This is a genomic window from Psychrobacter glacincola (assembly GCF_965118485.1).
GTDB classification, from domain to species: domain Bacteria; phylum Pseudomonadota; class Gammaproteobacteria; order Pseudomonadales; family Moraxellaceae; genus Psychrobacter; species Psychrobacter glacincola_D.
Window position 1 is genome coordinate 1 of sequence record NZ_CBCPJH010000005.1, and the last position, 57,671, is coordinate 57,671.

General features: G+C 41.0%; 49 protein-coding genes, 2 tRNA genes and 1 pseudogene (1 of these 52 running past the window's edge). 31 read left to right on the forward strand and 21 right to left on the reverse strand.

The window, feature by feature from the left end; all coding sequences use genetic code 11:
• The first annotated feature begins 293 nt into the window (after positions 1 to 293).
• From ACMHKH_RS02270 to ACMHKH_RS02305, 8 genes are all read left to right on the forward strand, one after another.
• The gene (locus tag ACMHKH_RS02270) at positions 294 to 1,859 is read left to right on the forward strand and encodes a transferrin-binding protein-like solute binding protein (protein ID WP_413519060.1); all 1,566 of its coding nucleotides are present in this window, start codon (positions 294 to 296) and stop codon (positions 1,857 to 1,859) included.
• A 99-nt stretch (positions 1,860 to 1,958) separates the two neighbouring features.
• A complete protein-coding gene (locus tag ACMHKH_RS02275; RefSeq protein ID WP_413519061.1) occupies positions 1,959 to 3,461 on the forward strand; it encodes a surface lipoprotein assembly modifier in 1,503 nt (500 codons plus the stop codon).
• Positions 3,462 to 3,494: 33 nt separating this feature from the next.
• Entirely contained in the window at positions 3,495 to 4,769 is a 1,275-nt protein-coding gene (locus ACMHKH_RS02280; protein WP_413519062.1) for a lipoprotein-releasing ABC transporter permease subunit, read from the forward strand.
• Positions 4,770 to 5,672: 903 nt separating this feature from the next.
• On the forward strand, positions 5,673 to 6,098 hold the full coding sequence (locus tag ACMHKH_RS02285; RefSeq protein WP_413519063.1) for a hypothetical protein: 426 nt from the start codon (positions 5,673 to 5,675) through the stop codon (positions 6,096 to 6,098).
• 334 nt (positions 6,099 to 6,432) lie between these two features.
• Positions 6,433 to 7,440 carry a DUF1852 domain-containing protein gene (locus tag ACMHKH_RS02290; RefSeq protein WP_413519064.1) on the forward strand — a complete coding sequence of 336 codons (1,008 nt, stop codon included), beginning with the start codon at positions 6,433 to 6,435 and terminating at the stop codon, positions 7,438 to 7,440.
• A gap of 54 nt (positions 7,441 to 7,494) precedes the next feature.
• Positions 7,495 to 8,541: a methionine synthase gene (locus ACMHKH_RS02295; RefSeq protein WP_413519065.1), complete on the forward strand. Its 1,047-nt coding sequence runs from the start codon at positions 7,495 to 7,497 to the stop codon at positions 8,539 to 8,541.
• 35 nt (positions 8,542 to 8,576) lie between these two features.
• Positions 8,577 to 9,077, forward strand: a complete 501-nt coding sequence (locus ACMHKH_RS02300; protein WP_413519066.1) for a flavin reductase — start codon at positions 8,577 to 8,579, stop codon at positions 9,075 to 9,077.
• A 111-nt stretch (positions 9,078 to 9,188) separates the two neighbouring features.
• Positions 9,189 to 9,998 (forward strand): sulfite exporter TauE/SafE family protein, encoded by an 810-nt coding sequence (locus ACMHKH_RS02305; protein ID WP_413519067.1) that lies wholly within the window; start codon positions 9,189 to 9,191, stop codon positions 9,996 to 9,998.
• 451 nt (positions 9,999 to 10,449) lie between these two features.
• Here ACMHKH_RS02305 and ACMHKH_RS02310 read toward each other — a convergent pair whose 3' ends face one another.
• The 9 genes from ACMHKH_RS02310 to hisF form a co-directional block, all read right to left on the reverse strand.
• Complete coding sequence (locus ACMHKH_RS02310; RefSeq protein ID WP_413519068.1) at positions 10,450 to 10,695, reverse strand: hypothetical protein; 246 nt, start codon at positions 10,693 to 10,695, stop codon at positions 10,450 to 10,452.
• A 743-nt stretch (positions 10,696 to 11,438) separates the two neighbouring features.
• Positions 11,439 to 13,283 carry a glutamine--fructose-6-phosphate transaminase (isomerizing) gene (gene glmS / locus ACMHKH_RS02315; RefSeq protein ID WP_413519069.1) on the reverse strand — a complete coding sequence of 615 codons (1,845 nt, stop codon included), beginning with the start codon at positions 13,281 to 13,283 and terminating at the stop codon, positions 11,439 to 11,441.
• Positions 13,284 to 13,437: 154 nt separating this feature from the next.
• A complete protein-coding gene (locus ACMHKH_RS02320; protein WP_413519070.1) occupies positions 13,438 to 13,800 on the reverse strand; it encodes a hypothetical protein in 363 nt (120 codons plus the stop codon).
• A gap of 112 nt (positions 13,801 to 13,912) precedes the next feature.
• Positions 13,913 to 15,289 (reverse strand): bifunctional UDP-N-acetylglucosamine diphosphorylase/glucosamine-1-phosphate N-acetyltransferase GlmU, encoded by a 1,377-nt coding sequence (gene glmU / locus ACMHKH_RS02325; protein ID WP_413519071.1) that lies wholly within the window; start codon positions 15,287 to 15,289, stop codon positions 13,913 to 13,915.
• Positions 15,290 to 15,446: 157 nt separating this feature from the next.
• Positions 15,447 to 16,037, reverse strand: a complete 591-nt coding sequence (locus ACMHKH_RS02330; RefSeq protein WP_413519072.1) for a phosphatidylglycerophosphatase A — start codon at positions 16,035 to 16,037, stop codon at positions 15,447 to 15,449.
• Positions 16,038 to 16,040: 3 nt separating this feature from the next.
• Positions 16,041 to 17,069: a thiamine-phosphate kinase gene (thiL, locus tag ACMHKH_RS02335; protein WP_413519073.1), complete on the reverse strand. Its 1,029-nt coding sequence runs from the start codon at positions 17,067 to 17,069 to the stop codon at positions 16,041 to 16,043.
• 2 nt (positions 17,070 to 17,071) lie between these two features.
• Positions 17,072 to 18,193, reverse strand: a complete 1,122-nt coding sequence (gene nusB, locus ACMHKH_RS02340; RefSeq protein ID WP_413519074.1) for a transcription antitermination factor NusB — start codon at positions 18,191 to 18,193, stop codon at positions 17,072 to 17,074.
• Positions 18,194 to 18,439: 246 nt separating this feature from the next.
• Complete coding sequence (ribE, locus tag ACMHKH_RS02345) at positions 18,440 to 18,961, reverse strand: 6,7-dimethyl-8-ribityllumazine synthase (protein ID WP_413519075.1); 522 nt, start codon at positions 18,959 to 18,961, stop codon at positions 18,440 to 18,442.
• A gap of 205 nt (positions 18,962 to 19,166) precedes the next feature.
• On the reverse strand, positions 19,167 to 19,949 hold the full coding sequence (gene hisF, locus ACMHKH_RS02350; protein ID WP_413519076.1) for an imidazole glycerol phosphate synthase subunit HisF: 783 nt from the start codon (positions 19,947 to 19,949) through the stop codon (positions 19,167 to 19,169).
• Between the two features lie 145 nt (positions 19,950 to 20,094).
• On the opposite strand from hisF, the gene ACMHKH_RS02355 reads away from it, so the two are divergent.
• The 4 genes from ACMHKH_RS02355 to ACMHKH_RS02370 all read left to right on the forward strand — a co-directional run bounded on the left by ACMHKH_RS02355 (position 20,095) and on the right by ACMHKH_RS02370 (position 23,140).
• On the forward strand, positions 20,095 to 20,532 hold the full coding sequence (locus ACMHKH_RS02355; protein WP_413519077.1) for an HAD domain-containing protein: 438 nt from the start codon (positions 20,095 to 20,097) through the stop codon (positions 20,530 to 20,532).
• Positions 20,533 to 20,648: 116 nt separating this feature from the next.
• A complete protein-coding gene (locus tag ACMHKH_RS02360) occupies positions 20,649 to 21,872 on the forward strand; it encodes a homoserine kinase (protein WP_413519078.1) in 1,224 nt (407 codons plus the stop codon).
• Between the two features lie 47 nt (positions 21,873 to 21,919).
• A complete protein-coding gene (locus ACMHKH_RS02365; RefSeq protein ID WP_413519079.1) occupies positions 21,920 to 22,231 on the forward strand; it encodes a hypothetical protein in 312 nt (103 codons plus the stop codon).
• The gene (locus tag ACMHKH_RS02370) at positions 22,232 to 23,140 is read left to right on the forward strand and encodes a class II glutamine amidotransferase (protein ID WP_413519080.1); all 909 of its coding nucleotides are present in this window, start codon (positions 22,232 to 22,234) and stop codon (positions 23,138 to 23,140) included.
• 23 nt (positions 23,141 to 23,163) lie between these two features.
• Here the strand turns inward: ACMHKH_RS02370 and ACMHKH_RS02375 are convergent, their stop codons facing one another.
• The gene (locus tag ACMHKH_RS02375) at positions 23,164 to 23,730 is read right to left on the reverse strand and encodes a YchJ family protein (protein ID WP_413519081.1); all 567 of its coding nucleotides are present in this window, start codon (positions 23,728 to 23,730) and stop codon (positions 23,164 to 23,166) included.
• Positions 23,731 to 23,780: 50 nt separating this feature from the next.
• Entirely contained in the window at positions 23,781 to 24,506 is a 726-nt protein-coding gene (locus ACMHKH_RS02380; RefSeq protein ID WP_413519082.1) for a metal-dependent hydrolase, read from the reverse strand.
• Between the two features lie 114 nt (positions 24,507 to 24,620).
• Here ACMHKH_RS02380 and ACMHKH_RS02385 point away from each other — a divergent pair, with 114 nt between their 5' ends.
• Positions 24,621 to 25,625, forward strand: coding sequence for a DUF3025 domain-containing protein (locus ACMHKH_RS02385; protein ID WP_413519083.1), 1,005 nt, complete (start codon positions 24,621 to 24,623; stop codon positions 25,623 to 25,625).
• Between the two features lie 325 nt (positions 25,626 to 25,950).
• Positions 25,951 to 28,758, forward strand: coding sequence for an aconitate hydratase AcnA (gene acnA / locus ACMHKH_RS02390; RefSeq protein ID WP_413519084.1), 2,808 nt, complete (start codon positions 25,951 to 25,953; stop codon positions 28,756 to 28,758).
• 96 nt (positions 28,759 to 28,854) lie between these two features.
• On the opposite strand, the gene ACMHKH_RS02395 is transcribed toward acnA, so the two are convergent.
• Complete coding sequence (locus ACMHKH_RS02395) at positions 28,855 to 29,313, reverse strand: hypothetical protein (RefSeq protein ID WP_413519085.1); 459 nt, start codon at positions 29,311 to 29,313, stop codon at positions 28,855 to 28,857.
• 32 nt (positions 29,314 to 29,345) lie between these two features.
• Positions 29,346 to 29,999 (reverse strand): LysE family translocator, encoded by a 654-nt coding sequence (locus ACMHKH_RS02400; RefSeq protein ID WP_413519086.1) that lies wholly within the window; start codon positions 29,997 to 29,999, stop codon positions 29,346 to 29,348.
• Positions 30,000 to 30,317: 318 nt separating this feature from the next.
• Here ACMHKH_RS02400 and ACMHKH_RS02405 point away from each other — a divergent pair, with 318 nt between their 5' ends.
• A complete protein-coding gene (locus tag ACMHKH_RS02405) occupies positions 30,318 to 30,617 on the forward strand; it encodes a hypothetical protein (protein ID WP_413519087.1) in 300 nt (99 codons plus the stop codon).
• 204 nt (positions 30,618 to 30,821) lie between these two features.
• Here ACMHKH_RS02405 and ACMHKH_RS02410 read toward each other — a convergent pair.
• The 4 genes from ACMHKH_RS02410 to gltX all read right to left on the reverse strand — a co-directional run bounded on the left by ACMHKH_RS02410 (position 30,822) and on the right by gltX (position 33,306).
• Positions 30,822 to 30,897: transfer RNA gene (locus ACMHKH_RS02410), tRNA-Glu, on the reverse strand.
• Positions 30,898 to 31,054: 157 nt separating this feature from the next.
• Positions 31,055 to 31,130, reverse strand: a tRNA-Ala gene (locus tag ACMHKH_RS02415).
• A gap of 122 nt (positions 31,131 to 31,252) precedes the next feature.
• Complete coding sequence (locus ACMHKH_RS02420; protein ID WP_413519088.1) at positions 31,253 to 31,618, reverse strand: hypothetical protein; 366 nt, start codon at positions 31,616 to 31,618, stop codon at positions 31,253 to 31,255.
• Positions 31,619 to 31,767: 149 nt separating this feature from the next.
• The gene (gene gltX / locus ACMHKH_RS02425) at positions 31,768 to 33,306 is read right to left on the reverse strand and encodes a glutamate--tRNA ligase (protein WP_413519172.1); all 1,539 of its coding nucleotides are present in this window, start codon (positions 33,304 to 33,306) and stop codon (positions 31,768 to 31,770) included.
• A gap of 260 nt (positions 33,307 to 33,566) precedes the next feature.
• Here gltX and rsmH point away from each other — a divergent pair, with 260 nt between their 5' ends.
• The 7 genes from rsmH (at position 33,567) to ACMHKH_RS02460 (ending at position 43,213) form a co-directional block, all read left to right on the forward strand.
• Positions 33,567 to 34,736, forward strand: a complete 1,170-nt coding sequence (gene rsmH / locus ACMHKH_RS02430; protein ID WP_413519089.1) for a 16S rRNA (cytosine(1402)-N(4))-methyltransferase RsmH — start codon at positions 33,567 to 33,569, stop codon at positions 34,734 to 34,736.
• A gap of 305 nt (positions 34,737 to 35,041) precedes the next feature.
• The gene (locus tag ACMHKH_RS02435; protein WP_413519090.1) at positions 35,042 to 35,554 is read left to right on the forward strand and encodes a cell division protein FtsL; all 513 of its coding nucleotides are present in this window, start codon (positions 35,042 to 35,044) and stop codon (positions 35,552 to 35,554) included.
• Positions 35,551 to 37,653: a peptidoglycan D,D-transpeptidase FtsI family protein gene (locus tag ACMHKH_RS02440; protein WP_413519091.1), complete on the forward strand. Its 2,103-nt coding sequence runs from the start codon at positions 35,551 to 35,553 to the stop codon at positions 37,651 to 37,653. Before ACMHKH_RS02435 ends, ACMHKH_RS02440 begins: the two co-directional genes overlap by 4 nt.
• 64 nt (positions 37,654 to 37,717) lie before the next feature.
• The gene (locus ACMHKH_RS02445; protein ID WP_413519092.1) at positions 37,718 to 39,430 is read left to right on the forward strand and encodes a UDP-N-acetylmuramoyl-L-alanyl-D-glutamate--2,6-diaminopimelate ligase; all 1,713 of its coding nucleotides are present in this window, start codon (positions 37,718 to 37,720) and stop codon (positions 39,428 to 39,430) included.
• A 103-nt stretch (positions 39,431 to 39,533) separates the two neighbouring features.
• On the forward strand, positions 39,534 to 40,976 hold the full coding sequence (locus ACMHKH_RS02450) for a UDP-N-acetylmuramoyl-tripeptide--D-alanyl-D-alanine ligase (RefSeq protein ID WP_413519093.1): 1,443 nt from the start codon (positions 39,534 to 39,536) through the stop codon (positions 40,974 to 40,976).
• Between the two features lie 3 nt (positions 40,977 to 40,979).
• Positions 40,980 to 42,098: a phospho-N-acetylmuramoyl-pentapeptide-transferase gene (gene mraY, locus ACMHKH_RS02455; RefSeq protein WP_413519094.1), complete on the forward strand. Its 1,119-nt coding sequence runs from the start codon at positions 40,980 to 40,982 to the stop codon at positions 42,096 to 42,098.
• Between the two features lie 155 nt (positions 42,099 to 42,253).
• Positions 42,254 to 43,213: a putative RNA methyltransferase gene (locus ACMHKH_RS02460; RefSeq protein WP_413519095.1), complete on the forward strand. Its 960-nt coding sequence runs from the start codon at positions 42,254 to 42,256 to the stop codon at positions 43,211 to 43,213.
• A gap of 22 nt (positions 43,214 to 43,235) precedes the next feature.
• Here the strand turns inward: ACMHKH_RS02460 and cls are convergent, their stop codons facing one another.
• From cls to ACMHKH_RS02480, 4 genes are all read right to left on the reverse strand, one after another.
• A complete protein-coding gene (gene cls, locus ACMHKH_RS02465) occupies positions 43,236 to 44,675 on the reverse strand; it encodes a cardiolipin synthase (RefSeq protein WP_413519096.1) in 1,440 nt (479 codons plus the stop codon).
• Positions 44,676 to 44,756: 81 nt separating this feature from the next.
• Positions 44,757 to 45,551: a YdcF family protein gene (locus tag ACMHKH_RS02470; RefSeq protein ID WP_413519173.1), complete on the reverse strand. Its 795-nt coding sequence runs from the start codon at positions 45,549 to 45,551 to the stop codon at positions 44,757 to 44,759.
• 352 nt (positions 45,552 to 45,903) lie between these two features.
• A complete protein-coding gene (locus ACMHKH_RS02475; RefSeq protein ID WP_413519097.1) occupies positions 45,904 to 46,476 on the reverse strand; it encodes a spore coat U domain-containing protein in 573 nt (190 codons plus the stop codon).
• Between the two features lie 242 nt (positions 46,477 to 46,718).
• Complete coding sequence (locus tag ACMHKH_RS02480; RefSeq protein ID WP_413519098.1) at positions 46,719 to 47,219, reverse strand: hypothetical protein; 501 nt, start codon at positions 47,217 to 47,219, stop codon at positions 46,719 to 46,721.
• 743 nt (positions 47,220 to 47,962) lie between these two features.
• On the opposite strand from ACMHKH_RS02480, the gene ACMHKH_RS02485 reads away from it, so the two are divergent.
• From ACMHKH_RS02485 to ACMHKH_RS02525, 9 genes and pseudogenes are all read left to right on the forward strand, one after another.
• Positions 47,963 to 49,444 carry a hypothetical protein gene (locus tag ACMHKH_RS02485; protein ID WP_413519099.1) on the forward strand — a complete coding sequence of 494 codons (1,482 nt, stop codon included), beginning with the start codon at positions 47,963 to 47,965 and terminating at the stop codon, positions 49,442 to 49,444.
• A 29-nt stretch (positions 49,445 to 49,473) separates the two neighbouring features.
• Positions 49,474 to 51,495: a hypothetical protein gene (locus ACMHKH_RS02490; protein WP_413519100.1), complete on the forward strand. Its 2,022-nt coding sequence runs from the start codon at positions 49,474 to 49,476 to the stop codon at positions 51,493 to 51,495.
• 12 nt (positions 51,496 to 51,507) lie between these two features.
• Entirely contained in the window at positions 51,508 to 52,200 is a 693-nt protein-coding gene (locus ACMHKH_RS02495) for a hypothetical protein (protein WP_413519101.1), read from the forward strand.
• Between the two features lie 182 nt (positions 52,201 to 52,382).
• A pseudogene (locus ACMHKH_RS02500) lies at positions 52,383 to 52,633 on the forward strand (hypothetical protein); the annotation flags it as partial.
• A 588-nt stretch (positions 52,634 to 53,221) separates the two neighbouring features.
• On the forward strand, positions 53,222 to 53,701 hold the full coding sequence (locus tag ACMHKH_RS02505; protein WP_413519102.1) for a hypothetical protein: 480 nt from the start codon (positions 53,222 to 53,224) through the stop codon (positions 53,699 to 53,701).
• Between the two features lie 109 nt (positions 53,702 to 53,810).
• Positions 53,811 to 54,392: a restriction endonuclease subunit S gene (locus ACMHKH_RS02510; RefSeq protein WP_413519103.1), complete on the forward strand. Its 582-nt coding sequence runs from the start codon at positions 53,811 to 53,813 to the stop codon at positions 54,390 to 54,392.
• A 38-nt stretch (positions 54,393 to 54,430) separates the two neighbouring features.
• Positions 54,431 to 55,948, forward strand: a complete 1,518-nt coding sequence (locus tag ACMHKH_RS02515; RefSeq protein ID WP_413519104.1) for a type I restriction-modification system subunit M — start codon at positions 54,431 to 54,433, stop codon at positions 55,946 to 55,948.
• Entirely contained in the window at positions 55,938 to 57,158 is a 1,221-nt protein-coding gene (locus ACMHKH_RS02520) for a restriction endonuclease subunit S (protein ID WP_413519105.1), read from the forward strand. Before ACMHKH_RS02515 ends, ACMHKH_RS02520 begins: the two co-directional genes overlap by 11 nt.
• Positions 57,158 to 57,671: the 5' end (the start) of a reverse transcriptase domain-containing protein gene (locus tag ACMHKH_RS02525; RefSeq protein ID WP_413519106.1), read on the forward strand. Its footprint extends 2,456 nt past the window's final position; only the first 514 of its 2,970 coding nucleotides appear in the window; its start codon is at positions 57,158 to 57,160; its stop codon lies off the right edge, out of view. The genes ACMHKH_RS02520 and ACMHKH_RS02525 overlap by 1 nt, the downstream gene beginning before the upstream one ends.

Genomic DNA, 57,671 nt, shown 5'->3' on the forward strand with positions numbered 1-57,671 from the left:
CTGAATTCAGAAAATAAAATAAAATTTTTATTTAGGGCTTTTTATTTAATGTCGATAAATGTATTGAATTCAATATCATAATCCTATATTCTATCGAAATAAATTTTACCAAAAATGACAATGTTATGATGTAATAGTATTACTATTGCGCTATAGAGTTTTACATTGACATAAATCATACGGTTTGTTAATCTCATATTAAGCTTTTCGATTGCAACGTGTTGTAGTTAATAGCGAAATATGCCGTACTACCGACAAATAAGTGGTTCTTACACCGAAATAAGGAAATAGATATGAAACAAAAGTATTTAGCAGTAGCATTAAGTGCTATTTTTGCAACAGTAGCTTTGACTGGTTGTGGTAGTGATAACGATGACAACTATGCCAATAATGGTGGTACTGTTACTCCAACGCCTACTCCAACGCCTACTCCAACGCCTACTCCAACGCCTACTCCAACGCCTACTCCAACGCCTACTCCAACGCCTGGAAATGGTGATCCTACTGATAACCCAGGTGGTGCAGCAAATCAAGGTGAGCAGTCAAAATCTGCTTCTGTAGTTGGTCAACAGTATATTCGTGGTGCTACTTCAAATTTTGATAAAACACCTTCTACTAACGGCAATGCTCTAAACAACGGCAATAATACTGTTGTAGGTTTTCAAGAGCTTCAAAACAAAAAAATGACTAACATTGTTGTTGCTCAGTTTGCTGATACTGAAACACCAAATTCTGTTAAAAATCCTAATTTAGTTAAATACATTTTAGGTGCAGCTCCTAATGCTGATCCTAAGGTAACTGATGCTGGATCACTTCAAAATAGAAACGATGCCTTTACTAGTACTTCTGACGCTAACGGTTTAGGCGCATATGTTACTGTTAGCAAAACACAGACAGCTGATACAGTTCCTACATATGTAGTAAAAGGTCAAGAGTCAAAAGTCGGTAATAACACTAATATTACTCAAACTCCTACTACTAGTACTACTGGTGGTAATGACGTGAGAATGTTTGGTGCGCTTGCATTTAATACTGATGTACTTAATTCTACTAAGACTAATAGTGCAGCATACTTTGTAAAAGATGCAAATGGTAAGGCATTGGACTTAACTGCCAAGAATGTTACTACCGCTAATCCTAAAGGTGAGTTCAATCAGCAAGGTTTGAAACTTAATAACGTTCAGTACGGTCGCGTAACAGGTAATCTAGATAATTTAAACCAAAAGGACATTGCAGGTAAGACTTATGTTGCCGCAGGTTTTGCTGACAAGAATTTTGTAGGTAATGACAAACAAACTGATGTTTATTTCTACCGCGGTATAGGTGAAACTAGTCTTCCGACTATGGATGCTTTACAAAAAGCAGGTGGAAAATACCAATATGCTGGTCATGCATTAATGTATGGTATTGATAACAGCTATAATGGTGAGCAAGGTTCTGGTAACTCTAACTCAGTAGCCTACGGCGCGAACGGTACTGCCATTGGTAACTTTGTTCAAGCAGAATACGATGCAGGTAAGAAAACTGTAACTGGTAGTGTATATAACGTTTGGAACAAAGGTGCTACTGGCAATAAACTTGAGCAAATTGATTTAGTTAAATTTGACGGTAAAGTAGTTGGCAACTCCGTAGTTGATGGTAATGCACAGCTCCAGTATGGTTCAGTGCAAGATAGTAAAGGGTCATTTAAAGGTAGTTTCTTTGGTAAAAATGCTGAAGAGTTAGGTGGCGCATTAAACTCAATCGATTCAACTACAGGTTATGGTAATTCTAAGTGGGGCGGTGTATTTGGAGCCCAACAGATTCCTAAAGGTGAAACACCAACTACAGGCTTACCACCAATTAACGGCGTTGAATAATTAATCTAAGTTAATATAAGAATTCTTTTAATACTGAACGACCACCAATTGGTGGTCGTTTCTGTATTTAGTGGTCACAACTTACCGATTGGAACTTTTATGCAATATTTGCGTTATTCTAAAGTGTATAGTGCTTTAGCTTTGATAGTAGGCTGTAGTGCTATAAGCGTGCAAGCTGCTGAACCATCAACAGTGCCGCTAGCGCCACAAGACAATTCTATTGAAACAATTAACAAATTAATAAATCAATCTCGTCCAGACGAATTTGACAGACTTCCAACAGACTTACCTTCAGATGATTCTGGCCCAAAGATGAGTAAAGAAGAAAGTAAAGCTTATTTAAAAGCTAATCCTGCTGAGTTTGAGAACTTATTAAGTACTATGCTAAAACAAGGTAATGCTGAGTCATTAGAAGAGCTACTTCCTGTTTATCAACAAGTGCCTAATTATGATCCTTCAGTGATAGACTGGGGTAACGCCATTATCGCAGCAAAGAAAGGCAGGTTAGATGAAGCGGTAACTATGTATCGTAAGGTGAATGCGCAGTTACCTGAAGTTCAGATTTTGAGATTTCAGTTGGCTATGGCTTTGTATTACAACCGCCAATTTGATGCTGCACAGTCGGAGTTTGAAGCATTGCGTAGTGAAGCGCCTACTGAAGATGATGTAAAAGTTATTAATAACTATTTAAATGCTATTAACTCTCAAGACCGTTGGAGTTTTAATGGTTCACTATCTTATATGGATGATAGTAATATCACTAATGCACCGAAACAAGGTACTCAGGTAGTTAGACCAGATGGATCAGCGATTACTTATACCTCACCAAGAGAGTCAGGGAAAGGTTTGAATTTTAATGCGAGTGGCGATAGAAAATGGTTGTATGACAACAAAATATTTACCGCCGTGAGCTTAAATAGCTATGGTAAATACTACTGGGATAATAAAGACTATAATGATTTCACTGCTGGCATTGGTGCTGGTATAGGCTATCAGAATGCGATCACCGAAGTAGAAATAGGACCTTTTTATAACAAGCGTTGGTATGCCCAAGGTAAAGGCAGCGATGGTGGTTTACAGAGCTATGCAGATACTACGGGGATAAAGCTTAGCGCTAATCAATGGCTTAGTCCAAAGCTACGTTATCAAGGTTTGGCACGTTACGCTAAATCAAGCTATATAGATAAATATGAATTCAATGATGGTGAAGACTGGCTATTAGCAAATACAGCAGTCTATCTGCCAAATGGTCAGCAGTTTTGGACATTTGGTGTAGATTATTCTACTAGAGATTCAGAAGACGATTCTTTAGCTTATAATCGTCCAGGTGTCAGAGTAGGTTGGGGTCAAACATGGCCAAAAGGTTATACTACCAGATTGGATCTTGGTTACGCCGAGCGTAATTATGATGGTGCAGACTTCTTTGGTATCCAGCGTGAAAATAAAGAATATAATGCTGGTATTACAGCTTGGAACAGAGGGTTCTCTTTCTTAGGTCTGACGCCAAGACTAAGCTGGAGCTATAATAAAGTGACCAGTAATTCACCCTTTGAAGAATATGATAAAAACGACGTATCAGTCGAATTGACTAAAACATTTTAATTTTGCTATTTGTATAGATAAGAGACAATAACTATGCGCCGCCCGCTACCAGTTTTTATAGGCCTGCGGTTTACCCGCTCAAAAAATGCTAATAAGTTTTTGTCTTTTATCTCAGTAGTTTCTATGGCGGGTTTAATACTCGGTGTAGCTGCACTAATAGTCGTAACCTCTGTATTAAACGGCTTTGAAGAGGCATTATCTAAAAAGATATTAGGCATGGTGCCACAGGTCTCAGTGTTTGCATCTCAACCTTTAGACGAGTGGGAACCGATTGCACAGCAAATAAAGGCAAACGATCCTAACGTCATATCGGTAGCACCTTTTGTGCAGACTCGAGGTATGATTTCGATAGGTGGAGAGGTGAATAGCACTATTCTAAATGGGATAGAACCAACGTTTCAAGATGATGTTTCTATCCTAAAAGACAGTATGGTTGCAGGACAGCTTGATACATTGAAGTCAGGTAGTGGTCATATTATTCTTGGTCAATATGTAGTAGATAAATATGATCTAGAGCTTGGAGATAATATCGGAATTATTATTGCCAAACCTTCTAATTCCACGGTTGGAATGAATCCAACTTTTCATAGCTATACGCTTAGTGGCATTTTTCATGTCAGCCAAGAGATAGATAAGTGGATGAGTTATATCTCTATGGATGATGCTTCTAATGTCGTAGGCTTGAATCATGGTGCAACTGGTATTCGATTAAGTTTAAAAGATGTTTTTAACTCTCAAGATTCTGCCCAAAAAGCCTTGGTAAGTGCTTCCGATCAAGCTGCAATACTTCATAGTTCCCAAAAAAATCTTTCATTCTCGAGTGGTGATTGGACCCAGACTCATGGCAGTTTGTATACTTCTATTCGAATGCAAAAAACGATGATGTCATTATTACTATTTCTTATTGTTTTAGTGGCAGCGTTTAACGTTATTTCAACATTGGTGATGAGCGTAACTGAAAAAAGAGCAGACATTGCAATATTGAAGACTTTTGGCGCTTCATCTACGCTCATATCACGTATATTCATAATCCAAGGCGTGATTATCGGTGTAATCGGCGTATTGATTGGTTTAGCATTTGGGGTTGGTCTGTCTTTGAGTATCGAAAGTGTTTCTGGATGGATAAACACGACTTTTAACTTGGGGCTGTTTGATAATTATTTTGTCGAAGCATTACCATCTAAAATTAAAGTAGCAGATATCTGTCTTATTCTGTTGTCCGCATTTATTATAGTTTTATTGTCTACTCTTTATCCTGCTTACAGTGCTGCTAAGATTGAGCCAGTGAAGGCATTGAGGGGAGAGTAATATCATAAAATGATTTATGCTCCGTCATTGGTGAGTTCAATACATTTATTTATACATTGGGTTTTTATAAGTTAATCACTCTGAGTGTATATGAGACAGCTTTATATCAATCAGGCAGCAATGTTTGAAAGGGTTAGACTATTGTAATATCGCTTTTCAAACTCAAAGGGTGACACATATACAGTAGTGCTATGTAATCATATGTTATTTGATCAGTCTACCCATTTAAGCATGCTCAGTTCACAATCATTCATGACATCCCATTGTTATTTTAAATATTCGATCACCTCAACCTTATTAAGCCTAGTGGTCATTTCGGTAGTTTATACCTTGATGGATGACTTATCAGGATGGTTTAGCAAATTTTTAATACCGCATGGAAAAGAGAGCTCAACCGCTGATAAATAATAATTTGCGATTGATACCAACCTGGTATTTATATAAATGATGTAAACGCTGCTATTAGACATACAGATTACAGCCAGATTATTGAATGGAAATGCCAAATCAGTAATTTACATCCTTTACTAAGTTTTTTATATCGTCTATGAGCTTATAAATAAAAATCCAAGACTTGTTTGAGTCTTGGATTTTTTCTTGGGTCATTATTTATCTTACGGTCATTTTATAAGTTTATGTTACTTAGAAGGTAGAGTAGCCGTCTTCATTTATACCCTTTATATTAAAAGGGTTAAATAGTTATTGTGTACACTTGTGCACTTAGGTTAGAATGAACTGCCATATTTGATAAATCAAGTATGCGTCAATCGCATTTATGACTGTATCTAGCACTTATTATCAAAGTAGCTTATCAAAGTAACTTTCGATAATACTGATAAGAGTCGCATCTTTATAATCTCTCACCTCATCCATAATCCCGACATTCACAAAGGAATGTTTAAAATGTCAGAAAGTATCAGCAAAAATAGTCAATTAGAAGCACTGGATATCACTGGAGCAGAACAGCTCTTACAGATTGGGATCCAAGATGAGTATGCAGATAAGATAGCTGCTGAATATATAGAAAAGCTCGCTAATGCAAAGCACGATAAAGATAGTGTCTTATATAAATCGTCTAAGATGAAAGAACATTATAGAAATTCAGACCTATATAAGTCTATCAATCGCATTATTAATCAGCTTGAGCCTTTAAGAGTGGCTATTGCGTATGAAACGCTAGCACTAAAGCAAGCAGTAGCGGAAGGTAACGCGCAGATAGCAGATAAGAGTATGAAAGTTGTCGCGAAAAAGAAGTTAGAAAGAAGCAAGCTTGAGCAAAAGCTTAACGCACTTATCGGCAGTATAAATAAGCTGCAATTTGCCAGCTAATAAAAGCAAAGCAATAATAAGAAATATCGAAACATCTAAAGGTGATTGGCTTATAAACAATCACCTTTTTTATTTTGCGCTGTTATCGTCAAATTCTGTATCAATCAGATGTGCTGTCAGGCTTATTTGTTCTACTATTTTTAGTATATCACCTACCTTTTTTATTAAAATAATCCTTAATCAACTATAGAGAAAATCTATTAACATGAATTTTACTCATCTTTAATTTAAATAGTATCATTTTTATTCATGTTTTGATTAAGGTATGATTCATCTCATACACCAATTTGCTTTTATCTCAGGTAATGAGAATAGATTAAGGTAGCGAATCACCATGAGTAATGAATTTAGCTGTTCAATCAAGCGCATACGTTTTGATGAAAACTATCAGCCTGCAGACAGCACGCGTCTGACCACTAATTTTGCCAATTTGGCTCGCGGTGAGCATCGCGAAGAGAACTTACGTAAAACCTTAACAATGATTAATAATCGCTTCAACACGCTTGCGCATTGGGATAATCCAAGCGCAGACCGTTATTCTGTTGAGGTTGATATTGTTTCTGTCGATATGGATATTGAAGGCAAGGGTGAGACATTCCCAATCATTGAAATGTTGCAAACTACGATTGTTGATCATAAAGATAACAGCCGTATTGACGGGATGATTGGCAATAGTTTCTCATCTTATGTGCGCGATTATGATTTTAGCGTCGTACTATTAGAGCACTATAATAAACACCCAAATTCAGCCACACCTGCGAACTTTGGTGACTTACATGGCAAGCTGTTCCAGTATTTATTGAATTCTGAAACCTATCAAGCCAATTTTAATAAAACACCGGTCATTTGTCTGAGTGTATCTACCAGTAAAACCTATCACCGTACAGCCAATCAACATCCAGTATTAGGGGTTGAGTATAGACAAGATGAATACTCATTAACCGATGATTATTTTCATAAAATGGGCTTAACGGTGCGCTATTTTATGCCTGTTGGTAGTGTGGCGCCTTTAGCATTCTATTTTGCTGGCGACTTGGTCAGTGATTACACCGACCTTGAGCTGATCAGTGCGATTGCTACCATGGAGACTTTCCAAAAGATTTATCGCCCTGAGATTTATAATGCCAATTCGACAGCCGCTCAAGTGTATCAACCTAGCTTGAAGTACCAAGATTATTCACTGACTCAAATTGTATATGACCGCGAAGAGCGCAGCCAAATGGCAGTAACGCAAGGTAAGTTCACGGAAGAGCAGTTTATCAAGCCTTACCAAGCCATTCTTGAAGAGTGGGCGGCAAGCTACGCTGTGAAAAACAGCACATTTAAAAAGCACGCTGCTTAACTACATCAAGTATAGAATAAAAATATAAAACTAAAATAGAAAAGCTGAATCAATATGACATTATTACTACCGACACAAAAGCTATTACCAACCTCAACCGCGGGTAGCTTACCAAAACCTTCTTGGCTTGCTGAACCTGAGACACTATGGTCACCTTGGAAGCTAGAAGGTGATGAGCTGATTGAAGCCAAACAAGATGCGCTACGCTTGTCATTGCAAGAACAACTGCATGCAGGGCTGGATATCGTCAGTGATGGCGAGCAAACCCGTCAGCATTTTGTGACTACTTTCATTGAACATCTGGATGGCGTCGATTTTAAACAACGTGAAACGGTGCGTATTCGTAATCGCTATGATGCCAGTGTGCCATCAGTCGTTGGCGCGGTGAGCCGTCAAAAGCCGGTGTTTGTTGAAGATGCGAAGTTTTTACGCCAGCAAACTAAGCAGCCGATTAAATGGGCATTGCCTGGTCCGATGACGATGATTGATACACTATATGACGGTTATTATAAAAGCCGTGAAAAATTGGCTTGGGAATTTGCTAAAATTCTTAATCAAGAAGCTCGAGAGCTAGAAGCTGCTGGTGTTGATATTATCCAATTCGATGAGCCGGCATTTAATGTGTTCTTTGATGACGTTAATGACTGGGGTATTGCTACCTTAGAGCGTGCAATCGAAGGGTTAAAGTGTGAAACGGCGGTGCATATCTGCTACGGCTATGGCATCAAAGCCAATACCGATTGGAAAAAAACACTGGGTTCAGAGTGGCGTCAATATGAGCAAGCATTCCCTAAATTGCAACAGTCTAAAATTGATATTATCTCGTTAGAGTGTCAAAACTCACATGTACCAATGGATTTGATAGAATTGATTCGCGGTAAAAAAGTGATGATTGGTGCCATTGATGTAGCAATCAATACGATTGAGACACCAGAAGAAGTTGCCGATACGCTGCGTAAAGCGTTGCAATTTGTTGATGCAGATAAGCTCTATCCTTCAACCAACTGCGGCATGGCACCATTGTCTCGCCAAGTGGCACGAGGTAAACTGCAGGCATTAAGCGCAGGTGCGGAAATTGTTCGTCAAGAACTGACAGCCTAAGTGCTTATTAGATAATTGAATTTAAGAGGCAGATGATGATTGAAGCAAGCGATTTTAGAGATGCAATGTCTTTACTGACGACAGCAGTGAATGTGGTTACCACAAAAGGTAGTGCTGGTGCGCATGGCTTTACGGCGTCTGCAGTATGTAGCGTCAGCGATACACCGCCAACCTTGCTGGTCTGTATGAATCAGACATCACGCTCGCATGCTCATTTTACTGATAATAAAACTTTATGTGTCAATGTGTTAGGCGTACAGCACGAATCGCTATCTAATACTTTTGCTTCCAAATTGGGTTCAGAAGAGCGGTTTGAGCAAGGATCTTGGACTGCGTTGGTAACAGGCGCACCTGTCTTAGAAGATGCGCTGGTCAGTTTTGATTGCGAGATTGAGGACATTCAGCAAGTAGGCACCCATAGTGTTTTTATGTGCCGTGTGGTCGCCATTCAACAGAGCCAACAAGATGAAAGTTTGATCTATTTTAATCGGGCTTATCATCAGGTTGCTCAAATAGCTGAAGTAGAAAGCGCTTAGTTCAGTGCCTAAGCCAGTGCTTAAATCAATTATCTAGTGTTTGTTAAGCATTTAACAGAACCTAATTATCATTAAACTAAAGTAATTATTTAACCGAGAAGTAACTATCCTGTGGAATTAATCATTTTCTTAGTAATAGGTGCGCTAGCAGGATTTGCTGCTGGGCTATTTGGTGTCGGCGGTGGCACTATCATCGTGCCACTGTTATACATTGTTTTTACCCAAATGGGCTACAGTGCTGATGCTGTTATGCATCTGGCTTTGGGTACGTCACTGGCGACCATTATTGTCACCTCTATCAGCTCGTTAATGGCGCACAATAAAAAAGGCGCCGTCATGTGGCCTGTCTTTAAAAATCTGGCTCCAGGCATGGCGCTTGGTTGCTTTTTAGGTGCAGGTATTGCAGGATGGCTATCTGGTATTCATCTGCAGCTCATTGTTGGGCTATTTTTACTGTGGGTCGCCTTTAATATGTTTACAGGTGGCAAAAAGCAGACTGCTGCTAATGCCAATAATGAAGCGCTGCCTTCAACGCCTAAGCAGTTGGCTGCAGGAGCGGCTATCGGTGTGGCTTCTGCCATTTTTGGGATTGGTGGCGGTAGCTTAACCGTTCCTTATCTCACGCGTTACGGTGTGGTCATGCAAAAAGCGGTGGGCACTTCAGCGGCGTGTGGCTTGCCTATCGCTATTGCCGGCGCATTGGGCTTTATGATTTTTGGGATGCAGCAGCAAGTCAATGTTCCCAATACCATTGGCTTTATACATATTTATGCGTTTTTAGGGATTAGCATTATGAGTTTTTTCACCGCTAAGATAGGTGCCAAAGTCGCTCATATATTATCACCACAACTATTAAAAAAATGTTTTGCGGTGTTGCTATTCGTTGTAGGTTGCTTCTTTCTTTATAAAGCACTGCTTTAATTATTCATAATATAAACCTTTGACTTATAAAGAAACAATTTTTATGCGTTTGTTCAGTGTGCTTGCTGATGGTATTTCGAATATTTCTCTTGCAATAGTAGACAATTAACTTGTATATTCATTAAAAAGAATATTAAGGGGTTAATCATGAATGATCGCAGTTTTGTCTTACAATCATTATTGATAACTGGACTGATTTTTGTATTAGTTCTACTGCTTGCGATTAGATTTTTCAGGGTGTTATAGTGAGCTTTGCTGGCTGAAAATCTATATTTTTGCAGTGTACATCCGATGAGAGAAAGTAAACTGTGTGATATAGACCCAGCGTTTACGGCATTTCTTTATTTCAAATCATCTCTATATCCACAAGGTGTTTGTAATTTTCTTAAAACAGAATATTTAGGCAATAAAAAACCCGCTTTAATGAGCAGGTTTATTCAATTAGTATGAGCTAACACACTACTTCAAGGTGTGTGATTGGCACTATCTTGATTGGCACAGCATGTAACCATTGCATTCCACCGGTGCAGTAAAAAAAGCCATCTTTAAAAGCTACGACATAAGCCATAAAATCATTGCTGTTTAGATCGGTCATTGCTTGTTCGTCGCTATCATCATCAATGGCACACCATACTTTTTTATGTCCACGCGCTAACATCGCGCGTGCTAAATCACTCCCTCTCAGATCATTACTCATATCAATCTCCTGTTAATGTATTCATAATAATACATATAATATACTCATAAGTCTATATGCCTAATAAAGTGCTTACTTTGGCAACAAAATCAGAAGTGATAGTTTGTTTTAAGGTTTAAATGGAAAACTCTTAATGACATATGCTGGCTTATTAAGATAGAAATAACTATTGATGGGGTATGTGTGGTTTGGCTTCCTATACAAGGGGTCAAATTCAAAATAACAAAAGCAACCTTATTTCAGCACTAAAGTATAATAAAAAATATCAAAAACAAGGAGTGATATAAATGTTTTCAATAATAATTCCTTTGTATAAAAACATAGAAGTCTATAGTCATTGTTTTAAGCGCACCTTTTTGGGATGGATGCTTAATTCCTACACTATCAGCAATCTGTTTAATTATCTTAATCTTTAGAGAAAATTATTCTTGTATATCTTCAGTATTATTGTGCCACTCAAAAAGTAAGAATACAGCAAGCTCAAGATCAGAAAGGAGATGATGTGTTCGTTTAGTCTTATGACCAAAAACACGATAAGATCTTCGAAGTGAGGATATATCAGCTACTTTGACAAATGGCTGATAATCTTTTGAATACTTAGTTTTATTGGGTCTATCTTATTTTTTATTCACAAAAAAATCCTTCGCCATCTCTTTAATATAAGACAGCAAAGGATTTAGTATCACACAATAGTATGATAGGTAATTACTCAATGACACAAATGTCTTCTAATTTAGTAAACATTATTCTACTGTTACACTTTTTGCTAAGTTCCTAGGCTGATCGACATCAGTCCCGCGCATCACCGCTACATGATAAGACAGCAGCTGTATTGGCACGCTATAAACGATAGGTGCTAGCGTCTCGCACACATCAGGCACATAGACCACGTGCAATCTATCTTCTGCAACCATTTGACTAGATTCACTAGCAAAGACAAATAGCTCACCATGGCGAGCATGTACTTCTTGCATATTAGCTTTGAGCTTATCAAACATACTGTCTTTTGGCGCTAGCACCACAATAGGCATATCTTTGTCGACCAAGGCTAATGGTCCATGTTTCAATTCACCTGCCGCATAGCCTTCAGCGTGAATATAAGATATTTCTTTTAGCTTTAATGCGCCTTCTAAGGCTATCGGAAACTGTAAACCACGACCTAAGAATAAGCAGCTCTTTTTATATTCAAAATGCTCACTCATGGCTTTGATAGGAGCGTCGAGCTGTAAGCTGGCATGAAGCTGACCCGGTAGCTGTTGTAATTCCCCAAGCAATGTATTTAGATTTTCGTTCGTCATACGCTGTTGGGTGACACCTACCTTTAACAACAGTAACATTAAGGCTGCAAGCTGAGTGGTAAAGGCCTTAGTAGATGCGACGCCAATCTCGGGACCGGCAAGCGTCGGTAAGAAGATATCGGTTTCGCGTACTAGCGATGAAGTAGGGACATTACATAATGCCAAACTAACCAGACCAACTGGCGATTGTTTTTGAATATCACGTAGCGCAGATAAGGTATCAGCGGTTTCACCAGACTGAGAAATACAAATTACCAAAGAGTTATCAATTACAACTGGATTGCGATAGCGGAATTCACTGGCAACCTCAACTGAACAAGGTATACGGATAAGACTCTCAAACCAGTATTTTGCGACCAAACCTGAGTGATAACTGGTACCACAAGCGATAACTTGGACGTGCTTAATACCTTTTAATTGGGCTTCATGACGCTGTAAAAAATCCTCGCGCAGTGCAGATGTTTGACCATTATCCACTGCCATTTCAATGGTGCGCCTAACAGCATCTGGCTGCTCATAAATTTCTTTGAGCATATAATGCTTAAATTCGCCTTTATCGGCATTATGTTGTGCTGCGTCAATTTCATGTATCTGGCGCTTGACCTCAACACCGTCAGCGTAAACCTGAATACTATTACGAGTCAATTTGGCGATATCGCCTTCTTCTAAATACATAAAGCGATTAGTTACTGGCAAAAGTGCTAATTGATCGGATGCGATAAAATTCTCGCCAATGCCTACACCAATGACTAAAGGAGAGCCTAAACGTACTGTAATGAGCTCTTCGGGGCAATCAACATGGATAACACCAAGGGCAAATGCGCCATGTAATAGGGGAATAACAGCGCGAACGGCTGCTAGTAAATCAGGTGTTTGTTTGTAGATATCGTTAATCAGATGCGCGACCACTTCAGTGTCAGTTTGTGAGGTAAATACATAACCTTTGGCAATCAAGTCTTCTTTGAGCTCAGCATAGTTCTCTACGATACCATTATGTACCACCGCGATTTTGCCGGATACATGCGGATGCGCGTTACGCTGGGCAGGTTCACCATGAGTCGCCCAACGCGTATGGGCAATACCAATATGACCATCGAAAAACTCTGGGTTTACTGCCACGGCATCAACAAGTGCTTGCACTTTACCGACTTGGCGCTCACGGTGGAGCTCGCCATCACGAATGACGGTCAGACCGGCAGAATCATAGCCTCTATATTCCAGACGCTTGAGTCCCTCAAGTAAGATATTGGCGATATTACGCTCAGCTACTGCTCCCACTATTCCGCACATAAATAATCCTTAAGTTCGATGTTTTAATATTCCAATACTTTAATGTTTTGATATAGGGTGATATTTAGTGAATTTATAAATATGAATAAGCAGCACTGCAAATCATTGCGGTACTGCTCATTTTTTATATTGTCAGGCTTATATAGTTTCAGACTTATTCTGAGCCTTTAGTAAATTCAAAAACTTCACCTGGATTTGTTATGACTTTTTCAAAGCCTCTTTTTGCTTTTAATGACATAGCTGGGATATCGTTTACAGTAGCAGAGTCATCATCATTGATAAATATCCAAACTTCATTGCCATTAGGGTAGGTCATGATATAACGCTGGTAGGTACTATCACAAACTCCCATACCAACGCCCCAATTAAAATGGCACTTACCCGAATATTTTAATACTTTATTAGTATTATAGTATTTGCACTCTGCATCATACTCTAGCGTAGTACTAGCTGATGCTATTGAAAATGACATCATAGCTGTTGATAGTAGCAAAACAGTAAATAAGATAGTTTTCATAATAGTGCTCCCTAATACAGGCTATATTAAAATGAGCAGCATCATAAAAATTATCATGCTGCTTATGTTTGCTCAAACCTTGATATTAGCGACTTAACTATGAATAAACTCATTACTTTTTAGTCGGGCGCTGAAAGTCATCTTTCTGTGTTTGGCGAGCGCGGCCAAAGGCTAGGGCATGAGCATCAACGTCTTTAGTAATCACTGAACCGGCTGCAACGGTTGCGGTATCACCAATTGTTATTGGCGCGACCAAACTAGAATTCGAGCCGATAAAAGCATTGTCTTCAATAATGGTTTGCGATTTATTAACACCATCATAGTTACAAGTAATGGTACCTGCGCCAACATTGACATTTGTACCAATGGTAGCATCGCCGATATAGCTTAGATGATTCACTTTGCTGCCATGACCGATAACTGATTTTTTAATCTCGACAAAATTACCGACTTTACTATTATTGGCTAAGACAGTATCAGGACGCAGATGCGCAAAAGGTCCAATATCAACGCCATCGCCGATTTGCGCACGATCAATAACGCAATAAGGCTTTAGGTAACAAGCATTACCAATTTTTGAGTTTTTAATGATGCAGCCAGCTTCAATATAAACGTTATCACCTAATACGCAATCGCCTTCAAATACAACACCAACATCGACAAACACGTCTTGACCGGTGCTCAGCGTGCCACGGATATCAACACGAGTTGGATCAGCGAACTGGACGCCGGCTTCTTGTAAATCAGCGACCAATTTGCCCTGCCATGTGCGCTCTAAGTTAGCAAGTTGTTGGCGGTTATTGACACCTTCAATCTCAAAGGTATGCTCAGGCTCAATCGCAATAATATTAATACCTTCAGCGACCGCCATTTTTACAATATCAGTCAGATAATATTCTTTTTGCGCGTTATCGTTAGACAGTTTTGGTAAGTACTTATGCAGTAGGGCATTGTCAACGCAGTAAATACCACTATTAATTTCTTGAATCAGTTGCTCATCTGCACTGGCATCTTTTTGCTCGACAATGGCTTCGATATTACCTGCTTGATCACGTTTGATACGACCAAGTCCAAAGGGATTATCCACTGTCAGCGTCAACATAGACATACCGTCAGTATTAGCAGATTTCAACGCCGCTAATGTCTGGCAGCTGACTAATGGTACATCGCCATAGAGAATTAGGCTTTGCCCTTCTTTTGGCAAATCAGTCAACGTCACTTTTACCGCATGACCCGTACCTAATTGCTCAGTCTGGGCAACCCAAGTAATAGGCAGATGCGCATATTGCTGAGCAATGTGCGCCTGCACTTGCTCGCCGCCAAAGCCATGCACGATGATGGTGTCATCAACCGTTAATTGATGGCAAGTATCAAGCACATGACCTAATAGCGATTTGCCAGCTAGTATCTGTAGCACTTTTGGCTTAGCCGACTGCATACGCGTGCCTTTGCCAGCCGCGAGGATAATTATCGAAAGAGGAGAAGTCATATCGTTTCCAAAAGCTAGTTCTATAAATGTAACAAAATATAGTTTGGAATTATAGCGTAGATTGTCATTTAACCAAAACGCTATGTCGTGACATCTTTGTAATTCACCTATCACTAATAGCAACACGAAATCATGAAAACGGTTTGGTTAAAACTAGCTAATCTGCAAAGTAAAAGACTAGATTATAAATAATGACCCAAACTACCGCCGCCATAATACCAGCGATAATATCATCTAGCATAATACCTAAACCACCCGCGACTTTTTTATCTGCCCAGCCAATCGGTGACGGTTTGATAATGTCAAAAAAGCGAAAGAGTATAAAGGCGATAATCAGAGCAGCGATAGAAAAAGGTTGCGAGATATTGTACCAAAAATTACCATTAGCAACGCCCATATAAGACAACGGCAATAATGTAATCCACATGCCTGCCCATTCATCCCAAACAATATGTGGATCATCATGACCACCCATCAAATTTGAGGTGCGATCACATATCCAAATGCCAACGACGCAAGATAAAAGTGTGATAATCAGGAATGGTACAAAACCTAGGCTAAGTAGCGGTATCGCGACGATTAAGCCACCAACCGACCCCCAAGTACCGGGTGCACGGCGCGGTAAACCACTGCCTAAACCGAGACCAAGCCAATAAACTACACGGTCAAGCATATTGGAATTGACTGGCAGAGGAGGGCAATCATTGGCTTTTCGGATATCAGGCTTAACTAGGTCGTGATCAATCATGGGTTAACCTGCAAAATGTTGGTAACCCGTCAAATTGGGCCAAGTAGTGAACGGTGCGGGATGAATGGGTGTGACTGGTTGACTTTGATAATAAAGCTCAGGACGTAAATTCGTAGCAGCATCTATTTTATTTGCCACCGCTATGATGTCACCAATACAAGTCACAGGCGTATTGCTGTTATTATCAATAGGTGGCTCGATATGAGCAGGCAAGGTAAAAGCCAATTCATAATCATCACCACCAGCCAGCTGATATAACAAACGCTCAGATAAATTGATGCTAGTTAAAGAGTTGCTGGTCGGCAGCTGATCGAGATGAATACGCATGCTAACAGCGCTTTGCTCACAGATATGACCAAGGTCTTGATACAGACCATCAGAGATATCTATCATCGACGTTGCACCAACTTTGGCTAGAGCAGCGCCTAGTTGAATACGCGGCGTTGGCATATGTAGCCGATGAGTAAGCTCAATACCGACAGCAGTATCAGGATGCTGTAGCGCATAAGCGGCATCGCCAAGTGACCCTGAGACATAGATTTTATCACCAACTTGTGCGCCTGAGCGATAGATCGCAGGCGTGTTTGCGGCTAGTAATCCTTGCGCGCTCACACTTAAGACTAAGCTATCATTACGAGTCGTATCGCCGCCAATAAGCGTGACACCAAATAGCTGGCAGGCATGAAATAAACCTTTTGCAAATTCAGTCAGCCACTGCTCATTCGCAAGGCGCTGCGGTAAGGCTAATGCTAGTAAAATACTATGCGGGGTGGCGCCCATAGCAGCAATGTCTGAAACATTCACCGCAATGGCTTTATAACCGATGGCAAATGCTAGTTTATTAACTAGTTCCCAATCGGCGCTAAAGTGTCGACCTTGAACGAGCGTATCGATACAGCTGACCAAGCGCGATCCTGCAGGCAAGCTCATTACCGCTGCATCATCACCAATACCTTTTTCGACATTGCTGGACGATGAATGTGCAGCTTGCATTTGGGAAAATATACGCTCAATCAGTTCAAACTCATTCATAGCTAGTCTTTGCTTTCTGTAGCATCGTCGTCTGACGCAGTACTGTCTACTACAATGCTATCCTCTGAGGTCGCTTCTTCTGAGTCGGTACTGACCACATTCGAATCATGTAGTTCAACATCTGCTGCGCTAGTAATTTCTGCATTGTCAGTATTAGTATCGACGTTGCTGATTTCGTTAATGAGATTATTAACAGCGGTGCTTTCTTCAACATTAACAACGGTACTTTTTTCGACAGGCTTTTCTTCAACAGGTTTTTCATCAAGTGTGCTGTCTGCAACAACGATATTTTTTGCTGCCTCGTTTTGCTTACTCACTTTGTAATCCGTAATATTTGCCAAGGCTTTACTGGCACTATTACGTTTGACACTGGTATTATTGGCACTGATACGTGGCTTGTTTGATGCTGTGGATTTTTCTGCAACGGTATTCGCATCGACGTCTGAACTGCTGTCAGCACTGTTGTCAGCTTTAATAGTAGGCTTAGCTGCTGCTTTTTGCGAGGTACGTAGATTCGCTTTGCTATCTGCGTCTACTTCAGGGGTGCGGAGCTCAACTGCCATTCTATCAAGGACGGCATTAATCAGTTTATGAGCGTCAGTGGCACCAAAGTGATTATTCAGCTTCATCGCTTCATCAAGCACCACTTTATACGGAATCTCTAAACGGTTTTGTAGCTCGTAAGCACCCACTAATAAAATAGCATGCTCGACGGTATCAAGTTTATTGATTTCACGATCTAAGTGCTGGCTAATAAGCGCATCTAGCGCCTCAATTTGCTCTGGAATATCGCGCATCATTTCATGGTAATAGCCGATATGTACGGTATGCATGGCATTGGTCGCGCGCGTACGGGCAGCGATATCATGCGGCGCATTAGCCTTCCAGCCAAGCTTGCCATCGATATCAAAACGGCGGTCAGTGACCAGCCATTCATATAGACCTTGCATTGCAAAGCGGCGCGCCTTACGGATAGCGGTGTGACTGGTCTTATAAGAAGACTCACTCATATCAAAGGTTTGATCGCCCGCACTGCTGCTCGCAATACGCGTAGCTTCAGCTTGTTTATCATTGATTTGTGCGGTTTGTGCAGCGCTAATAGCGCGCTTGAGTTGGTCAGTCATAAAGGGTCTATACCTAATTCTAAAGTAATAAGTTTTAAGATAATAAGGTTAAAAATAAAATGTTAAATAGTGGTCGGCTGGCAAGTTTTGCCAGTCAGTCTTAGAGATGGTAATTCGATACTCATTTAAAATGTTAATACTAAATACTAATATTGAGGCTATCGTTATAACCATAGCCCCGTTTCAAACCATATATAGTATTTTTATGCTAATAATTACAACTACTCGTAATTGCAAATAAGACAATTAAGCCTCATCAGTGCCATCATCGATATCTAACTGTGATAGTACCGCAAGCATCTCTAACACCACCATCGCTGCTTCTGAGCCTTTATTACCGGCTTTAGTACCAGCACGCTCAATCGCTTGCTCGATACTGTCGGTAGTCAATACGCCGTTTGCTACTGGAATATTATAATCAGTTGCAACGTTGCTTAAGCCTTTTGCTGATTCGCTGGCTACAAAGTCAAAATGCGGCGTGCTACCACGGATAATCGCGCCTAAAGCAACAATAGCGTCAAAGCGATCAGATTCAGCAGCGCGCTGGGCAACCAATGGCAACTCGAACGCACCCGGTACACGGATTACGGTGATGTTGCTACCCAAGATGCCATGACGAAGTAATGCGTCAATTGCGCCATCAACCAATGATTCAACGACAAAACCGTTAAAGCGAGCGACGACGATACCGATACGAGCACCTTCGTTTTGATGTAAATTACCATCGATATGGGTCACGTCATTGCGCTGCTGTTGTAAATTTGACATAAAAAATCCTTTGCCGAATGGGCTATTAATAGAAGTATAAGAATCTAAATATTAGGAATCTAAATATATTGCTAGGTTCAAACCACGTATTTATCTGACTAATTACCGAATAAATAAGTAGTGAAATGAACGAAAACCAAATGATAATAAGCAGTTAGCGCTATGATAACATTTTTTGCTACTATATTTGTATTTTACCAGCGTCTTACAAACGCATTTGTATGCCTTGCGCTGCCATATATGCTTTGGCTTCCTGAATAGTGTACTCGCCAAAGTGGAAAATGCTGGCAGCAAGGACAGCATCGACGCCACCTTCTAACACACCTTCGGCTAAATGCTGTAAATTACCGACGCCACCTGAGGCAATGACCGGTACATTTACACGGCTAGTAATCTGCTTCATGAGTGCCAAGTCATAGCCTTTTTTGGTGCCATCGCCATCCATCGAGGTGACTAATAATTCACCGGCGCCAAGATCGCTCATTTTGCTCGCCCAAGCGACGGCATCAATACCGGTTGGCTTGCGACCGCCATGGGTAAATATTTCCCAACGTGGCATGATAATGCCATCAACTTCAATATCAGCGACGCGCTTGGCATCGATAGCCACAACGATACATTGATTGCCAAACTTCTGCGCCGCTTCACCAACAAATTCAGGCGTAAATACCGCCGCTGAATTAATCGCTACTTTATCCGCACCTGCATTGAGCAAGTTACGGATATCAGCAATTTTACGCACACCGCCGCCAACGGTTAATGGCACAAATACCGTTTCCGCCATACGTTCAACGGTATGATAAGTGGTATCACGCTCGTCATTGGTGGCGGTAATGTCCAAAAAAGTAATTTCATCGGCGCCTTGTTCGTTGTAGCGTTTTGCTACTTCAACAGGATCGCCTGCGTCTTTAATATCGACAAATTGCACGCCTTTGACCACGCGACCATTATCAACGTCCAAACAAGGGATGATACGCTTTGCTAACATGCCGCCTCACTTATTTATTAAATTAACGTAATAAAATTTACGCAATAGTTTATCCATGCATTCTAACAAAATTAAAAAGTCTATATCGTGATAATCTATCTTAATGTATTTATTTTAGAGTCTTGCCAATGAAGATTTTGATGGAGTGATGGTTACAACGCCAACTTGGCAAAAAGTCGACAATTTAGAGGATGGTTTTATGGCATTTAACGAGGCTTGTGTTGAGAAATTGGCGACAGTTTTATCTAAAACTTCAGCGGATATCGTCCTAACCACTACCCATCGTATTCATTATAATGAAATAGAGTGGCAGCAAATTCTGTATAACCGAGGAATAATGACAGGTAGAATCAGTAAAGTTAATACAGCAGGTAAGTTTACTGATTTATCTATTCGATGTATGGAAGTTTTAGAATGGGTAGGCGCTAATCCGAACGAAAACTATGTGATTATTGATGATGATAAATCACTCAGAGACTTGCCTATTGAGATAAAAGCTCGATGGGTTGAAACTGAGTTTCATCAGGGATTGACAACAAAAGGTAGTGAGCAAGCTCTGAATATTTTACTAAATAATGATTAGAAACATACTTTAAAGTTTTAACAGCTCAACTTGCTGGATGCCGTTCAATAGATTTTCGGTATAATGAAACATTAAAATGTCACTCTAATTTGAATAAACCTATTAAAGAGAAGCTTATGTCCGTCTATACCCAGTTAACCGATGATCAATTTGCTACCTTCTGCCAACGTTTTGGGGTGTCATTTAAGCGTGCCATTCCGATTACTCAAGGTATTAAAAACTCTAACTGGTTTATTCAGACGGCTGACGATGTGGATGGCGCACACTCTTATGTATTTACCTTGTTTGAAGAGCGTCCACCAGAAGATATCGAAAAAATGGCGGTTATCTTAAATCAATTAGACGGTAAATTACCGGTAGCAGCACCATTGTCATTGGTTGATAGCGCTGAGAAATGCTATGTCATACGCTACGATGATAAAGCGATTACCGTGGTGCCTTGTTTGGCAGGCGCGCATCCACAGCAGACGACGCAAGCCATGTGTTATGAAATTGGCGCATCGCTGGCAGTATTGCATGAAACGCTACAGCAGCTGCAACCCGCTGAGCAATACGGTGTGCCGCTGTATCCATGGAGCGATGTGCGCGACCGTGAAAGACAGTTTATGCCGGGTGATGAAGCGAAATTGATGAGCGATATCTGGCAATCTTATACGAACTTGCCCCTTGCGACTTTGCCAAAAGGCTTATGTCATTTAGACATGTTTGCTGATAATACCCTGTGGAATCTACAAAAAGGTGAAGAGCGCTTAACGGGTTTATTAGACTTTACCGAAGTCAGCGTCGAGCATTATGTGATGGATATTGCCATAACTATTAATGACTTTTGTACCACGTGGGGCGATGCTGAACAAGGCGAGTCAGTGAATTTTGACCGCAGTAAAATGACGGCTTTTTTACAAGGTTATGAGTCGAAACGACCACTTGGGGAAGATGAAAAACGCGCTTTACCAGTGATGCTAGCAAAAGCAGCGGTTATCTTTTGGCTACTACGTCTTAACGTCATTCATTACAACCGCACTGAAGGTCGTACTGGCGATAACATCATGGTCAAAAACCCCGACCTGATGAAGCGCTTAGCTGCTTATCATTGGTCACATGTTGAAAAAGCGCAAAATACGGTATTCGTTTTGGAACATGCACGTTATAAAGACGACGATAAAGATAACGATGTCGAAGATTTTAAACTAATCGGTGTCTTTAGCACTGAAGCCGAAGCCCAAGCCGCTATTGAGCAATTAAAATCACAACCTGGCTTTAAAGACTATCCAAACGGATTTCATATTGATGCTTATCCGTTGAACCAAATTAACTGGTCATCAGGATTTGGTTGCAACTAGAAATATAGTAATACGTCATATTTATACATATTCAAAAGGAATTTATCATGACCGATCAAGTTGATAACTGGCACAAACTGGCACGCTACGATACCAATATCCAAGGCGAGTTGCATGCTAATTTGCTGCGTAATAACGGTATTACGGTTTCACTGCAACCGCTGAGTGCGATGCCTGGTATGAATTCAGGGATTGTGCTATGGGTACAAGATACCGACTTGGCACATGCCAAACGTATTTTGGATAGTATCGATACGGATGGAGACACGCCTTATGAGATATTTGATGAATCAACAGAAACTGTCTCAAGCAGCGATTTAAATCCTGAACTAGACGACAATAACGGCGGTAATCAATAAATGTGTCAACTCTTAGGTATGAACTGTAATACCCCAACCGATATTGGTTTTAGCTTTGCAGGGTTTCGTCGTCGCGGCGGCATGACCGACAGTCACGAAGATGGTTTTGGTATCGCGTTTTTTGAGCGCAGCGACTGCTCGAATAATGACCATTCGGAAAACGTCTCAACTGGTCTACGTTTATTCCACGATAATAAACCAAGCCATTTATCGCCCGTTGCTGATTTGGTTAATAATTATCCGATTAAAGCGATGAATGTTATCGCCCATATCCGTAAAGCGACGCAAGGGCAGAATTGTTTGGCGAACACCCATCCTTTTGTCCGTGAAGTCTGGGGCGAGCAGTGGGTATTCGCCCATAATGGGCAGATGAATAGTGAATTTATTAAACGCTGCCAGCGTTTACAAGATAATGGCAATGCCTCACATTGTCAGCCTGTTGGTTCAACCGATTCTGAAATGGCGTTTTGTTATCTGGTTAATCGTCTAAAAAGTAGCTTTAAAACCCGCCCTGATGACCAAACGTTGTTTAACTTTTTGACTACCCAATGCCGTTACTTATCGGCTAACGGTTTGTTTAATTGCCTTATATCGAATGGCAGCTGGCAATTGGCGTATGCCGGCAGCTTATTGTTTTATCTCACGCGAAAAGCGCCGTTTGGCGAAGCAAAGTTGGCAGATGATGATTTGGCGATTAACTTTGGTGATGTAACCACTGATAAAGATAAAGTGACTATATTAGTGACTGTGCCACTCACTGAAAATGAAAAATGGCAACAATTAGCCGTCAATGAATGCTTAATATTTCAAGATGGTGACGTCATTTATAAAGACAGCCCAAGCCAGCGTAAGTTTTTGACAATTGAGGAAGGGATTGCGGTTGCACGTGCGGTTGGGGCGAGTGTTTAGGGTTAGCGAGTAGTTAATACTGATTAAATATAAACCCCACAACAGCGCTTAAACTTCTCACCTGACCCACAAATACACGGCTGTTTCTGTGTAATAGACATAGAAACAGTTGGATCTAAAAAGTACCAGCGTGCATTTGTATTAGTAGGTTTATCTACTATTTTGACGAAAGCAGATAATTCATGATGCGCCTTTTTCTTTTGTTCTTTGCCATCAAGCGTATTAAAGTAAGCCTTAAACTCAACTTGTGCATGCCTTTTACCAAGCTTTGGCGTGTGCGCGACAATTTCTAATCCTGCCCAATCTGTCTCTTTTGCCCAAGACTCAATCGCATTAATATCGAACAAGTCTTGCTGCGCAGGCAAGGTGGTTTTGACAATATATTCTGGCTTCACCAAGACAAAGGCGCTATAGCGCGTGCGCATCAGGCGTTCGGCACTTTCAGCTCGAGCGCCCTCACTGTTATCCGTACCGTCTTGATAAAAGTTATCATGATACGGCTGACAGCAATTGCTATAGGTTAATGCGTTGCTAACAGAGGTAAATAGCGGATGGACTTGGTAAGGGCAAGTTTTTATAGAAGGTTGCATAAAGTACTCTACTTATCGGTTAAAGCGTATTCTTTGAATTTTTAGAGATTTTACTTTGGCTGGTACAGCATTTTTTCTATCATCTCGGGCAATATACCCACTTTTAATTGTGCCCACGGCGTAGGGTCTCGCAGCTGGGCCCAAAACGTCTCAAAAGGTGGGGCAAAATAGATCAATAACGCAAGGATGGAATACAGCAGCAGATACCACCATTTATCTTTATGTTGATAAAACTTCATCGCCGTACCTGATGAGCGTTTCATTTTCATATTTGATAAATTAACACTATATAACTCGTCCAATGCCAAATGTACCATCGCGCCGCCGAATAAAAACAAGCCGTAAAACCAGCTAACCGTTAACGGTAAGTTTAAAATATCATAGCTTAAATAAGTGAGCCCCAGCCCCAATATTGCCATATAGGGTACGGAGTGAATAACGCCGCGATGTACGGTCATGTTGGTAAAAATAGAGAATACGACATAACGCATAAAGCCGTAACCTGCCAGCCATAAGGCTATTAGCGCCAACAAACTCAGCTCACTGCGCCAATGCATCACTAAGCCAAAAGCAAAAATAAACGAGGTGATATTAAACCCAAGTTTAATCGGCGTTGAGTTATCAGAATCTAAATCAGGCAGTAATCCACCGATGGTACCGAGTGCCACGCACATCAAAAACCCCGAATCATCAATCAATCCCGCTTTATAAACCGTTAGGCTCATCGTACCACTGACCATGAATGCGACATTTAAGTGGGTGTTAAAATTTGCCATAAAAACTCATCAATAAATAGCGCCCGAAAACATCATTTCGAGCGGCTTGCCTAGCCGTAAAAAAGCGCTCCATGATACCATAGAGACGCCACACGTCTAATAGAGATAGTCAATATGACCGCCACTGATTTACCCGTAAATACGCATTCTACGCCTCGTTTTGATAAGCCATTTGCCTGTGATAGTAAGCTTGATGACAGCTTTGCTGCTATTAAATGGCAAGCGCCGTGGTTAGGTCACTTAAACCAGTTAAGCGATATCAGTACAGCCATTACCCAGCTAAGTGGCGTAAATACTGAGCATACTCAAACCAATAAAATCGAAAATACGCCTGATATTATCGCCAAGGTCTTAAATACAGCGTTGCAGCAACAGGCTGACGTATTACAACAGAATCTGCCACAAACCAAACCGGCGTTGAATAATCAAGCCCAAACCTTGCGCTTTGTATCGCAAGATGCGTTGCCAGAAGGCGAGGTGTATGAGAGCTTTATCGGCGCGACGGGCAATATTCCGACGCGTGATAATTTACATGATTTATTTAACGGTAGTATTTGGCTAACTTTTCCAAAGACTAAAGCGCTGCTCAATTACTATCATATGCTCGAAATTGCAGAGCAAGGTATTGGTGCCAGTCGAGGTCGCGTTCGCGATACCATCACAGTATTTGACGAAAATGGTGCGATATTAGTGACCGCTGATACAGGTATCGGTGAAGCATTGATTGATTTTGATTGGCAGGAAAGCTTAGTGACGCCGCGTGAGCAGTGGGATAAACCAGTGCAACTGAATAGCGAATCTCAGGCTACGGTCTATATTTTCGGTCATGCTCTGCTAGAAAAGTTATTACAACCGCGCAAAGCATTATGCGCCCATAGTATCGTTATCTATGTGACCCAAGACTTTTTTGCCTTAACGCTAGCTGAGCGTATCTGTTATTTAGATCAGAAAGTGGCTGATTATATGGATGCCTTATTATCGCAACCGGACGTGACAGCGCGCAAACTTTCCCCATTACCTATTTTGGGTGTGCCACATTTTTGGGCAGAGAATGCTGATGCCAGCTTTTATGAAGATAGGCAGGTTTTTCGTCATGGTCGCCGTAAAAGATTGGAATAGTTATTTGTTATTAAAAGCCTAAAGTACTGTGACGGTTACGATTCTGCCACCATTCATTAAACAACTAGCGTTAACAAGTCTATGCTTATTTGTTATGGTTATAGAAAGTGATTGTTAATCATAACTATGTTATACGACTGATATATCAAGCTAGGTTACTTTCACTAACTCTATTCAATATTTCTATTTAAGTTTCGGGTCAAATCTCTAATCAATAATTTTTAAGAAAATATTGAATTCAAAACAATCAAAAAATGCTGCCATTTAGCCACCTGTTATAAAAACGGATTTTATCATTATTCATAACAAAGATGAGGAAGCTACCATGAGTGATATTTTTAACGTAAAAGACACCATTGCGGTCGCGGGTAAGGAACATACTTATTACAGCCTGCCAAAGTTGACCGAAACTTTTGAGCATATTAGCAAACTACCATTTTGTATGAAAATCGTCTTAGAAAACCTCTTACGTAATGAAGATGATGGTCAGTCGGTCGGCAAAAACCATATCGAAGCCGTTGCCAATTGGGATGCAGGTGCGGAAGCATCAAAAGAGATTGCTTTTATGCCAGCTCGTGTTGTCCTGCAAGATTTCACTGGTGTACCGTCAGTAGTCGACTTGGCAGCAATGCGTGATGCGGTGGTTGAGCTAGGCGGTAGAGCTGAGCAAATTAACCCGTTTATCCCAAGTGAATTGGTGGTTGATCATTCTGTACAGGTTGACGCCTACGGGCGCGAAGACGCGATTGATTTGAACGAGAAAATTGAGTTTAAGCGTAATAATGAGCGTTATGAGTTTCTGCATTGGGGCAAGAATGCCTTTAAAAACTTCGTTGTGGTACCACCAGCTACCGGTATCGTGCATCAAGTCAACCTAGAATATTTGGCGCGTGTCGTGATGGCTGCTGAAGTTGATGGCGAGTTGACTGCTTATCCTGATACAGTATTTGGTACTGACAGTCACACGACCATGATTAATGGTATTGGGGTGCTTGGTTGGGGTGTAGGCGGTATTGAAGCGGAAGCGGCGATGCTCGGTCAACCATCATCAATGCTTATTCCACAAGTGGTTGGTTTTGAGCTAAAAGGTAAACTTACCGAAGGCGTCACTGCTACCGACTTAGTATTACGCGTTGTTGAGATGCTACGTGCCCATGGTGTGGTTGGTAAATTCGTCGAATTCTATGGCGAAGGCTTGCACAGCATGCCGCTAGCTGACCGTGCGACAATTGCTAATATGGCACCAGAATATGGTGCAACCTGCGGTATTTTCCCGATTGACCGAATGGCAATTGATTATCTGCGTTTATCAGGTCGTGAAGAAAACCAAATTGAGCTGGTCGAAAAATACGCTAAGGCACAAGGCTTATGGCATGATGCGGATACACCAGCAGCGACTTATTCAAGTAAATTAGAGCTAGATTTATCGTCTGTTCAGCCAGCACTTGCCGGTCCTAACTTACCGCAGCAGCGTATCAATTTATCTGATATGCACGAAAAATTTGGCGAAACTTTAAAGGTGATGACCAAAGACCGTAAAAAGGAAATCGAAGCTAAGGTTCGCTTCGATGAAGAAGGTGGCAAACAAGACCAAGCAAAAGCTTTGGCAGCAAAGCCTAAGCCTTTTTGTGCGGAAGGAAGTTCTTACTGTACGGTCAAAATTGAAGATGAAGAGTATCGATTGCGTGATGGCTCTGTCGTTATTGCTGCCATCACTTCTTGTACCAATACCTCAAACCCAGCAGTTATGATTGGTGCAGGTTTGGTTGCCAAAAAAGCAGCGGCAAAAGGTCTAACCGCTAAACCATGGGTCAAGACCTCTCTTGCTCCAGGTTCAAAGGTAGTGACTGATTATCTTGAAAAATCCAAGTTGATGGATGAGCTAGAGAAAATCGGTTTCTATCTAGTCGGTTATGGCTGTACCACCTGTATCGGTAACTCAGGTCCGCTATTAGGGGCAATTGAAGGCGCTATCGAAGAAGGCGATTTGGTTGCCGCTGCGGTATTGTCAGGGAATCGTAACTTTGAAGGTCGTATTCACTCGCATGTGAAGGCTAGCTATTTAGCGTCGCCACCTTTGGTTGTCGCTTACGCGCTGGCAGGGACAGTTGATATTGATTTGACCACGCATCCCCTAGGGCAAGACCAAGAAGGCAATGATGTTTATCTTAAAGATATCTGGCCAACGTCGAGCGAGATTAACGAGCTGATTGCCAACAATATCGATGCGGATATGTTCCGCAAAAACTATGGTGAAGTGTTTGACGGTAGTGCCGCATGGAACGCTATTAGCTCAGCCGATAGCCAGCTGTATCCATGGAGCGAAGCATCTACTTATATCAAAAATCCACCGTTCTTTGATGGCATGACCATGGAGCCAGAAGGTATCCCTGATATCGAAGGCGCGCGTATTTTAGGTTTATTTGGTGATTCAATTACCACTGATCATATCTCACCAGCGGGTAACATCGATCCAGACTCACCAGCAGGTAAATATTTACAAGAGCGCGGTGTGATGCAAGCCGACTTTAATAGCTATGGCTCACGCCGTGGTAATGACGCGGTAATGACGCGTGGTACTTTTGCCAACATCCGTATCAAAAATACTATGATGGCTGGCAAAGAGGGCGGCTACACTTATTACTTCAACGGTGATAAAGCCACATTACAAGACGGCGAAGAAATGGCTATCTATGATGCAGCAATGAAGTATAAAGAAGATAAGCGTCCGCTCGTAGTCCTTGGCGGAGCGGAATATGGCTCTGGCTCTAGCCGTGACTGGGCAGCGAAGGGTACGATTTTACTTGGTGTAAAAGCGGTATTGACCAGCTCGTTTGAACGTATTCACCGCTCCAACCTAGTCGGTATGGGCGTGTTGCCACTGACCTTTAAAGATGGCGAGAATGCAGCAACATACAAACTAGATGGCTCCGAAGTACTTAGTATTACGGGTTTAGATAACGGTGAAAGCAAGACCGCAAAGGTCACTGCGACACGTGCTGATGGCTCGTCTGAGAGCTTTGATGTCAACGTCATGCTACAGACGCCAAAAGAGCGTGAATACGTGCGTCATGGCGGCGTATTGCACTATGTATTACGTCAATTAGCCACTGAAAATAAAAACGCTGCATAATAATTGGTTAAACTTAGTATGACAAAAAGCCCAATCGCGAAGACTGGGCTTTTTATTGGGTGAGAATACAAATATTCGAGAATGTATTGCATTAAATCATCTGAAGTTCTCATTCCAGCTCTCCTTAAATATTTTATTTAAGAATTTTTCTTTATCGATGCCACCGTCATTGTTCAAGCAAGTCTTATCGACAAAAAGATAACTCGTCCAGCTGATATCAGGAGACAGTTCATTGATTTCATTTACAATATCAACTTCACCAATTTCAGAAAAATCTCTAATAACAAGTTTCTGTGCCAGCTCTAAAATACGACGCTTTGTTTTATACTCATTAGAATTTGGATACTCAGCAATTTTGTCAAAAAAACCCTCGTAATTGATACTTAAGTCTTCATTTATGTATTCCTCACTCCAGAAGATATAATCACTCCAAAATGGGTCGGGAGACAATCCATTTAATTCAAGATTTATCTCCATTTGTCTTGATTCTGAGGGTGTGGCGTTAAGTAACTCTTCAAGTAACAAAGTGATTTTTTTCTTAGTGTCATCGTTCATTATTATTTCCTCTACTATTTATTACAATCTTATTAACCTTTCTCAGTCAACAACTTGATCCCCATGCCAATAAATATCACCCCACTTATTCTATTTAGAATCACTTCAATCGTGGGATTCTTACGCAGGTTTTCACTGAATTTTGACGCCAATAATGCCAAACACGCAAACCATATAAAACCAGTTGTGGCAAAGGTTAAGCCTAATAGCAAAAAGGACAACATGCTATTGGTATAACTGGAGTCAATAAATTGAGGAAAGAATGCCAAGAAAAATAAAGCAACTTTTGGATTAAAAGTATTGATTAATACGCCCTGCTTGTATATCTGCCAACCTTCTAAAGAGTTGTTGGTCACAAGCGGTGCATTGTCCGCCAAGCCATTTGCTATTAAAGGTGCTTTTTTAGTTATTAGCATTTTGAAGCCCAAATAGCATAAGTAGCTGGCGCCAATGTATTTGACGAGCGTAAATGCCATTGGTGATTTTGCCAGTAAGACCGATAATCCGAGCGAAGCTAACAAGGTATGTACTAGGATTCCTGAGGTAATACCCAACACCGAATAAAATCCTGCTTTTTGTCCTTGTGACATGCTACGAGTAATGATGTACATGCTATCTGTGCCAGGGGTTACGTTTAATAAAATACCCGCAAAAATAAATCCTATATAATTTTCAATACCGAACATAGCTAGAACCTCCTTGTGATAGCGTTAACAACCTCGCGTATTATAGATTACTTATACCTTGCAATAAAAATTATTATAAATCGATAAGCACATCACTAAATTTTTATAAAAGCATTAGGATGAAAGTAGAAGAAATGAATAATCGCGTCACTCCTCTCACCAATAATGATATTAGAAAGCATCAGGCGGTCTTTCCCTTTACTCTTTATAAGAAGTTGGTCGAACTAAAATACCTTGTAAAAAATAGAGTGGAGGTCATAGGGTTTTTGCTACTATAGCAAGAACGTATAGAACATTTATCGACAAGAGGAAGTTGAGATGAAACAGTTAGTTGGTATATTTGCCTTATCTATTTTTACTATCACTGCGGGAATGGGCGTAGCGCATGCCGAGCAAGTTTGTAAAGTTACTGATCCTACTGGTACTCCGTTAAATATTCGCGATAAACCCAATGGTAAGATTGTCAATAAACTACGCAATGACCGTGAAGTCGATATCACAGAAACCACTTACGATAGTAAAGACCGTCCGTGGGTGTATTTAGAAGGGTACTATCAAGGAGAATACAGGCAATGGGGCTGGGCGATTAGAGAGTTTGTCTCTTGTTATGAGCGTTAGCATAAAAGTTCACTGTTGCTCTGAGCTTTTAATAAAGAGGGTTCATCTCACATCAAAATAATGATGAATAATAATTTGAAGAAACGACAGACGTAAAAAAGCCCAGTCACCGTATGATGACTGGGCTTTTTTATTGTTCGCTTATTAGTCTAACCCAATGCTTAAAGATGCTAAGCAAAAGTGCTAATAAGTGACGCCGAATAGTGGCGTCCCCAGGGGGATTCGAACCCCCGTTACCGCCGTGAAAGGGCGGTGTCCTAGGCCTCTAGACGATGGGGACGCAGAGAGTGTTATAACTAAATAGTTACAACGGTACTTCACAATATCAGAGAGCTTATCTAACTAATAGAGCAAGCTGTGCCTAGGTGCTGATATCGTCCTACTAGCGAGTATTTATGGTTACGTTTCAGTAGTACTGAGCGTTGCAATAAATAGTATGGTGGAGCTAAACGGAGTCGAACCGTTGACCCCTTGCATGCCATGCAAGTGCTCTACCAACTGAGCTATAGCCCCTCGCTAAGAGTGTGCGTATTTTATGTAAGTGCAGCAGTCTTGTCAACCACTATTTTTAAAATAATGGATAAATATGCAAAAAAGTGTGATTAAAGTTGTTTTAGCTACTTAACAAGCCCAAATCAGCGTGGGTTTTGCTGACTGGCTATCTCTTTAATGGCTTTATCGGTAAAAAATTCTTCTTCTGTACCATCTAAAAAAATAACGGCAGCACATTCTGTGGGGATATATTGCCCACCTTTTTGTTGTACTGTACTGATACCTTTAAAACCAACGATATCAGAATTGCTTAATGTATCTAAATTATAATTGGTATAACTACAGTAGGTGGTGTATATCCACTTTAGGTCTTCGAAATCTTGACCGGTAGTTAAATTTAGCTTGTCATTGTATAGCTCTTTTACGATGGCATCATAGTATCTTTGCGCTTCTTTTAGCGTGTTAAAAACATAATCTTTGCTTTCTATCGTGACGGTCTTGGCGCTCATTTTTATTTCCAATTGAGAGTTTAAATAAATAATATTCGTATGCCAGTGCTGAGATTAACGTAGAGAGGGGTCAGTAATAGCCTGACCCCTCTTTTTTATTCACTAATAATATTATGAATCAATAGTGTTATTAACAAACAACTAAAAAACTATTCAGCAGCCAAAAAATCAGGCAACTCAGCTGCTTGTTTCTCAAGCTTTTTAAGCTTCTTTTTACCCAAACCACCTAGTACATCAATGGCATGACGCAAACGTATCAGCGTCATATCGGCACCGATAATTGCCATAGAGTTCATGACTGGCGTTGAAGAAGTACTACCAGCAATAGCGACAAAGAAAGGCGCCATGAAATCGCGCATTTTAATGTCAAGATGTGCAGCAAGACCTTTTAACGTGGCGTAGATGTTTTCTTCTGACCACGTTGGTAGTGTTTCAAGTTGCCAAAGCGCCAGTTGTAGCATCTCTATGATTTGCTCAGCCGTCAGTGATTTATGGGTAAAGCTCTCGGCAGTAATACTCGGCAGATTTTGGAAATAAAACCCACTCCAATTAACCGCATCAGACAATAATTCAATACGAGGCTGAATCGCTGCGGCGATAGCGGTTAATTTATCACTGTTACTTGCCCAGTCGAGGATTTTATTTTTGAGCTCTTCAGGCGTTAGAGCACGTAGCCATTCGGCGTTCAGCCAATTAAGCTTTTCGATATCGAAAATAGGACCGCCAAGTGACACACGCTGAATATCAAAACTAGCAATCATCTCATCCAAGGTAAATTTCTCAGCTTCGTCAGGCATTGAGTAACCCATGCGACCGAGATAGTTTAGCAATGCTTCAGGTAGTACGCCAGCATCACGATAATAGGTAATGGAGGTTGGGTTCTTACGTTTAGAGAGTTTTGATTTATCTGGGTTACGCAGTAATGGCATATGGCATAGTACTGGCATCTCCCAACCAAAATACTCATAAAGCAGCTGATGTTTCGGCGCAGAATTCAGCCACTCTTCACCGCGCAATACGTGGCTAATATCCATCAAATGGTCATCAACGACGTTGGCCAAATGATAAGTTGGCATACCGTCGGTTTTTAGTAGCACTTGCATATCCACTTGCGTCCAAGGAATCTCAACCGTTCCACGTAGCATATCTTGTACCTGACAAACGCCTTCGGTTGGCACGCGCATACGAATAACATGTGGTTTTCCCTCAGCGACCAATTGCTCAGTTTTCTCAGCATCTAAATGGGAACAGCGACCGTCATAACGTGGCGTTTCGCCATTGGCCATTTGCTCAGCGCGCATCGTATCCAATTCTTCGCTGCTACAAAAACAACGAAAGGCATGATTGCTATCTATGAGCTGCTCGGCGTGTTTCTTATAAATATCACTACGCTCGCTCTGGCGGTAAGGCGCGTGCGGTCCACCGATATCTGGACCTTCTGCCCAATCAAGACCTACCCAACGTAGTGCATCTAAAATCATTTTTTCAGATTGCTCGGTTGAGCGCGTTTGATCGGTATCTTCAATACGTAAAATAAATTCGCCACCATGAGCTTTTGCAAAAGCTAAGTTAAATAGCGCGATATAAGCAGTGCCAACGTGCGGAAAACCGGTCGGTGAGGGCGCGATACGGGTACGGACAGGACGACTGCTGGTGGCAGCATTTTGGTTATGACTGGAGGTTTGCATCATAGAAATCTCGGAATGTGATTGTCAGGGTAAATGACCATTAAAATACGACTGAAACAATAGCGGTCAAAGTAGAAAAATAGCGTAAAATATAGCGCTAGTATAACAGAGCGCGGGAATATTTTTAACGAAATGCCCTTCTAGCGCTTGACTACCCGTGTATCCTTGCGATAATAATGTCACGTAAGCCATAACTTGTTTATTTTCATCTGATTTTTTACTATTACCGGTCAAAATGACCGTCATTTACTGAGTTGTTTGTGTCCATATCGCATAGTAAGCCAAAAAATACGCCAAATTCTAAAGAAAATCCTTCTTCAGCTATTAATAATTCTGAGTCAGCGATTGATTCGTCTGCTGTCGAAAACGATTCTGCTAATCAGCTTGCTCAAGAAAATCTAACGGAACAAGCTACTTCTGATGAATTAAGCTTTGTCCATGATGCAGTGCTGTTAGAAGAAACGGTTGCTGCCGTATTGGGTGTCAAATCATTGCCGAAGCAAAAAGGCGATGCTGAACAAAGCAGTGAAAGCCAAAACAGCTTAAAAATGAGTGGCATTTACGTCGATGCAACCTTTGGACGTGGCGGTCATAGCCGCTTGCTACTTAGTCAACTAGCCGATGATGCGACTTTAATTGTCTTTGATAAAGATCCAACCGCCATTAGTGTGGCGCAAGCGTTGGCAACTACTGATAGCCGTGTAAAAGTAGTGCATGACAGTTTTGCGACATTGACTACTAGTTTGGCGGCAATGGGTATCACTCAAGTTGATGGTTTGATGGCAGATTTAGGTATTTCATCGCCGCAAATTGACGATGGCAGCCGTGGTTTTAGCTTTATGCGTGACGGCGCGGTCGATATGCGCATGGATACCAGTCGCGGACAGTCGGTTGCCGAGTGGTTAGAAACGGTCGATGATGAAACCTTAGCCAATGTGCTTTATGATTTTGGTGAGGAGCGCCATAGCCGCCGTATTGCGCGTGCTATTAAGCAGATGGACAGTTACGACTCTACTTTGGCATTGGCGGAAGTAATTAAAGTCGCGCATCCAAAATGGCAAAAAGGCAAACATCCAGCAACGCAGAGTTTCCAAGCGATGCGAATTTTTATCAATAATGAGCTTGGTGACGTTGATGAATTTTTAGCACAAAGCATTCCGGTTTTAAAAACAGGTGGACAGCTGGCAGTGATTAGTTTTCACTCCTTAGAGGATCGCCGTATCAAGCAGTTTTTACAGCGTCATAGTAAAGGGCAATATCCAGAAGATGAGAATTTGCCGATGCCACCCAACCGCCCACGTTACTTTAGTAAGCCTCAACGTATAGGTCCAAGTAAAGCAGAAATAAGTCAAAATCCACGCTCGCGAAGTGCATGGTTAAGACTAGCGACTCGTACCGATACTGATTATGGCGTAGATATTGAAGCATAAAAACGCTTATCAAATTATGTGGTTAAAATATGACTGAATGTTTTAAAGATTACGCGGCTGTTAAAAAGCTGTAAACATTGTCTGCTAGGCTCAACAGTTGATTTTGTTTCGACTTGTTAGGTTTTTAGGTTTTGACTCGGTTTTTAACGTCGTTGCTTTGCCCGACTTTTTTTTGATATGTTTTCTATTGTCCTGGTTTTAATTTTGTTGATAGTGCGGATGCAGTGGCTGAATCTATCTAACGGATAGCAGCGCTCGTTAGCAGTTATTTTTTATATATTGTAGTTCACTTTTTTGAGATGGTCATGGCAATATCTGACAAACCTGCAAGCCGCCGCCCCGCAACCCAACCCAATGCCGATGTTGGCGAGCTATTTGTGCGTAAATTTAAAATAGCAAATGTTTATGTGGCTATATTAGTGCTGTTAGCGGCTGCTATTGTATGGAGTGGCATCAAAACGGCTGAAGGGGTTCAGCAATATCATCAGGATTATAAGACCTTGCAAGACATGAAAAAACAAGAGCGCAAGTTACAAGTTGAGCATCAGCGTTTGTTGATCGAGCAGCAAACCTTTAGCGCAACGCCGCAGATTGCCAGTCGTGCGGTTGCCGAGCTGGGTATGTTTTCACCGACCCTCAAAGACAAACTGATTATTCAGCCGGGTGCCGCAACAGCCGTTGCGCTGATTGATCCTGATGCCAGTACTTCAAAAACCGCAGCTACGAATGATTCCGATGTTTTCGAAACTGATGTTGCGAGTGATACACCCGTCAAGGCTACTACTACCGATTCTGACTTAGTGGAGGCAGGGCAATGAGCGATAAAAAAACCAACGCCAAACCTGCCAGTAAAAAAACCGCCAGTGTTAAAGTAACTAGTGGTAAGGTGACTAAGCCCCTACGCCGTGCCAGTGCCGCAAAGTCAGGACAAACGAGCCAAAAGCCAGATGATAAGTCAGCTGGCAATCGCAAAGCTAAGTTATTTGGTCGCCTAAACAAAGATGAAGAGCAGGGCGCCTATACCAGTGTCAAAAACCTAAAAAGCAAAAGATCATTTTTGGGCAAAGCGTCTGGCGCTTCCTCTCGCGGCGGTGTTGAACAAGATAAATATCGTTTTCGTCAAATTTGGGCAGTAGCGTTGCTGATTTTAGTGGCGTTAATTGGTCGTGCTTATTATTTGCAAATTGCTAATGCTCAATTTTATCAAGACAAAGGCAATGAGCTTATCACCAGCGTACGTACGCAAAAATCTTATCGCGGTATGATTACTGATCGCAATAACTTGCCGTTAGCCGTCAGTGCGCCACTAGCGACAGTCTCTTTTAGTCCGCACGATTATGCCCGTGAATATTACGAGCTAAAACGCATCATCTTGACCAATCCTGAAAGTCCACAGCTTATCGCCCGTATGCAAAAGCGCTTGGATAATATGGATTTGATCACACTTGCCGCTGCTGCCAATATCTCGGTAGATGAGCTCAAAAAAGTGACAGCTATTGACCCTAATTTAGATGTAACGGATGAGGAAGCTGTTAAAGCAGCACTGCCATCGGGTGCAGGCTCGCACTATCTGCCACTTTTGAACAAAGTGACGCCAGAGATTGCCCAAAGTGTCAGCTCGCTTGATTTCCCTGGTGTACATGAGAAAAACTTCTTCCAGCGTTTTTACCCACAGCCGCAGCCTAATTCGCAGCTACTGGGCTTTATGGGACAAAATGCCAATGACCCTGAAGGTGGTTACGAGGGGCGTGCAGGTATCGAACGCCAATATGAAACTGAGCTGGCAGGCGAGGATGGCAAGGTTTTAGTACTCAAAGATGCCAAACAAAATAGCTTAAAAGAGATTAAGCAGGTTAAACCAGAAGTACCAGGCAAAGATGTGGCTTTAACGATTGACTCACGCCTGCAATATTTGCTTTATAAAGAGCTGGAAAAAGCAGGGCGCTTGCAAAAAGCACGTTGGTCAACCGGTATGGTAGTTGATGTGCAAACTGGTGAGGTACTGGCGCTATCGACATGGCCATCATTTAACTCCAATAACCTGAATGAGATGACCGGTGAAAATCAGCGTAACCGTGCGCTGCTTGATGTCTTTGAGCCTGGTTCGGTAATGAAACCCTTTACCGTTGCTGCGGCTTTAGATTCAGGAAAGTATACGGCCACTTCTTTGATTGATACCAACCCTGGCTCCATCCGTGTTCGTGGTTACACCATTCGTGACCATAATAATTTGGGGCGGATTACATTAGCAACGCTACTACAGAAATCGAGTAACGTCGCCTCGACTAAGATTGCTTTGTCGCTACCGGCTGATGGCATTACCAGTATGCAAAAGCAGTTTGGATTTGGCTCAAAAACACCGCTGCAATTTCCGGGTGAAGGTAGTGGGCTTGTAGTCACACCGAAAGAAATAGAAACCTCGCGACGGGCAACGGTCAGTTATGGCTATGGTATCCAAGTAACGCTGGCACAGATCGCGCAAGCTTACTCAGCGCTGGCGGCAGGTGGCGTGATGCATCCGCTCACCTTGACTAAAGATGGCAAAGCGCCGCCAAGTAAACGTATTATGGCGCAAGACCAAGCAATGGCCATCGTACAGATGATGGAAAGTGTCACTGAGGACGGTGGTACTGCTAAAGGAGCTGCTATCGATGGCTACCGTGTTGCCGGTAAAACAGGAACCTCGCGCCGTATCAATCCCAAAGGCGGTTATTATACGGATCAGTATCGTAACGTCTTTGCTGGTATGGCACCAGCGTCCAATCCACGTCTGGTCGGTGTCATGTTAATCGAAGACCCACGTGGTCAGATTTATGCTGGTTTGACCGTCGCACCTGTCTTTCATAATGTGATGAAAGAGGCACTGCGTTTGTATAATGTGCCGTTAGATAAGCCGTTAAAAACGGTCGCTCAGTAGTTGTTCATTTTATAATGTTAAGCTTTCAATTATTTTATGTGTTTTAACCTTTTAGGATGTACTCATGACCTTGTCACCTTCATTGCCAAGCCTTACGGCTGTCACCTTGCAGCAATTGTTTGATGCTAAAGATAGTAACAGCCATAAACTACAGCAGGCATTGGCGGCGATGATTGCATCCGCTGAGCAAGGCTCATCTGCTCAGTCCGCTTCAAATTTAATAGGTTCAATTACTGACACTCCATTCAATCAGTTTTTTTTAGACAGCCGTCAGCTCGTATCAAAAGATGTGTTTATCTTATTAAAAAGTCATATACCCAACTGCCAAAAAAGTCGTGCCTACCTTTTTCAAGCCGCTAACAATGCGGCTTTTATCCTATCAGAAATCGACCCTTTAGCTTTGCTTGCTACCGCTAATGTCCCGCCTCATGCTAATCTTAAATTGACTACTGATAATGCAAAATCCATAGCACAGCAGCAACTCACAGCGCTACCTTGCCCAGTTTTATATGTACCTAATATTCGTGATTTTTTGGGCGATTTGATTCAAGCGCGTTTGCAGTATCAACAGCCTGTGACATTGCCAGCTGTCGTGGCAGTGACGGGCACCAATGGCAAAACGACTATCAGTCAATTGGTTGCGCAACTTACCCAGCTCACCGGCATGAGCAGCGGGATTATGGGTACGGCGGGTAATGGCAGGCTAGGTGCTTTGGTACAAGCCAGCCATACCACGGGTGACGCATTAGCTGTGCAACAGTTCTTGTATCAGATGGGTGTTGAGAATACTGAACTACTAGCATTGGAAGCCAGCTCACACGGTTTGGATCAGCAGCGTCTGCAAGGTATGCCGGTATCGGTGGCAATTTTTACCAATTTGAGCCGTGATCATTTGGATTATCATGCCGATATGACAGAGTACGCGGCAGCCAAAGCCAAGCTCTTTGATAAAGCACATTTTCCAGATTTGACCCACGCTATTATCAATATTGATGACGATTATGCGCAGATAATGCTGGATACAGCGCAGGCCAGTAATTTGACAGTTTGGACATATAGCTTAGATTCATCAAAAACAGCCACCTTTGTCGCAGCTGATATTAAACCAAGCTTACAAGGTGTTGAGATTAGTCTACGTACTGATTTTGGCGATGAAAAAATTAATAGTTTAAATGTTGTTAGCCCTTTACTGGGTCGCTTTAACGTGGCGAATTTACTTGCCGCGATTGCCGCAGCGGTAGCCTTAGGGATTAGTTTGGAGCGCATTGCAACCGTTATGCCGCAACTACAAGGCGCGGTTGGGCGTATGCAGCGTGTACCATCTAAAGACGGCTGCTTTATTGTTGATTATGCTCATACGCCAGATGCATTAAGCCAAGTACTTGCTAGTCTCAAGACTCATTGTAAAGGTCAGTTATGGGCGGTGTTCGGCTGTGGTGGTGACCGTGATGCTGGCAAGCGTCCATTGATGGCGCAAGCGGGACTGATAGGCGCGGATAAAGTTGTTTTGACGGCGGACAATCCACGTACCGAAGACCCAAATATGATTTTGCAAGATATGCAGGCAGGAATGAGTGCTGAGCAATATCAGCGCACCCATATTGAGCCTGCACGCCAAAAAGCCATTGAATATGCCGTTAGCCAAGCAGCGATAGAGGACATCGTCGTTATCGCGGGTAAGGGTCACGAAACTTATCAAGAGATTAATAACGTCCGTTATGATTTTGATGACAGTGTTATTTTGCATAACGCTTTGGCTCAAGCTGGACGCGTGTAAAACATAACAGTATTAAACCGATTCTTTATATTTTCACATATTCATATTTAACGATAAAAATAACTAATTTTATATTAAGTAGTCATCATATAAGGTAATTACTATGACAGCCGACAACGAGAATAGCATTCAGTCGCAAGGGCTGTATGTTTGGCAAGCAGACAATCTGCTGGCAGCAACTGCGTCAGTGGATGGACATTGGCAGCTAAATGACGGGCAAGCAGCCTCAGAAAGCAATGTAACGAGCACTCGTATTGCCACCGATACCCGCACGATAAAAGCGGGCGATATATTTTTGGCGTTAACGGGCGATAATTTCAATGGTCACGATTATATCGAGCTAGCTGCCTCACAAGGAGCGGTTGCTGCTATTGTCTCAAAGCCTGTTGCTACTACACATTCAATTGCACAGCTGGTTGTCAGTGATACCCGTTTAGCCTTAGGGCAATTGGCGTCTTATCGCCGTCAGCAGCATCAAAACTTGACCGTGATAGCCATCACTGGCTCCAGCGGTAAGACTACTTGTAAAGAGATGCTCGGTAGTATCTTTGGTAGATTAGCACCGACATTGATTACCCGTGGCAATCTCAATAATGACTTGGGTGTACCGATGATGCTTCTTGAGCTATCGGATCACCATCGCTATGCTATTTTAGAGTTGGGAGCCAATCACATCGGTGAAATTGCCTACACCACAGAGATTGTTCGTCCCGATGTGGCTTGTATTCTGAACATCGGTACTGCCCATCTGGGTGAGTTTGGTAGCCGTGAAGGGATTTGCCAAACCAAAGCAGAGATTTATCATACCTTGAGTGACATGCAATACGCGATTGTCCCAGATAAGGACGATTTTACAAACCAGCTCCGCCGTATTGCTGAAAAGCATACCTCACATGTCATCGGTTTTGGTAACACCGATGTCAGTGCAAGTCACTTAGATGTCGAGCCTGAGCGCAGTGAGTTTAAGCTGCATATTGGCAATCAAGTCCATGATATTAACCTGCCACTAGCAGGGGAGCATAACGTCAATAATGCCTTGGCGGCGGCGGCTTGTGCTCATGCCTTGAATATCGACGTCGATGATATTGTAATTGGACTTGAGAATGCGCGTCCTGCCAAAGGACGGCTGAACAGTCAGTTGCTTGGTATGCATCGCTTGATTGATGACACTTATAATGCCAACCCACATTCGGTGCGTGCTGCTGCAAAAGTACTAGCAGCGCAAACTGGCACGCAAGTAATGGTGCTTGGTGATATTGCTGAACTCGGTGAGGCGGCAATTAGTGAGCATCAAAGCTTGGGTCGTACCATTGCAACCGCAGGTATCGATGTTCTGCTTTGTGTCGGTGAATATGCGCCTTATACGGTGGCAGGTGCGCAAGAAATTGCGGACATCAGCGCTCATGCTTTCGCTGATAAAGATAGTTTATTACAGTATTTACAGTCTTACTTGCAAGCGCAACAGGCTCAGCCCTGTACGGTGTTGTTTAAAGGCTCGCGTTCCATGCAGATGGAAACACTTATTAATGCGCTAGTCGAGGAGTAGGCGGTGTTAGTTTGGTTATTTAGTTGGCTAGGTCAGTATTATACCCCGTTTTATGCGGTTTCATCATTGACGCTACGTGCGTTGCTAGCAGTTATTACCGCCCTTGCTTTTAGCATGATTTTTGGTGGGCGGGTCATTCGGCGCTTGCGTGCTCTTAAATATGGTCAAGCAATTCGCAATGACGGTCCGCAATCGCATTTAGCAAAAACGGGTACCCCGACCATGGGTGGGGTACTTATTTTGAGCGCGATTGGTGTCTCGACTTTATTGTGGGCACGTTTAAACAATCCTTATATTTGGATTTTACTTATCGTCATGGTCATTTTTGGTGCGGTAGGTTGGGCGGATGATTGGCTCAAAATTAAATATAAAAACCCCACAGGCTTAATTGCCCGCAAAAAATATTTTTGGCTGTCGATGGGCGCATTATTCGTCGGTATCTCTTTATATTATATCGCGACATTACAGCCAGATATTACTACGACTCGCGAAATGCAGGATTTACTAATACCCATCTTTAAAGATTGGATGATTCCATTTTCAGCGGTACCGTTTGGTATTGGCTTTATTATCTTTACCTATTTTGTGATTAATGGTGCCTCCAACGCTGTCAACTTGACCGATGGCTTAGATGGCTTAGCGATTTTGCCGGTAGTTTTAGTTGCGGCAGGCCTAGGCGCTATGGCATATGTTTCTGGTGACGTACGCTTTGCTGATTACTTGCACGTACCTTATATCGCCTATAACTCTGAAGTGATTATCGTCTGTGGCGCCATGATTGGCGCAGGGCTAGGGTTCTTATGGTTCAATGCCCATCCAGCGCAAGTATTTATGGGTGATGTTGGTGCGTTATCACTGGGCGCAATGCTTGGTACGATTGCAGTCATGACCCGTCAAGAAATAGCTTTTGCGATTATGGGCGGGCTGTTCGTTGCCGAAGCGCTGTCGGTGATAGTACAAGTCGGTTCGTATAAGCTACGCAAAAAACGTGTCTTTCGTATGGCACCGCTGCATCACCATTTTGAAGAAATCGGTTGGAAAGAAACCCAAGTGGTGGCAAGGTTTTGGATTATCGCCATTATCTTGGTAATCCTTGGCTTGATGACGTTAAAGCTGCGTTAAGCTGCCAACAAGATAAAATAAGCAATAAAAAAGCCATCTCAAATCTATTGAGATGGCTTTTTTATTGCTTATTCTCTATCAATTTTTCTCATACCTTTTATTACTTACCATGGCTGAATTTTGTTAAAATAGAAGCCATATTGCTATGATTTGAGATGCTTGTGTCGCTATTTATTTGTCCCCTTTGTCAATCACCACTACAGCCAGCAGCTGATACTTGGCGCTGTGATGGTAGCTTAAACCCTAAGAAAACCGCGCATCCGTTTGATGTCGCGCGTCAGGGTTATGTTAATTTGCTACCTGTGCAACAAAAGAAGTCTAAAGCACCGGGTGATAGCCAAGCATCGATTGAGGCAAGAAAACGTTTTTTAAATGCAGGGCATTATCAACCATTACAGGCATTGATTTGCCAAAAAATGGCGGAATTGCTAGTAAAAGACGAGTTAATATCTAAGCAAAAAAGCAAGCCAGTCAATTGGCTAGATATCGGTTGCGGCGAAGGTTATTACACCCAAGCTATGGCTCAGACGGGTATGGATACAATCATTGCAGCAGATATCAGTAAACCTGCTGTGGTAGAGCTTGCTAAAGCGAATAAGGCTACACATAGTCTGTGGTATCAGAAAGAAGTAACTGTTGATGCTAAGTTAGCTGAAGGCTCTAAAACAGCCGTCATTTATCCCTTAGTAACTAGCGCCGCGCATTTGCCATTACGCAAGCATAGTATCAATGGGATTAGTAGTATTTTTAGTCCTATTTTGCCAACAGCATTTAATGATGTATTAACTAGTAAAGGTTATTTAATCATTGCTAAGCCAGATGCGGGGCACTTATCAGCGGTGCGTGAGGCTTTATTTGATGACGTTCGTGAGCATGATTCTGATAAATTTTTGCAAGATTTAGCCCCTTATTTTACGCTGCTGAATACCTATAACGTCAGTACTGAATTGACGTTATCAGCAGATGATTTAGCTGACTTACTGACCATGACGCCTTATGCATATCGTGCACGTAGTGAGAAAAAACAGGCGCTACTGGCTTCAGTTGTAACCGAAAAATTTGCAACTGAAGCTAAGTTTATTGTCTATGTTATGCAAAAAACAGTGATTGTATAAGATCGCTTATCGCTATGTTACCTTATAAAACGGGACCCATGGTAGCAATGATATTATTCCAAATTCTATAAGACAGTGGCCAGTTTTTCACCTCTTCACGTGTCACTTCATCTGAGTCAGCGATATATTGATATTGGCGCTCGATAATATCCGCTGTCAGCTTTTTATCGCTAAAGACAATATTATTCTCATAATTCAAATCAAAGCTACGCAAATCTAAATTGGTTGAGCCAATCAAACCAATTTCGCCATCAACAGTTAGGGTTTTGGCGTGCAAAAGTCCCGGTTTATATTCATAGATTTTTACGCCCGCTTCAAGCAATTGCCAATAATAACTGTGACTGGTCGCGGCGACGATAAAGGAGTCGTTTTTCTTAGGAAAAATCATCGTCACCTCAACGCCGCGATAGGCAGTCGCGCATAAAATACTGACGAGTGAATAATCTGGGACAAAATAAGGCGTGGAGATAATCAGCGTGTCTTGGGCTTGACTAACTAGGGCACCCAAAAACTGTGGCGTTGTACCATGACGCTGGGTAGGACCGTCTGAGAAAACTTGCGCAGGGAAGCCGTTTGGTTTTGGTGTGCTGTCATAATAGAAGCTATCAAGCGGCGTATCGGGATTTTCAATCAACCAATCACTGGCAAATAACATCTGATTTTGCGCAACGACAGGTCCTTCGACGCGTAACATAATATCGACCCACGGGGCAAATTTTGGCTTTACCATAAACTCAGGATCAGCGCAGTTTCGACTACCCGAGTAGCCAATTTTGCCATCAATAACGGTAATTTTGCGGTGATTACGCAGATCAATACGGCTAAACAGCAATACTTTTATCAAGTTACTCAGCGGCAGGGCAATACTAACTTGTACACCAGCATCCTTCATTTCTTGCCATATCTTTGAGCTGACCATCTTGCGTGAGCCCATGCCATCGACCATCGCACGACAAGTCACACCGCGCTTTGCAGCTCGAATAAGCGCTTGCGCGGTATCAATACCCATCCCATCGACGAGCCAAATATAATACAGCACGTGAATGTGGTCGGTTGCGGCATCAAAATCGGCAATCATGCGTTTACGAGTTTCAGTCGCATCCGCCATTAACTCTGCCTGATTACCTTCCATGATATTAAAACCAGTGGCTTTTGCCGCGTAAGCAAAGGAAGCCTGATAGGCAGGCTTGACTGCTTTTACTAATGTTGTTTCATTACCAAGAACGCTTGGGCTATGAGTATTTAATTGTTTGATAATATCGTCGCGTTTTTGCGTAAAGTCACGACCTAAATGTACTTCACCAAACATCCAGTAAATCACTACCCCAAAATAAGGTAAAACAAACAGGATGACAATCCATGCCAATCTGGCAGGCGAGGTCAAATCATGACGAGATAACACTCGTAAAGAGATCGTTATTAGCAGAATAAAATGTATGGTCAATAAGATGTCTACTATCATAATGGCTTGCCTTATTATTATTTTATGTCCAAATCATCAGTCGCTTTCATCTATCACAAAAAGTACAGATATGTCATCGCTTCAATATTCTTTAAATAACCAACCACTAACAAAAGCAAAGTACTCGCGAAACCATGCATTGTAGCGAATCGATAGTGGAGTAAGGCTGGCGAGCATAATAGGTTGCAAATAACCTTGATGACGAGCGATGCTTGCTGCGCGAATAATATGAAAGTCGCTGGTCACAATAGCGATGGGCGCTGCGAGAGAAATGCCTTTTGCTGCCAATAGCTCTTGGCTATAAATCAGGTTTTCTGCTGTGCTCGTGCTCTTACCTTCTTGCACAATACGCTCAAGAGGAATGTCATACGTATCATGTAAATAGCTTGCCATAATATTGGCCTCGCTATGTGTTTGACCAAAACCCATGCCACCACTTGTGATTGCCAGCGCATTTTTCTGTGAATTAATAAGAGGTGCAGCGGTATCTAAGCGTTTAGCAAGGGTTGGTGTCGGCTTACCTGCGACCGTACCTGACCCTAGAACAATGATGGCAGCAACTTCAGGTATGGGGTTAGCGCTTTGTTTAATCTGCTGCTGTAATACGTAAATAAAGATGCCAAAACTGATCAGCCAAATAGAAAAAATGATCCATAACGCATACCAAATATAGCTTAACCAACGGTGTTGGTGCATAAATATTATTACGCTATGCCAAAAAATTCCATGCGTAACAAAGGCTATACCTAATAAAAGAGGGACGACAGAGCCAAAATTTATCTTACCAACCGCTATTAAAATAGCACAGTCAACGATGATAACGCTGCCAATAGTAACTAATACAACTCGCGATAATAGGATAAGTTTTTTGGGAATAGTTATACGATTATTTAAAGGCAATATATTCACTGGGTCTTCTATTATGCTATTGATTTGGACGCTATAGCGCGTCTGATAAGAGATTGATTGATGCCATGATAACGTACCGCGTTTTAAGATGACGTCTTATTGTTGTTACTAACAAACAAACTGCACGCTTCTGTAGTGGTTTATTCATTCTATTGAAGGTTCTAATCTTGGAAATACTAAGAATTTTTATGAAAAAACTATTTAGAAGAAACAGATCTCGAACAGCTAGTGGGTATTCAAGTCTTATGAAAGAGTTATTTTGCAATAAAAAATGCACCTATCATTAGGTGCACTTTTTATTTTAGGATAGACTTGGTAATTAATAATTCACGTTTATAGTAACGGTATCAGAGTAGTTATCTGGTTTGAAGTCGGCAGTAGGGACCGTGATAAACACCTCATGTGTTTTGTTTGATCCAGTACCGAAATCCGCCACGCCATTGCCTACAGTAGTAGAGGTAGCAGTGTTGCCCCATATAGTTCCGTTAATACCAGCGGTAGAACGAAGCTGATATGGCACTTTGTCTAAATTACCGCCAGTTCCACTCATCACACCTGCCACAGTTGTGGAGTTATTAAAAGGTTTTAAACCAATATAGTAAGAGCCACCATCAGTACAATTGACTGTAATTGCACTACTATTACTTCCTGTAATATTGGTCTCACTTGCTGAGCGAGGACCTAAGTTAACGTCGGAAGTAGCAGTGATTGCACAGCTAGGTTCAATAGCAGCTTGAACTGTAAATGGAAACCTATCTAATCCTTGTGCACCCGTTGCGCAGTTTAGGCCGGATAAATTTTCGTTGGCTCTAAACGTTAAAGCAGTATGGTTACCATTGCCAAAGTTATTGGTATAGACTCCTTGTCTAGCGTTAGTGCTCCCACCATCCATAGAAAAACTAATAACTTCACTACCTGTTACAGTAGAGTTTGCACCAACACTAAGTAAGCCAGAATTGTATTCCGAACCAGTTCCATTGCCTCTAGTACTCCAAATAGCCCCGCTAGGTAATGTCATAGTGAAGTTCAAGCGGCGAGCAGCGTTACTACCAGTGCCGGGTCTCTGCATATAACGCGTGTTTTTATTTGAATGAATAAAGTGGATTGCTCATATTCATTAGGGTCAAATAGTATTTAGAGACCCGAAAAACAAGTAATACTTTTTTCCTTCCTATCAAATATTAAATTTGTATAACCCATTTCCTCAACTTCGTAACCACTAGCATTATTTTTCATTACTTGCAGAGGATCGTCTGGGTAACTGTCAACTTTCGGCAGTTTAAATTGTGGACGTAGTGCGGTGAATTTAGTATCTTTAAAATAGAGCTTTAAGTGCCCCCACTCGTATCCTGCCAAATACTCAAGCTTCAACAAAGGTTTTCCAAAAGCAGTCGCATTTTTTAGAGTGTAGGTAGTGATTTGTTCACCATATCCATCAATTTCATTGGTTTTATCAACTCTAAATTTTTTGCTGGCTATAGAGGTTTTGTAACGTGCCGGTAGCTTATCCGTTGGGTTAGGAAAATTACATCCTGACATCATTGGTTTTAAGTAGGGTGTCCAATCCGTTGCGGCATTAGCGCTTGCTGTTTGTCCTAAAAATACCATACCCAAAACTATAGCTAATTTTTTCATATCTTTTGCTCTTATACAATGATTGCTAATTTTAATTTGATCCGTGTTTCATATCGACTACAACAACATTTTTTCTTCAGTTAACAGCGCTTTCATTAAATTCGTCTATATTTCCTAGAAATAGCTCCCAATCAGAACCGTCACTATCTAAGAATAGTAGTTCTCCTGTGAGGGCATCGTACTAAAGGTCCTCTAGTAGTAGGCTAGCAATATCATTCTCATCTACGGGTTAATCAATATACCCGCCATTATTGTTATTGTGTTCAGTTATATTGTCAGATGGATCTATGACTTAAACTACTATTTCAGTTGGCTTTATTTAATTATCTATCTACAGCTCTTTTCAGCCTTGGACTTACCTAATACACCACTACCTTCTGCGTATATCTTTCCAAGATCATTATAAGCAGTACTGTAATTGTAAGCCTTATTCTAAATTAAACTTTAGTTCATTTTACAGACACATATTTATTGCTAGAATATTTCTAATCGGTTATAGTCACGCTCTTAAAGTAACTTACAGTAAACTCAACAGGCTTGCAATGGCTAGTTATATTGATACAAATCTAACGTCTAATGGGTTAATTTTAGGATTTACGCAAACTTTAAAGAAGGCGGCCTTAATTGCTGACAGAGATGATTATCGAGTAAGCCCTGAATTTAAAATCTAGTAAAGAAATTATAAAGGTAGCTAGAAATTTTAATTAAGAGAGTGAGTTATGAAAAAGGCTATATTGACACTTTTGTGTTTGTTAACTGTTCAAGTTAGTAATGCTGAAATTATTAAAGTGAATGGGGAAGGTGCTACACCTATTATCAAAAAAGATCTGAATGGCACACGTAATCAAGCATACAACAATGCAAAAACTGATGCTGTTATTGCTCTCATTAAGCGTATTAATGGTCCGCAGGCGATGAATGAAGCGAGTCAATACTTAAATGACATTGTAAAACAAGTTGACAGTAACTATGTGCTAAACCGAGGCAGTAGTACCAACAGCAACAATGAATTAGTCACTCAAGTTAGTCTGGAAATGGATGACCAAGAATTTCGTTCAATTCTTAATGATTTAGGATTGGCAAAGAAAAATAGTCGAACCAGTCCGATTATGATTGTGATGGATGAATACTTCGGCGTACCAAAAGACAACTCTAAGCCAGTTAAAGAATTCACTTCTTATTTTTCAGATCGTAGCTATAGCTATGATGAAGATGCAAGTTACAAAGCTAGTGAAAGTGCTAAAGCCAGTGCGTCGGATTCTTATTCATCAAAAGGACGCTCGGCTGCCGCCTCAGGTTATGCTTATGATAATTATTATGGGGCTGGTGTAGGTGTTGCTGCCCGCTCATCAAGCCATAATAATTCAGGTAAATCAGCATCCTCAAGTAGCTACAATGCTAGTGAGTCGGCAAATTATAGCCAATCTGAAAGTCAAAAGGATATTCAAAGTTTTGTGAAATATGTGGAATATCAAACACCAAGTACTAAAGCTGAGCGTAATAATCAAACATTAAATTCAATTGCAAGTTCTGCATCTCGTTATGATTTGCGGTTGCTCGACTCTGACCGTTTCAGAAGTCAGTATTTAAATGGTCGTAGTATGACGATTCAACAACTAATGAGTGATGTAGAGCTTAATAAGCTAGTAATCGCGGCGCGTAAAGAAAAAGCGGACTGGTTTATGGCTGGTAGCTCTTATATTTATGATCGTGGTCGTTCCAGTGCCACGGGTCAATTTGTCTGCGATGGTGCTGTAAGTTTTAAAATTTATTCAGTAGATGATTCAACTTTAATGGGTGGGGAAACTCGTACAGAGTCATCGACAGGTGCGACCACAGATTCATGCCGTACCAATGTAGCAAAGAAACTAGGTGAATTAGCAGTTAGCCAAGTTGGACCACAGATTTTAGGTTATGCAAAAAATCGCTCTATGTACGGTAAAGAAATTACCATTTTTGTGAAAAGTGTTTCTGGTAATGTTTCTTCACGTCTAGGGGATGATTTGTATATTGCCTTAGATGAAATGGATGGCGCAGAAAATATCGATATTCGCACCCAAGACGGCAAATTGGTTGAAATGACCATGACCTATAAGAGTGAAAAACCGATTAGTGCAGAATTGGCTAAAGCGCTACGTAAAGTAAGCCCAACGTTATCAAGTGCCGAGCGATTACTAGCTGGAAATACGATCACACTCTGCATCGGTGGTACACAGTGCACATAAAATTCAAAGTCTTATGTTTGGCTATGCCGATGCTTGTTTCAGCATGGGCAAATGCGAATATTCAAATCTACCCATCGAAAGGTATTTTTGGATTGGAGCAAGGTTGTCGTACCGATCCTAGCAAATATGAAGCGAATGGTTCTTCTATTGTGTGTGATTTCAGTCAAGCGATTGACAATGAAATCATTCGTAAACAAGCCGAGCAACTTTTTGTACAAGGTTTAAAACAAAATTTCGGTGAACAAGTTGTCGATACTATTTCGCAAAAAACTAAAAATCGTACTTATATAGCCTCTCTAGAAGTTTTACGCGCGAGTGAATACATTGTAAAGAAGGATTCGACAGCAGAAATTTTTCTGCCAGTCACCTTAAGTCTAAAACTCACTGACGTGTTGTCGGGCGAGGTCATTTATAGTGACAGTGCGACGTTGTCGCAACCGATTCAGGTACTTACTACTGAAATTGATTTACCTACAACAAAAACAGCAATTAAACAGAAATTTCAAAGTACTTTGTTGACATTGACTAAGCAAGTAACTGAAGAATTAAAATCAAAACTTAAAATTTCTGAAACTGAGACCCAAGTGATTGATCGGTGGAAATCTTATTTGGTTCTAGATAAAGGCTTTAAGCAAGGGATCGCAGCACAAGATGAACTGAGTTCAATAGATGGCGATTTGATTCGTGTGGTACATGCGGACAGTGATTATGCTGTGGCTGTGCCAATATTGATGCAAGGTCGTAGTAAGGGCTTTAGTAAAGTATCAACCAATACACGTCAGGCTATGAATAAGCCTAAAGCATTAGTGGTTGATGTACTGACTTATCAAGGCGAATCAAAAGATTTAATTGAGCAAATCTTTTCTGATGCAGTAGGTGAGCAAGCCTCATTTACTTTGACTCCAGTCAATCGACGTTATAGTGCTATGGCACAAAGTGTTAGTGAACAGACTGCATTAGCACAAAGTGAAGACATTAACCAACGTGAGTTACCTGAATTTTTTATTCGGATTAATGTCATTCCTGTCATTGCTTATCAACAGCAGATTGGGAAAATAACTCAGCAACAAGTTCTCCATAGTGAAGTGTTTGCTGAAATGATTGATCGTTCTGGTCGCGTGATCTACTCAGCACATGCAACAGATGATATTAAAGACGTGATTTCAGAAGGAATGGGATTTTCTCTAGAGGCACGTAAAGAAGTTGTATTGAAAAATGCACTTTTGAAATTAGGTCAACAATTTCAAAAAGGGATTCAATTTACTCGTTCTGATTTAAAAGTCTCGAGTTCAAGTGGTCATAACATTACCATTGATGATGCGGGGGAACGCTTAAGTACCGGAATGAAAGTCCATGTTTATCATTCAGATAAGGCAGCAGGACGTAATATTCTGATTCCAACATGGGAAGCAACTGTTTTGGAACGTCAAGGTGCGAAAGTTACAGCGCAATTAGATTTCCCTGTCAACAGCAGTGATCGTTTACCCGTGCGTTCTGGAGACAGGATTTTGCTTGATAGTTCTGCTCCAGTAGGTGACTCGAAGCAATCACGTGTTTTATGTCCAAGCTTACATACCGAGCAAGTTGGTGAAGTGCCATTTTATGGTTTTGGTCCTTTGATTTACCACGCTTTTGCCAGTCAGTCGAAACGACCATTTTATGCGACAGGTTCTGGCTTTAAAGGACAGACTCTACTGAAAGATTCAGTCATTGCTATGACTGAAAATGCTGGGTTTAAAAAAGATATGAAAGCTAACTTTTATATTCCAACAGATAAATGTTTACAGCCAGTACTTAAGATTGAAGTGAAACAAGACAGTATTAAATGTAATGCAGACAAAAGTAATTGTGACGCCACATTGGTTATGGCCAGTGGTGCACGCATATTCAACCAAAAGTCTGAAAAAATAGGGGCTTATGGTTTGCAACAAGAAATCGCATTAAAGGGTATAGATTATCAGCATCGTCATGAAATGTATAACATTCAGATGTTTGAGGCTTTGCCAAAAATTTTAAATCAAATCGTGCAAAAAGCCGATTCTTCACAATAGGGATAATAAGGTATGAAAAAAATTGCAATTGTTTTAGCAATAGCGGCTTCAATGGGAGCATCAAGCGTCTATGCAGGTTTTGGGTCGCTGAGTAAGATGGCATCGTCATTATCTGAATCTGTTACTGGCGTATCTTCTTCAAATATGGATATCAATGGTTTCTTCACGCAGGCTAAAGCAACCAATGCAATGTTTACTCAGAGTCGTACTGCTTTAGCTTCATTACTCGCAAGTAAACAAGATTCAGATGAATTAAAAGCAAAACAGAAAAGTCTGAAAACGACTTCTGATCCGAAAGAACAAGAAGCAATTCAAAAACAAATTGTAGTGTTATCTAATGCTGTTTTAGAAGCCTCTCAAAAAGATGAAGAAGGAACAGTAGCTAAGCTGTCAGCATTGAATGTGGAGCAGAAGCAGCATTTGTTGGACTCTGCAAGAAACTTTGCAATCGCAAGTTTAACAGCTCGTGAATTGGCGCTAGGAGCTAAACAAGTAGGTACGAGTTTAATAGCAAATCCAAAAAGCTTGACCAATACAGGAATGTCTTTAGTTGAGGCTAAAGGTGTGGTTGGAGATATCACTGGTATTGCTAAAAATTCAACTATGGCTTTGGTGGAATATCCAAAACTATTCAAAAAGGCTGGTATTGAATTCAAAATGCCGACAAGCTCATCAGATAAACCAAAAGTACTGAATGATATTTAAAAAGATTAATTTAGGTTAAATCTTAAATTTAATCAAAATTGCAAATGATGATTAAGTCATTTAAAGAAATAAAAGAGCCCTCTATAGGGCTCTTTTGTGTTTTAGTGTTTTACGGAATTTAAAGCACTAAAATATGGTCAACGTCTCGGGACTTTCCTTTAAGCTGACCAATCAAGACATGGAATTATGCCAATACCATTGCTGATAAATTTTATGAGAATAATGTTGTGATGTCGCAAATTGCCAACAATACAGGTGAGCAAGCGATGCTAGATGACTTCCCTTGAGCCATTGATGATGCCATTTAGGTAGTCATGAAGCGCATAGAGAGCAGATGATGCAATTGCTTTCCACTCCATCTAAAGCCCATGTTTTTGGTCATTTAATTTTTGATATGTTGTTCTATTCCTATACCTACGCGCTATATGTTTAAAGCGTTAAGACGATTATGTTGGTAAGGCCTATAAACTTAGATAGGATGTTGGTCTAATTGAGGTGTGTATGAATAATAGACCAACACAAGCTACGGGATAGGTGGGTTATGTTCGGATAGATTAGGAAAATAGCAGACATAAAAAAAACGCTAGGCGCGTTATTTATAAAGGGATATGGGAGTGTTTAGGACAAGGTGGGAAAACTAGCGTTTGATAAGATTGGCGGGAAGGAGGAAGCCGAACAGCTATATTAAGTATTTGATAAATATAATTATTTATATAAAAAAATATATTTATACCAACATTTATACCAACAAATAGTAGTCGCTATGTATTTCGATAATCATATATTCTTATTATATCATGCTGTTTTAATAACTAAACCTGTCTAAAGACGATCCTCTTAAAGAGCGAATAAACTTATATTTAACGCAGTGTTGCTACATTGCGATATAAGTGGTAAAGTAGCGACTTCAAACATAGCTATGCAGTGTGATGTTGTTGCAAATAATTCTATTGAGCCTAATATATTCTTCATAGAATATAATTCATAAAGAAGAATCTCTCAAAAAAAGGAAATACTAAATATGTTCAATTCTGCTAAAAAAGAACAGAAGCCACGTAAAAGCTGGCTATACGAAATGAGTGTTGATTTAACATTTAGAGATGAAATGATTATCTCACCTGAGTTAATTAATCTTACTAAGACTGTTGAAGGAAGTGAGCTACCTAATAATTTATTGAGTAATTTTTTAACTGAAAACGAAGATTATAAATATATCTACCCTCGTGTGTCAGATAAAGAGGTTGTTATCAAACACATCTGGTCAGAAATTTCGAGTGATGAAATCGGAATTCAGTTTGATATGTCTTTATCACATAGTGTGAAAGTAAGAGCTGACACTCTAGAACAAGCTGAAGTAAAAGCACATCAAGCATATCAAAATGACAGTGATATTTATCACACTGTTGAAAAGCTAAAACTTTTAGACAAAGTAATAATTGAGCGTATTAACTTCATTGAGAAGACAGAGACACCCATTTATCCTGATGAAAAAGATTATTAATCTATATGTTTGATAGCTCGCTTAGGTTTTATAAATGTATTCTTATTCGACAAAGATATCACCTAAGTAGGCTATAAAATAAATTTAAACCGATGTAATAGGTTATAAAATGATGAAAAAGCTGAGTGATATTGCGAATATTAGTCCAGGCTATCCATTTAGAACTAGTATTGAACCAGATGATAATAGTGACGTATATGTTGTTCAACTACGCGATGCACAACCTACTGGGCAGATTAACCAGAATCAAATAATTAAAACAATCCTTCCTGGTAAAAAAAATCCTATCTGGCTTGAATCTGGAGATATCTTGTTTTCCGCAAGAGGTAGTAAAAACTTTGCTTCTTTAGTAGAAGACCTGCCCAAAAAAACAGTATGTAGTCCACATTTTTTTATAGTTAAAGTAAAAAAATCGGCAATGGATAAAGTTTCAGCAGAGTTTATTTGCTGGCAACTTAATCAGCTTTATGCCCAACGTTATTTTATAAAAACTGCTGAAGGAGGTATTAATCTAGGTATACGTCGTAAAGTATTAGAAAGCGTACCTATAAAATTAATACCTATAAACCAGCAGCGTGAAATAGTCGCCCTACACCGATCTAGCTTAAATGAGCAAAAAATATTACAACAGCTAATTGAAAATAGGCAGCAAGAACTTAAAGCTATTGCTCTAGATTTACTTAACAAATGAATTATTTAACTATCTATAACTCTTATTAAGGAACCATAATGCCCACCAGCCAAATCAATCAAGACGATATTAATAAAGCCGTCTGGAATGCCTGCGATACCTTCCGTGGGGTGATCAGCGCCGATACCTATAAAGACTTTATTTTAACCATGCTATTTCTCAAGTATTTATCCGATGTCTATCGTGATGAGTACAACAAGCTGGTTGAGCAGTTTGGCGACAACCCAGAACTGATCCACGCCATGATGTCCAAGCAGCGCTTTGTATTGCCTGAGGGCGCTAGCTTTTGGGATTTATACGAGCAGCGTCACCAGCCGGGCAACGGTCAACGTATCGATGAGGCGCTCCATGCCATCGAAGAAGCTAACGGCACTAAGCTTAAAAACGTCTTCCAAGATATCAGCTTTAACACCGATAAGTTGGGTCAAGAAAAGCAAAAGAACGAGCTGCTACGCCATTTACTAGAAGACTTTGGCAAAGAGATCCTCAACCTAAGCGTTGAGCGCGTCGGTAGCTTAGACGTGATTGGTAATGCTTACGAGTTTTTAATCAAGCACTTTGCCGCCAGTAGTGGCGCGACGGCTGGTGAATTCTATACGCCGCCCGAAGTATCGAACTTACTGGCGACTATCCTTGAGCCAGTAGAGGGCGATGAGATCTGTGATCCTGCTTGCGGCTCAGGGTCGCTACTCATTAAGTGCGGGGCGATGGTACGCAAAAACTCAAATTCTAAGAAGTATGCGCTATACGGTCAAGAAGCCATTGGCTCGACATGGGCACTGGCCAAGATGAATATGTTCCTACACGGTGAGGACAACCACCGTATCGAGTGGGGCGATACCATTCGTAATCCGCTGCTCCTCGATAAAGACGGCACCCATTTATTACAGTTCGATGTGGTGACTGCCAACCCGCCGTTTTCACTGGATAAATGGGGTCATGAAGATGCCAGCAGCGATCCCTATGGTCGCTTCCATCGCGGTGTACCGCCCAAGACCAAGGGCGACTATGCCTTTATCAGTCATATGATCGAAACGCTGAAACCAAACACTGGCAGAATGGGTGTGGTGGTGCCGCATGGCGTGCTATTCCGTGCATCTAGTGAAGGCAAAATCCGTCAGCAGCTGATTGAAGAAAACCTACTCGATACGGTGATAGGCTTACCGGAAAAGCTATTCTTTGGTACGGGAATTCCAGCCGCTATTCTACTGTTTAAAAAGAATAAATCCGATGACAAGGTACTGTTTATCGATGCAAGTAATGAGTTTAAATCAGGTAAAAACCAAAACCAGCTCACCGAAGACAATATCGATAAAATCATTGAAACCTATAAAGCACGGGAAAGTGTTGATAAATATGCGTATCTAGCGAGCTTTGATGAGATATTCGATAACGACTTTAACCTAAATATTCCACGCTATGTCGATACCTTTGAGGAAGAGGCGGAGATTGATCTGGTCGCGGTGCGTACGGAGCGTCTTGAATTAAAAGCTGAACTGGAGAGTTTAGAGACTGAGATGGCAGGGTTTTTAAAGGAGTTGGGTTATGATGCCTAATGGTTGGAAAACTTTATCTCTTGGCGAAATTACTAAAGAGAAAATCTCATACGGTATTGTTCAAGCAGGACCTCATGTTGAAAATGGTGTCCCATACATAAAAAGTTCAAATGTTGGTGGTGAGATAAAAATTGAGGATTTGCAAAGAACTTCATCTGAAATTCATCACAAATATAGACGTTCAGCCGTACATCCTAATGACATTGTATTTTCTTTAAGAGGAAACATCGGTAGAACTAGTATAGTTCCACCAGAATTGTTAGAAGCTAATTTAACACAAGGCACGGCAAGAATTTCTGTGAATACAAAAAACGAGACGAATTTTGTATATTACAGTCTTGCTAGCACACCTATCTTGAACAGAATTAACTCTCTTAGCAAAGGTTCTACATTTAAAGAAATTTCATTGGAAGAGTTGCGGAAAGTGAAATTACCCATACCACCACTCCCAGAACAACAAAAAATCGCTAAAATTCTATCTACTTGGGATAAAGCGATTAGCACCACTGAGCGTTTAATTGTGAATAGCACCCAGCAGAAAAAAGCCTTGATGCAGCAATTGTTGACGGGTAAAAAGCGGTTGCTTGAGGAGTCGGGGAAAAGGTTTGAGGGTGAGTGGGCTAGACAGCCTATAAATTTTGTAGCGGATGTTATTACTGGTAACACACCTTCTACTAAAAACCAAGAGTACTATGGAGGAGATAGATTATTCGTATCTCCTTCTGATTTGGGTATTTCAAAATATATTTTAGAGACTACTAAGAGGCTAACCGATCTTGGTTTTAACCAAACAAGAAAAGTGCCAAAAGGTAGTTCTCTATTCACATGTATAGGTTCTACAATTGGTAAGCTAGGAATAGCAGGAGAAGAGTTAGCTACCAATCAGCAGATTAACTCAGTTTGTGCAAAAGGTAATAATTGCGGTGAATTCATTTACTATCAATTGTTATTTCATGCAGAGCAAATTAAAGGAAGTGCAGCAACACAAGCTGTACCGATTATAAATAAGACTAATTTTGAGTCACAATTAATATTTTCGCCTCCATCGCATAAAGAACAACAAAAAATCGCCACCGTGTTAACCAATACCGATAAAGAAGTTGAGTTACTTGAGCAGCAATTGGCTGATTTGCAGCAAGAGAAAAAGGCGCTGATGCAGGTGTTGTTGACGGGTAAGAAACGGGTGGTAGTTGATGGGGAAGTTACCTAATGGAAATTAGTATCCAGCATGTTGAAAAAGCATATTTGTATTTGAAAGGTTTAGCTTATCACGAAAATTTGAACCTTTTTCTAAAGCAGCAAATTGCTGAATTTGAAATACAAAATATGAAGGTAAGTCAGTTATCAGAAGACAAAGAGAGTAGTGATGGATTAGACAACGTTTTTATAAATATAGTATCAACTATTAATAATAATGAAGCTTGCGCTAGTAAACAGTTTAAAAGATGGTTGAAAGATATAAGCTATCGTCTATTACCAAAAGCTGTAGAACGAAAAGAAGAAGACTATAAGCAAAGAAAGGATAATGAAGATAAAGGCTTATTTATCAGTAATGTAAGAGAGTCAGATAATTATTCAGTTTCTAAAATAAATTACTTCATTACTGCTCCTGTAGAAATTCATATAATTGAAACTCTATGGTGTCTTTTCGTTGGTTCAGTTTTAGAAACAAAAATGAGCAAAGATAGTTACGGAAATCGTATGCATCCTACGGCATTGAAGA

What these genes read in the sequence shown, in the direction of transcription:
- ACMHKH_RS02280 (WP_413519062.1), top strand. Translation starts at nt 3,495, where the DNA reads ATGCGCCGCCCGCTACCAGTTTTTATAGGCCTGCGGTTTACCCGCTCA.
- ACMHKH_RS02445 (WP_413519092.1), top strand. Translation starts at nt 37,718, where the DNA reads ATGACCTTGTCACCTTCATTGCCAAGCCTTACGGCTGTCACCTTGCAG.
- ACMHKH_RS02370 (WP_413519080.1), top strand. Translation starts at nt 22,232, where the DNA reads ATGTGTCAACTCTTAGGTATGAACTGTAATACCCCAACCGATATTGGT.
- ACMHKH_RS02320 (WP_413519070.1), bottom strand. Translation starts at nt 13,800, where the DNA reads ATGAAAACTATCTTATTTACTGTTTTGCTACTATCAACAGCTATGATG.
- ACMHKH_RS02330 (WP_413519072.1), bottom strand. Translation starts at nt 16,037, where the DNA reads ATGATTGATCACGACCTAGTTAAGCCTGATATCCGAAAAGCCAATGAT.
- ribE (WP_413519075.1), bottom strand. Translation starts at nt 18,961, where the DNA reads ATGTCAAATTTACAACAGCAGCGCAATGACGTGACCCATATCGATGGT.
- cls (WP_413519096.1), bottom strand. Translation starts at nt 44,675, where the DNA reads ATGATAGTAGACATCTTATTGACCATACATTTTATTCTGCTAATAACG.
- ACMHKH_RS02290 (WP_413519064.1), top strand. Translation starts at nt 6,433, where the DNA reads ATGAGTAATGAATTTAGCTGTTCAATCAAGCGCATACGTTTTGATGAA.
- ACMHKH_RS02460 (WP_413519095.1), top strand. Translation starts at nt 42,254, where the DNA reads ATGCTTGTGTCGCTATTTATTTGTCCCCTTTGTCAATCACCACTACAG.
- ACMHKH_RS02310 (WP_413519068.1), bottom strand. Translation starts at nt 10,695, where the DNA reads ATGAGTAATGATCTGAGAGGGAGTGATTTAGCACGCGCGATGTTAGCG.
- ACMHKH_RS02520 (WP_413519105.1), top strand. Translation starts at nt 55,938, where the DNA reads ATGATGCCTAATGGTTGGAAAACTTTATCTCTTGGCGAAATTACTAAA.
- ACMHKH_RS02475 (WP_413519097.1), bottom strand. Translation starts at nt 46,476, where the DNA reads ATGGATGGTGGGAGCACTAACGCTAGACAAGGAGTCTATACCAATAAC.
- ACMHKH_RS02360 (WP_413519078.1), top strand. Translation starts at nt 20,649, where the DNA reads ATGTCCGTCTATACCCAGTTAACCGATGATCAATTTGCTACCTTCTGC.
- ACMHKH_RS02480 (WP_413519098.1), bottom strand. Translation starts at nt 47,219, where the DNA reads ATGAAAAAATTAGCTATAGTTTTGGGTATGGTATTTTTAGGACAAACA.
- ACMHKH_RS02395 (WP_413519085.1), bottom strand. Translation starts at nt 29,313, where the DNA reads ATGAACGATGACACTAAGAAAAAAATCACTTTGTTACTTGAAGAGTTA.
- ACMHKH_RS02505 (WP_413519102.1), top strand. Translation starts at nt 53,222, where the DNA reads ATGTTCAATTCTGCTAAAAAAGAACAGAAGCCACGTAAAAGCTGGCTA.
- ACMHKH_RS02295 (WP_413519065.1), top strand. Translation starts at nt 7,495, where the DNA reads ATGACATTATTACTACCGACACAAAAGCTATTACCAACCTCAACCGCG.
- ACMHKH_RS02495 (WP_413519101.1), top strand. Translation starts at nt 51,508, where the DNA reads ATGAAAAAAATTGCAATTGTTTTAGCAATAGCGGCTTCAATGGGAGCA.
- ACMHKH_RS02450 (WP_413519093.1), top strand. Translation starts at nt 39,534, where the DNA reads ATGACAGCCGACAACGAGAATAGCATTCAGTCGCAAGGGCTGTATGTT.
- thiL (WP_413519073.1), bottom strand. Translation starts at nt 17,069, where the DNA reads ATGAATGAGTTTGAACTGATTGAGCGTATATTTTCCCAAATGCAAGCT.
- ACMHKH_RS02285 (WP_413519063.1), top strand. Translation starts at nt 5,673, where the DNA reads ATGTCAGAAAGTATCAGCAAAAATAGTCAATTAGAAGCACTGGATATC.
- ACMHKH_RS02275 (WP_413519061.1), top strand. Translation starts at nt 1,959, where the DNA reads ATGCAATATTTGCGTTATTCTAAAGTGTATAGTGCTTTAGCTTTGATA.
- ACMHKH_RS02365 (WP_413519079.1), top strand. Translation starts at nt 21,920, where the DNA reads ATGACCGATCAAGTTGATAACTGGCACAAACTGGCACGCTACGATACC.
- ACMHKH_RS02435 (WP_413519090.1), top strand. Translation starts at nt 35,042, where the DNA reads ATGGCAATATCTGACAAACCTGCAAGCCGCCGCCCCGCAACCCAACCC.
- glmS (WP_413519069.1), bottom strand. Translation starts at nt 13,283, where the DNA reads ATGTGCGGAATAGTGGGAGCAGTAGCTGAGCGTAATATCGCCAATATC.
- ACMHKH_RS02405 (WP_413519087.1), top strand. Translation starts at nt 30,318, where the DNA reads ATGAAACAGTTAGTTGGTATATTTGCCTTATCTATTTTTACTATCACT.
- ACMHKH_RS02490 (WP_413519100.1), top strand. Translation starts at nt 49,474, where the DNA reads ATGCTTGTTTCAGCATGGGCAAATGCGAATATTCAAATCTACCCATCG.
- ACMHKH_RS02510 (WP_413519103.1), top strand. Translation starts at nt 53,811, where the DNA reads ATGATGAAAAAGCTGAGTGATATTGCGAATATTAGTCCAGGCTATCCA.
- gltX (WP_413519172.1), bottom strand. Translation starts at nt 33,306, where the DNA reads ATGCAAACCTCCAGTCATAACCAAAATGCTGCCACCAGCAGTCGTCCT.
- ACMHKH_RS02420 (WP_413519088.1), bottom strand. Translation starts at nt 31,618, where the DNA reads ATGAGCGCCAAGACCGTCACGATAGAAAGCAAAGATTATGTTTTTAAC.
- ACMHKH_RS02270 (WP_413519060.1), top strand. Translation starts at nt 294, where the DNA reads ATGAAACAAAAGTATTTAGCAGTAGCATTAAGTGCTATTTTTGCAACA.
- nusB (WP_413519074.1), bottom strand. Translation starts at nt 18,193, where the DNA reads ATGACTGACCAACTCAAGCGCGCTATTAGCGCTGCACAAACCGCACAA.
- acnA (WP_413519084.1), top strand. Translation starts at nt 25,951, where the DNA reads ATGAGTGATATTTTTAACGTAAAAGACACCATTGCGGTCGCGGGTAAG.
- hisF (WP_413519076.1), bottom strand. Translation starts at nt 19,949, where the DNA reads ATGTTAGCAAAGCGTATCATCCCTTGTTTGGACGTTGATAATGGTCGC.
- ACMHKH_RS02300 (WP_413519066.1), top strand. Translation starts at nt 8,577, where the DNA reads ATGATTGAAGCAAGCGATTTTAGAGATGCAATGTCTTTACTGACGACA.
- ACMHKH_RS02400 (WP_413519086.1), bottom strand. Translation starts at nt 29,999, where the DNA reads ATGTTCGGTATTGAAAATTATATAGGATTTATTTTTGCGGGTATTTTA.
- ACMHKH_RS02385 (WP_413519083.1), top strand. Translation starts at nt 24,621, where the DNA reads ATGACCGCCACTGATTTACCCGTAAATACGCATTCTACGCCTCGTTTT.
- ACMHKH_RS02440 (WP_413519091.1), top strand. Translation starts at nt 35,551, where the DNA reads ATGAGCGATAAAAAAACCAACGCCAAACCTGCCAGTAAAAAAACCGCC.
- ACMHKH_RS02375 (WP_413519081.1), bottom strand. Translation starts at nt 23,730, where the DNA reads ATGCAACCTTCTATAAAAACTTGCCCTTACCAAGTCCATCCGCTATTT.
- ACMHKH_RS02515 (WP_413519104.1), top strand. Translation starts at nt 54,431, where the DNA reads ATGCCCACCAGCCAAATCAATCAAGACGATATTAATAAAGCCGTCTGG.
- ACMHKH_RS02380 (WP_413519082.1), bottom strand. Translation starts at nt 24,506, where the DNA reads ATGGCAAATTTTAACACCCACTTAAATGTCGCATTCATGGTCAGTGGT.
- glmU (WP_413519071.1), bottom strand. Translation starts at nt 15,289, where the DNA reads ATGACTTCTCCTCTTTCGATAATTATCCTCGCGGCTGGCAAAGGCACG.